Origin of the sequence: Bilifractor porci (genome assembly GCF_009696005.1) — a bacterium.
Lineage (GTDB): Bacteria > Bacillota > Clostridia > Lachnospirales > Lachnospiraceae > Bilifractor > Bilifractor porci.
The window spans coordinates 1-57,671 of sequence record NZ_VUMV01000006.1 but is presented as its reverse complement, the minus strand read 5'-3'; the positions used below and the strand labels follow the sequence as shown (position 1 = coordinate 57,671).

The following is a 57,671-nucleotide window of genomic DNA, read 5'->3' as shown; positions in this document are numbered from 1 at the left end:
GCGCATCGTGCTGCTGCACACCGCCCGGAAACTGGAACTGGCGGTTTTCCATCCGGAGCGGGACATCCCTGGTGTGCCGCACAACCTCCCAGGTATCGCCGCACATATCTATCAGCTTTTCCACTACCAGCTCCGCGTTCGGTGACATGCAGACATGAATTCTCTCACAGGCGAGACCCAGGATTGCCTTCAGCCAGGCCCATCCCCGGTCCGGATCCTGCAGCATCTGCGCCTCGTCGATCACCGCCACTTTCGGGCCTACGCCAAACTGTCCGGCGCTGTCCATTTTTTCCACCGTACAGGAAAGATGATGCGCGCCGATCCGGTAATCATCCTCTTCTCCTGTCGTCATGGAGCATTCCACTCCCTCCGCCAGCAGCCTTTCCTGCACCTCCAGGGCAAGAAGGCGAAGGGGTGCCAGATAAAGTCCGCTCTCTGCTCCGGCAAGATCCTGAAGCGCCTCGTAAGTCTTTCCTGTGTTCGTCTCCCCCACATGCAGAATGAAATGCCGGTGCAGTTCTCTTGCCTCCGGGTACATCTCCACCGGATTCTGGAGGAGGGTTTCGTTAAACAGCTGGCGAAGCCTCTCCTGCTTCAGCCGCTTTTCCTGTTTTTTTCTCTGTTTTCCCCTGTTGTATTTTTTTGTACGCCAGTATGGGTATGATTTTTTCTTGTCACTCATAAGCTTTCCTGTTCTCTGATTTTTCCTGACGGCCTCCTGCCCCGTTTCCTCCCGATCTGTTCACGATAATAATTCCGACAGATACCAGAAACAGTGCCAGAAGACCGGACAGGCTGAAGGCCTGATTTTTTTCTCCCAATATCAGCGCGGAGAGAAGCACACCGAACAACGGGTTGGAGAAATTGTAGACGGCAATCCGGCTGACCGGATTGTATTTCAGCAGAATACTGTAAAGGGTGTAGGCTGCCGCGGAAATAAACGCCATATACAAGAGCAGAAGCCAGGCATAGCCGGACAAAGGCACCAGCCTTCCGCCTCTCGCAAAGCCGGACACGGCGAGGACCAGCCCTCCCAGAAGGAACTGCCAGCCGCTCAGCATGACCGGATCCTCCGTCCGGCTGAATTTTTTGATAAACCCGGAGGAAAGAGCGGCGCTGAAAGCCGATAGCAGGATGAAGCCCTCTCCTGTCAGCGTGAAGCCAAAGCTGCCCCCGGCTCCCGGAAGCTGAACCAGAAGGACTCCCAGAAAACCGATGATGCTTCCGATGAGCTTCCTGCCTGTCATTTTCTCGTAATGAAAGAGAAAAACAGCGGTAAAGATTGTGAGAAAAATATTGGAGGATTCAATAATGGCGGAACTGACCCCGGAAGCCCTGGCAAGCCCGCTGTAAAACAGGACATACTGCAGAATTGTCTGAAAAAACATGAGAACGAGGACCGGACGGACGGAGGATCGGACCGGATGGAGAAACCGCCTCTTTATCAGGCTTCCCGCCAGGATAACCAGCACACCGGCCAGCGCAAATCTTACCCCTGCAAACAGGATGCGGCCGGCGGCATCCGTTCCGGAGATCTGAAACAGCTGATAGCCTGCTTTTATGCAGGGGAACGCGCTTCCCCAGAGAAAATTGCAGAATACCGCGGTCAGACAGACAATGCCCGGCCTGCTCCAGATCTTATATTGTTCTGCGTTTTCTTTCTGCATCTGCCGTTATCCGCCTTTCTCAGTATGCCCAAAATACCTTTTTCCACCTGCACCGCCTGCCGCAGAAATTTCAGCTTTTTCCCTTTCGGTGCTTCCTTCCCTTTTGTTTTTTCACGGTTTTTTTAACGGAAAACCCGAAGGTTCCAAGCGCGTGCCCAAGACTGTAATAGGTTCCGTGGGAATAAGCGGTCAAACCGGCCTCTTCCATATGAAAGCGGCCCTTCTCATCCAGAAAACGATCCTCTGCCTGCACACAGACCACCTCTGCCAGAAACAGATCATGGCTGCCCAGCTCCAGAACCTGTTTTACCCTGCACTCCAGGCTGACCGGAGACTCTTCGATGGTCGGGCAGTCCAGCACTTTTCCCTTTCCGGGTGTCAGGCCGCATTCCCGGAATTTATCCACCTCTCTTCCGGAGCGTACGCCGCAGAAATCCGCTGCCTTAACCAGCTTTTCCGTCGTCAGATTCACCACAAACACCCCTGTTTTCCGAATCAGTTCATGGGAGTATCTGGACTTCCGGACAGAAATGGAAAGCATTGGCGGATCCGAGCAGACGGTTCCTGCCCATGCTACCGTAATGATATTCGGTTTTCCCTGATCGTCCCGACAGGAAACCATGACGGCAGGAACCGGATAAAGGAAGTTACCGGGTTTCTCAAATGTGGTTTTCATATTTCAAACCTTTCTGTCCGGATTTAACATATACAAGAAACCGCCATGCCCGCTGATGGAACAATATAAGATACTAAATTCCTTTTTTACAGTTTTACAGGCAGGCTTAATACCGTTCATTATACGGTTGCGAACGGTTTCCGTCAATAAGACCGGGGTTTTGGAACAGACGCCTGAAGCGGACCAAATGACGGAATGCAGAAAGAGAGCAGCCCGAAGGCTGCTCTCCCTGTTTTTTATCATTCTGATCTCAACATGAAGTGGAAATTTCTTCCAGGCCTGTTTTAGTCGTACAGGTTCGGAGCGATCTCGGAATCGTTCATGTTGGAGGCATCATACCAGTAACCTTCGGTCGGAACATCCGCCGGGTCGTCACCGTTTGCTGCCATGGTCAGAGCGTAGATAGCATAATAGCCCATCATCAGCGGAGACTGTGTAACTGCACCAAGCAGAGTACCATCCTCGATAGCGCCCTTAATGGTAGAGCCTGCATCAAACCCGATACCGATGACATCGCCGTTGGATACGTCTGTTCCCAGAACACTCAGGTTGGAGTTAGCGGAAACAACGCCTTCTGCTGCAGTCTGGTTGGAACCGAAGATTGCGATGGTGTCATCCTTGGAAAGAATGGTCTGTGCCTCTGTGGAGCAGAGCTCAACAGTGGTCTGTGCCGGAACGGCAACTTCGATGACGACATCGGTATCACCCGTATCTGCGCCTTCTGCCGCATTTACATAGAATTCGTTTCCTTCCACGCTGACAGTCTTGCCGTCTTTCTGAATAAGTTCGATCATCTTGTTGATGAATCCAAGACCACGCTGCTGAATGTTCAGGGCAGTTGCATCCTGGTTTACCTCACCGATGCGGACCTGTCCGTCTGCATTGGCGATCTCGTCCTTGATGGAGTCATACATATGCTCCGCGGCAACCTCTCCGGCCTGTGTATTGTCGGTGGCAACCGTGCAGACAACCGAGCCTTCCGGTGCGTCGGCAATACCGGTATCAAATGCTACGATCGGGATGTTCTTGCTGGCTGCTGTCTTCAGGGCGTCAAGCACGGAAGAGGTATCGCATGCGGCAAGGCCGATTCCCTTCGGGCTGCTGTTGATGGCGCTGTTCAGCATGTTCAGCTGGTCTGCGATATCAGACTCGGAATTCGGTCCCTGTGCGGTGTAGGTAACACCCAGCTCCTCAGCTGCTTTTTTCATACCTTCCTGTGCTGCATCCCAGTAGGTGGACTGGAAAGATTTAACCAGCATCGGGAACTCATAAGCCTCGTTCGCTTTCAGTCCGTCAAACTGTGCGGTGCCGTCATCTCCAGACGCGGCAGCGCTGCTGGAAGCAACCTCCTCAGCCGGTGCGCTTGTGGCTGTTGTCCCTACGGACTCAGAAGAAGCGCTGGATGTGCTGCTTGCCGCCTCTGCCGCGGAGCTGGATGAAGCTGCGCCGGATGCAGAGCTTGCTGCAGATGTGCTGCTGGCAGAACTGGAGCCGCCGCAGGCTGCAAGCATGCTGGCTACCATTGCGGTGCTGAGAAGTGTAGCAATAACTTTCTTTCTCATAAGGTTCCTTTCCTCCTTTGGTAAAAAGTATTGAGTAGTTGTTTATATGAAGTCCTCCTCTTAAACGGACTGCATATTCGGTTGTGTGGTTGATTTTAACATTATGAAAACAAATTGTAAACAGTATTTGAACAAATTATGTACAAACTTTTTCTAAACAATTTGTAAACCCTGTGCCCCGCAGGCGGGGCACACAGATTTATTTACTGTTTCGCCACCGCTCTTTTTCTCTTGATAATATCAATCAGAACAGCGCCGATCAGGACAAATCCGGTGATGATCTGCTGCCAGTTTGCCTGCAGGCCGATGTAAGGAAGACCCGTCTTCAGAAGAACAATGACAAACACACCGGCAAAGGTTCCGATAATGGATCCGTAACCGCCTGTCGCCGCTACGCCGCCGACAAATACACCGCCGATGGCATCCAGCTCCAGGCCTGCCCCGGTTCCCGGCTGAACCGTAGGGGTAACAGCCGCATAGGCAATCGCCGCAAGTCCCGCGAAGAGACCGCAGATCACATAGTCCATGACATGATAGAACTTTACATTGATACCGGAAAGAATCGTCGCTTCCTTATTGGATCCGATGGCAATGGTGTAGCGTCCGAATTTGGTATGATTCAGTACAAATTCCATCACAAGGACAAGGATAACCATCAGGATAATGCCGATCGGGAACTTAAACGCCCCTCTGCCGGATCCGAATGTCAGCTTGAAGATACTGTGGAACCACCCGCCCGGCTGCTTTAATGTCGGCCAGGGAGTCGCGGAGCATCTGGACCCGATGCCTCGTGTTATCATGCAGGTACAAAGGGTTGCCAGGAATGGCGGAAGTCCCATAATTCCGATCAGGACGCCGTTCAGAAGACCGATGGCGCAGCCGAGCAGGATGCAGACCAGCATGGCTACCGCGACAGGGCAGTTATAATTTCTGACAAGCGTTCCGCCGATCAGCGCGTAGCAGACCATTCCGGTTCCGATGGAAAGATCAACGCCTGCCGTAATCAGCGGGAATGTAACGCCGATGGCCATCAGAATGTCATAGTAGGAAAAATCCAGCATACTGAGGATGGAGGAATATTTCCGGAATTCCTTACTGAATATTACATAAACTGTGATCAGAGCGATAATAACAAGAAGTACAATGAACCGCTGATCACCCAAAAGTTTGGATTTCTTCTTTGTCATGTCTGCCTCCCCTTAATCAATATTCCGAGTAGCCTTGTCCATGATACGTTCCTGGGTCGCCTCTTCGATCATAAGCTCTCCGGTCTTGCGTCCCTCGCACATAATCACAATACGGTCACTCATTCTGAGAATCTCAGTCATTTCAGAAGAAATCATGATGATCGATTTACCTTCTGATACCAGTTTGTTCATCAGTTTATAGATTTCGTTCTTCGCCCCTACGTCGATACCGCGGGTAGGCTCGTCGAAAATAAGGATATCACTGTCCCTCACCAGCCATTTCGCGATAACGACCTTCTGCTGATTTCCTCCGGAAAGATTGACGACAAGCTGATCCGCGCTTGGCGTCTTGGTCGCCAGCTCTTTGATATACTTTTCTGCCGCCTTCTTTTCTTTCGCCTTATTGATGAACGGGCCATTGCAGAAATTCTCCATGCTTGCCAGCGTGGAATTTTCTGTAATGGATTTCTCCACAACAATTCCGTAACGCTTCCGGTCCTCGGACAGATATCCGATTCCGGCTTTTACCGCGTCCTGCGGAGAATTGATGGTCACCTCGTGAAGCTGGCCGTCCTTTCCCATAACGGAAATTTTTCCGCTCTGCTTCGGGTCCGCGCCGAAAATAGCCCGCGCGGTTTCGGTACGTCCCGCGCCCATCAGTCCGGAGAAGCCCAGAATCTCGCCCTTCCGGAGTTCAAAGCTGACATCCTGCACCATTCTTCCGGCATTCAGGTTCTCCACCTTCAGGACGACAGGCGCATCCTTCGGAACCATGCTGTGAGTTTTCGGCTCCTCATAAATGACACGGCCTACCATCATGTTGATGATATCTTCCTTGGTGCAATCTTTTGTAATCAGCGTTCCTACATAGCAGCCGTCTCTCATGACGGTAACACGGTCGGTGATGACCTTGATCTCGTCCATACGGTGAGAGATGTAGACAATGCCAAGGTTTTTCTTCCGCAGGTCACGGATGATGTTGAACAGATCCGCGATTTCCTTTTCGGTCAGAGCGGCGGAGGGCTCATCAAAGATGATCAGCTTCGCGTTATGGGAAATCGCCTTGGCGATCTCGCACATCTGCTGCTTGCCGACGGTCAGCTCGCTCATTTTTTCCCGCGGGTTGATGTCGATATGCAGTTCATCGAACAGCTTCTTGGAATCCTCAATCATTTTTTTGTCGTCAATCCGGATCCCCTTTTTCGGCTCGCGTCCGATAAAGATGTTCTGGGCCACGGTCAGATCTCCGACCATGTTCAGCTCCTGATGAACAATAACCACGCCGGCATCCTGTGCCTCACGCGTATTCTGAAACTCTACCTCTTTGCCTTCGTAGGTGATTGTTCCGGAATCCTTTTTGTAAATTCCGGTCAGAACCTTCATCAGCGTAGATTTTCCGGCACCGTTCTCTCCCATCAGGGCGTGTACTTCGCCGCGCCTTACCTCAAGGTCTACATGATCCAGCGCATGAACACCCGGAAAAGATTTGTCGATACCCTTCATTGTAAGAATTACGTCACCCATTCTCTTCTCCTTTCATCAGTTCTTCTTGCGCCGTGCGGAAACATCTGCGTATACGGCAACAATAACGATGATACCGGTTACGATCAGCTGAATATCCTTGCCAAGTCCGAAGGCCAGGATACCTTCCTGCAGAAGAGAAATCGTAACAACACCGATCACTGTACCGAGAATGGAAGCAAGGCCGCCGACCATGGACGTGCCGCCCATGACGCATCCGGCGATTGCCTCATTGTTGTACTGGTCGCCGTATCCCGGCTGTACCGTGGTGTATGCCGCTACAAAGAAGACAGCAGCAACTCCTACCAGAAGGCCGCAGATAACATAGGCAAGCATCTCCCACTTCTTGGTGTTTACACCGGAAAGCCTTACCGCCTCACGATTGGAGCCGAGGCAGAGAATATATCTTCCTGCTTTTGTGTTATAGAGGACAATGCCGCAGACAAATGCCGCAGCCAGGAAAATAATAATTCCGGTAGGAAATCCGTTTACCGCGACGATGTTACGGAACGAACCGCCCGGTGTTCCCTGCATGGGCCAGCTGACGGACTGTGTCTTGGTGAAAACAGCGCCAATTCCCTTTCCGATATTCATGGAAGCCATGGAAACAATAAAGGCCGGAACCGACCAGTAGGCGACCAGATATCCGTTAAAGAGGCCGAATGCAAGGCCTACCAGAATACTGATCAGGATAGATGCCCCGATCGGAACGCCGTACATGTTCAGGCAGTAGCCTGAGATCAGGGCGCAGCAGAACATGACCGGTCCGATTGAGAAATCGATACCGCCGGTTGCGATGACGAATGTTACTCCAAGCGACAGAAATCCAAGGAAGTACACATAATTCAGAGTGTCCAGGATACGCGCAAGGCCGACGAATCCGTGAATGGCAACACAGAAGACGATGTACATCGCAATCAGAACGCCAATCAGAACAACTCTGTTAAATCCGATTTTTCTGACGATTGGATTTTGCTTGAATTTTTCCAATTTTCTCCCTCCAATACAATGTTTGACTTGTTACCTTGTACAAAACGTGAAACGTTTCGTTTCCTTTTCTTTGGTTATTATCGCATAACGCACTGGGTACGTCAATGCATTTTTTATGACTAAACAAACAAAAAGCCTGTCAATTTTCTGTGCAAGCCCACATCTTGCACAATTCACCTCATACAGATTAAGGCAGAATGACGAGCTTTTTCTGCCCGACATTCTGCCTTTTGACTGTCTCTCTAATAAATTATATCGTTTCTCTCTTTTGATCTGTACCTGTCGGAATGACTTCTGCCGCATACAGACAAAACAGGACTTATACCCGGTTTACAGACACCTTATTTGTCCCACAGGGCGTCTGTCCCGTCCGGATCCCAGAGCTCCTGCCAGTCCTCCGCGCCCGGCCACAGGAATACCTGGCCCTTGACCAGACGATTATTGCACTCCATTTTTTTCATCTCTTCCATCTCTTCTTCTGTCAGCGGATCCTCTGTCACGCACTTGAGATTGGAGGTGTAATTTTTTTCTTTGATTGAGAAAGGAATCGGTGTCTGCCCTCTCTGCACCGCCCACTTGATGGCAACCAGAACCGGATGTACGCCGTGTGCCTGCGCGATTTTCCGGATGATCGGCTGCTCCAGGTCCGCAATATCCTCTGCGGTGCGGTCTCTTTCCGGACGGTCCGGGGAGCCAAGCGGGCAGAAGCCTACGGCTTGAATTCCCTGGCTGCGGACGTAGTCAAACAGTTCCTGCTGCTGGAAGCACGGGTGCAGTTCCATCTCGATGGCCGCCGGCTTAATTCGGCAGAGCGGAAGGACTGCCTTCAATTTCGGCAGCGTCATGTTGGACATGCCGATATGCCTGGTAAGCCCCATATCCACCAGACGTTCCATCTGCCTCCATGTCGCCATAAAACGGCCGACAGAGAACGGCTTGGAATCCGGATTTCTCTCAGTACCTTCACATTTCGGCGGATGATAATTCGGAAACGGCCAGTGAACATAATACATGTCCAGATAATCCAGCTGCAGATCCTTCAGAGTACGCGCACAGGCCAGAAGGACATCCCCTTTCCCATGCATATCGTTCCATACCTTGGAGACAATAAACAGATCCTCTCTTTTCACTTCGCCGGCCGCAAACGCTTCCGTGAAAACCTGACCGATCTGCGCCTCATTTCCATAACAGGCGGCGCAGTCAAAATGGCGGTAACCAACCTTAATGGCCCCTCTGACGGCCTCCTGCACCTGTTCCGCCGTCGCATGGTCGCTGCCGAACGTTCCCATGCCTACCGCCGGCATTTTCGCGCCTGTGTAGAGCGTGCGCTGGGGAACTTTTGCCGGATCGATTTTTTCCATCGCTTTCCTCCTTCAACTCTTTGATATTACTACATCTATCTTCCACGCCGCGGTCAGCGGAGCTTTCGTATTTCAATCAGAGGTTCCAGTTTTTTCATATCTTCCATACGGAAAAATCCTGTCCGGTTTGTCATGGCCGCGGCTGCCGAGACAGCGCTTGCCAGCTTCAGCGATTCCGGCATGGAAAGACCTCTTGCGATTCCGGTGCAGAATCCGCCGATCATGGCATCCCCGCATCCGACCGTATTGACCGCGTCGATTCTGGGAACCAGCGCCTGAAAGGCTCCCTCCCCGCAGGACATTAAAGAACCCGAACTTCCGAGAGAGATCACCACTGACGGGATTCCTCTGGCATGGAGTTCTTTTGCCGCGTCCAGAAGTTCCTTCGTATCATCCGGATTCAGTTTCCGGCCGACCAGCATCTGAATCTCATCAATATTGGGCTTGATCATAAACGGATGGTCATCCAGGCATTCTTCCAGCGTTTTTCCGCTTGTATCCAGAATGACCTTCTTCCCTGCCTTTTTGCCTGCGGCAAGCATTCTCTTATAGAGATCCGAGGTGCATCCCTCCGGCATGCTGCCGGAAATGGCGGCGACACTGCAGTCCGCGGCCAGCTCTGTAAATTTCTTCACCAGGCTGTCCTGATTCTGCTGGGTTGCCCTTGCCCCGGGCTCCAGGAATTCGGTCTGGGTGTGATGGCTCTCATCCCAGATGTTGATGCAGCTTCTTGTTTCTCCGCTGCACCAGACAAAATCCTCCCGGATTCCCTCTGCTTTCAGCTTTTCCTGAACAAACTCCCCGGCGTGTCCTCCCAGAAAGCCTGTGGCAATTACATCCTCGCCGGCTATGCGGGCGGTTCGGGAAACATTTAGTCCCTTTCCTCCCGCAGAGAACTCCGCGCTCTTCACCCGGTTCACACTGCCCACGTCAAAGCTCGTGACAACATACCTCTTGTCAATGGCGGCATTTGCCGTTACTGTCAGTATCATCTTATGCCTCCGAATCTACCAGGATTTTTCCCTTGACCTTTCCGGGTTCCTTATACCAGGCAAATGCTTCCGCAAGCCTGGAGAGCGGAACAATTTTCCAGATCATGCGCGGATCATATTTCAGCTGGCCGGTAGCAAAATAGTGGGCGACATCGTCCCATTCATGTCCCGGGAACGGTGCCGAATAAGACATCCAAGAGCCTGTCAGTGTAAACTCCTTGCGGTTGAGATTTTCCCATTCGCTTACGGAGAAGGAAAGTTCTTTTTTCGGCGTCCCGATAAAGCACACCCCAGCCTTATTGGCAGCCAGCTGAAAAGCCATCTTCATGGTAATGGTGTTGCCGGCTGTCTCATAAACATAATCATACCCGACATTCCCGGTCAGGGCCATCGCCTTTTCCATGAAATCCTTCTGCAGGGTATTGATTCCGGCATCCGCTCCAAGCTCTTTTGCCAGTTCCAGCTTCTCATCTACAATATCAAAGACGACCACCTTGCTCGCCCCGAAGATTTTTGCCCACTGCATGGTCAGCATGCCGATCGGGCCGGTTCCCAGAATGGCCACCGTATGTCCGCCCTTATAACCGGTTCTTTCCAGGCCGTGAAGAGCAACCGTGGCAGGCTCAAACAGAGCCGCCTGCTCGAAAGAAACTTCTTCTGAGAATTTCACGGCATTCAGCTCCGGCACAACCACATACTGCGCAAAGCTCCCAAATTGTCTGGAACCGATGAAGCTGTAATGTCTGCACAGGGAATAATCTCCCTTCTGGCAGTCCGCGCATTTCATGCAGGGAACCAGCGGAACCCCGGCTACGCGGTCTCCCGGCTTTACGCGGGTAACTCCCGCCCCGGTTTCTTCCACAACACCGGAAAATTCATGGCCGAGAATGTTCGGGAAGAAATGGCAGGCATCCCCATTGACACGGGGAATATCCGAGCCGCAGATTCCGGTGTATTTTACTTTAACCAGAACCTCTCCTTCTTTCGGAACCGGTTTCTCGATATCCTCATAACGCAGATCTTCTTTGGCGTGCAGAACGCCGGCTTTCATCATAACTGACATTTTCATCCTCCTGTAAAAAATCAATCATCCTGTTAACTTGATGCTGCTGTTCTGCCCTGCGTCCTTCACAGAAGCAAAACAAAAATACGATTACTCTTTCATCATCGGTTCCAGTTTCCGGTAAAGTTCCAGATACGTCTGATAAGCTTTCTCATACTGCTCTCTGCCGGTCATGTTTGGTTGGTGCCGCCTTGTTACACGGACTGTTTTCTTTACCGCTTCATCGTAGTTTCTATATACACCGATTCCTACCCCCGCAAGCATAACCGCGCCCAGCGTAGTAGCTGTGTCAGAAGACGGAACCACAATCGGTTTTCCTGTAACATCCGACTTTATCTGTGTCCACAGCAGACTGTTGGCAGAACCTCCCATGGCACGCAGCACATCTGCCGTTGCACCCGCAGCTTCCGCCACATCCAGATTATGTTTCAGCGCAAAAGCAACTCCCTCCATGCAGGCACGCACCATATGTCCTTTTGTTTTAGAAAAATCCAATCCGTAGAAAACGCCCTTTGCGTAGGGATTCCAGATTGGTGTCCGCTCCCCGCTCATATAGGGAAGAAATACAAGACCGTCACAACCCGGACTTACCTTTTCCGCAAGCTCATTCAGCTGATCCAGCGAAGATTTCCCTGTTTCTTTCTGCATAAGCCGTTCTTCCCCGGCGAATTCCCTCTCAAACCAGCGCATCACACCACCTCCTCCGGTGGTTCCGCCCTGCAGCAGCCACACGTCCGGGACTACGTGGAAGCTCAGGATCAGGCTTGGGTCGGCTTTATACTGATCCAGACAAATGCTCATACCTCCGGCCTGTCCGCCCTGTTCCTGCGTCTCTCCATTATGAATGGCTCCCGTCCCCAGAGTCCCACAGGCTGCATCCAGCCCTCCTGCAATAACCGGAATTCCTTCCGGGAGCCCTGTTTCCTGGGCGGCAGCAGCCGTAACTTTTCCGATAACCTGGTCACAGCGGACAATTTCCGGAAGAAAGCCAACAGGTATTTCCATTTCCTGCGCCATTTCCATATCCCACTTTCCAGTTCTCATGTTAAAGCAGTGCCATCCGTAAGCGGTACACACATCTTCGGTTATTTCTCCAGTCAAGCGGTATCCGATATAACCGTTCGACTGAAGAATTTTTGCTGTTTTATCAAACACCTCCGGCACATTCTCTCTATACCAGAGAACCTTGGACGTTGTATACGTTGGCCGAAGCCAGTTGCCGGCAAGCTGGAAAATACGTTCCGCCCCGATTCTTTCATTTAATTCAGTACAAATACCCTGTGAGCGGGTATCCATCCAGATCGGGGTATTGGTTAAGCTTCTTCCGTCTTTTCCAAGTGCAACCGCGGACCAACTCTGCCCGTCAATCCCGATTCCTTCAATCTCTTCCGGCCTGACAACTCCTGCTTCCCATATTTTCTTCAGCGCAGTGCAGACGCCTTGATACCAATCTTCCGGATTCTGTTCTGCCCATCCCGGATGAGGATAGTAGACCGGATAGTCGCCGGATGCTGTAGCCTTAACATTTCCCTCAAGATCAAAAACAGCCGCCTTGCAGGCGCTTGTGCCAATGTCGATCCCCAGCAGATATTCTGCCATTTTTTCACCTCATTTCATCTTGCTTTTCAAAGGAATTTATACGCTTTACCGATCTGCCCTCCAAAATCTCTGCTGGCAGCCAGATATGCTGCTTTGACTCCGGCTCCTCCCTGGCAAGCCTTCTAATCATAAGTTCAGCCGCCTTGTCCCCGATCTGGCTGATCGGCTGATTGATGATGGTGAGCCGGGGATGGACGGCACGGGCAAACTGCGGATTGTCGAATCCGACCATGGACAATTGATCAGGCACACAGATATTCCTCTCATTTGCAGCAATGACAGCGCCAAAGCTCATCCGATAGCTTGCGGCAATAACAGCGGTCATTCCCGGATTCCTGTCAATTAAAGTATCCATTCCTTCGGTTCCACTATCGATGGTATCCGCACCCTGATAAACAAGCTCTTCTGAAACCTCTATCCCAGCCTCTTCCAAAGATCTCCGATAGCCATAAAGCCGCTGCGTAGCCGCATGATTTGACTGCGGACAGGCCAGAAGGCCGATATTTCTGTGTCCCTTAGATGTCAAAAGCTGTACTGCAGAGCGCACTGCCTGATAATTGTCCACGCAAACGCTGTCACATTCTATCTCATCAATCTGGCGGTCAATTAAAACCACTGGTTTTTTTGCTTTAATATAAGGCATAAGATGTCTGCCGGAAGAATCTACCGGTATATCAAAAATCCCATCCACCCTTCTTCGAAACAGAAACTCTGCCGCTTCCTCTTCCCGGACAGCTTCTGAACGGCAGTCGCAGATCAGCATGGCATACCCGTGCTGACGAAGAATATCTTCTATTCTGCTTAATACCGCGGCATAAAATGTACTGTTCAGCTCAGGAATAATCGCCCCTATCATCCGGGTACGATTTGTCTTTAACTGCCGCGCAGTTTCATTTACTTCATAATGCAGCTCCCGGATTGCCTTTTCAATTTTTTCCTTATTCTGCGGGCGTACATGCCCCCCGTTCAGATAGGATGAGACAGTGGCGACACCGAGACCTGTTTCCCTGGCAATATCTTTTATAGTTGCTGCCATACTGCCCCTCACGTTTATTTAAAAAACTGTTGCCCAGACAAATCCGCGTCCTTCCGTCTCAGGCTTTCCCGTCGCAGCCGCAGACCTTCATTCTGGCCTTAACCAGCGCTTTTACCGCTTCCATTGCCGCCTCTCCATATTTCTTGGGATCCACAACGTCCGGATCCTTCTTAAAGTAATCCGCAACTGCACGGCTATAAGCATTGCGAAGCTCCGTTGCAAAGTTAACCTTGCAGATTCCACGCTTTACGCATTCCCGGACCTGATCGTCCGTAAGTCCGGAGGCACCGTGAAGTACCAGCGGAACCTCCACTACCGCACGTATTTCCGAAAGCCTGTTCACGTCCAGAACCGGTATTCCTTTATAAAATCCATGGGATGTTCCGATCCCAACCGCCAAAGAAGAGATGCCTGTGCGCTCTGCAAATTCCTTTGCCTCCTGAGGATCTGTGTAAATATCTTTTCCATCAGATACTGTGTCGTCTTCCTTTCCTCCGACCTTCCCAAGTTCAGCTTCACATGGAATCCCGACTGCTGCCGCTAAATCCGCCACCTGTTTGCTCACCTTGATATTATCCTCAAACGGAAGCTTTGAGCCGTCCATCATGACAGAAGAATAGCCTGCAACAATACAACGTACTGCCGTCTCATAGCTCGGACCATGATCCAGATGCAGACAAACCGGTACCGAAGCGCGCTCTGCCTCTGACTTAACGATTGCGGCATACGTCTCCGGAGTTCCATACTTTAGTGTTCCGCCGGTTGTCTGAATCATTACCGGGGCATGCAATTCCTCCGCAGCACGGATGATTGCTTTTACCATTTCCATATTCTCGGCATTAAACGCGCCTACCGCATAATGTCCTGCCTGGGCATCCAGAAGCATTTTTTTAGAAGTTACATATGCCATTCCTTTTCATCCTCCATCTCTATGTCTGTACGCGCACGCCTATACCAGACTGCATACAGAAAACAGCAACGCAAAACCGAATCGTTTCGGATACTCTCATTTAACCATGTCGACGGCAGTCTGTCAACACTTTTCCGAATCGTTTCGGTTTTCTTTTCCGGCACTACCAATCTTCCGTATCCCTCTCCGATAATAGGCAGAGGCGTTCTATCTATGGCTTATTTTTGAAAGTTATAATATTTCGTACGTAATTTTAATATTTGCGTTTTTCTTTGTACTGTGCTACACTTGGGCGGAAAGACCAAAAGGAGAGAGATTCATGAACCAGCGGCAGACATCAATTGTAGAATACATAACCGAACACGGAAAAACAGAGGTGCATGTACTTGCAGATATTTTCCAGGTATCCGATGTCACCCTGCGAAAAGATTTGGATTACCTGGTAAAACAAGGAGTCATTCATCGGGAGAGAGGCTATGCTTTGCCAAGCTGTCCGGAAGATATCAACTATCATATGGCGTTTCAGCTCAGTAAAAAGCAGAAAATTGCAAAAGCTGCAGCGGATGTTGTCAGAGACGGAGAAACCATTATGATCGAATCCAGTTCTACCTGTGCCCTGTTTGCAGAGGAACTGGCAAAACGGTATCAGCACATTAACATTGTTACAAACTCTCTTTATCTCTCTAATTATGTCTGTCGGTATCCTTCTGTGCAAATCACTCTGTTAGGGGGAACCTTGCAGCCTCAGAGCCAGTCGCTGGTGGGGCCGATCACAAAAGACGCCGTCCGTTTTTTTCATATTAAGAAAATGTTTACCGGTACAGATGGCTATTCCAAAGAATTCGGTTTCATGGGCGATGACCTTATTCGGGCGGACACCCTGCAGGCGATGATAGACGTCTGCGATTATCCCTATGTGCTGACAACATCAGATAAATTCAGCCATCCCGGAACGGTGTCCTTTTTAAAGCTGGAAAAAGTATACGGCGTTGTCACTGACCCGGATATTTCAGATGAGGAAAGTCAGTTTCTGAAGTCGAAGGGAATTGAAATAAAAATTGCAGAATAAAAAAGGAGGAATAACATGAATACTATTGATCCATCGCTGGTTCCCCAGCGAAAACTCAGCAACGGGATGGTTATTCCCGGCATCGGAATGGGTACGTTCGGAAATGATCGTTTTAGTTCTGCGCAGGTCTCCGAAGCAGTTTACGGCGCAATAAAAGCCGGATACCGTTTGTTTGACTGTGCCGCAGCATATGGAAATGAAAATGAAATCGGACAAGTTTTTTCCCGTGCCTTCGCGGATGGTCTTGTACAAAGAAACGAAATAACGATAATATCCAAGCTTTGGAACAACATGCACGGCAAGGGAGATGTGCTGGTGGCCTGTGCACAAAGTCTGTGTGATCTCTGTCTGGATTACCTGGACATTTATATGGTACACTGGCCATTTCCAAACTATCATGAGCCGGGCGCTAATATAGAGGGACGCAATCCCGATGCCGTGCCATTTTCTCTTCAGGAATACATGACAACCTGGCGGCAGATGGAGCATCTGGTTGATCTCGGATTAGTCCGTACCATAGGGATGTCGAACATGACCATCACAAAACTGGAACAGGTACTCCCTCTTTGCCGAATTAAACCGACCGTTCTGGAAGTAGAAATGAATCCCACCTTCCAGCAGCCCGGACTGTTTGAGTACTGCCTGAAACATCAGATTCTGCCGATTGCCTTCAGTCCTATGGGCTCTCCCTGCCGACCTGAACGTGATACCGAAAAAAATGATGTGGAGACATTCAAGCTTCCTGAGCTTGTGGAAATTGCCCAGGCACATCATTGTCATCCGGCAGAAGTCTGCGTCAAATGGGCCGTTCAGAGAGGCCAGGTTCCGATCCCGTTTTCTGTCGATGAAAATGAATATACTGCAAATCTTCGCTGCACAACCCGTGATTTTCTCACCGAAGAAGAAATGTCCCGTTTTGCTGCTGCAGATAAAAATTACAGGTTAATCAAGGGAAAAATCTTTTTATGGAAGGACGCAAAAGACTGGCGGGATATCTGGGATAATGAATCCTGACAGACAGAGACAGACAGCCGAAGACCTGTTACTCAGGGAAAGCATAAGGAGGAAAGCATGAAATACTTACTTGATACTGCGAATTTAAATGAAATAAAGGAATACACAGATATTTTTCCCATTGATGGAATCACGTCAAATCCGTCCATTGTGAAACGAGAGGGAAAAATCAAATTTTTCGAGCACATGAATAACATACGATCCATTATCGGAATAGATAAAACCCTTCATATCCAGGTTACCTCTATGGAAACCGAGGGCATGCTGCAAGATGCCGATACCCTGCTGAATAAAGTGGACAGCCAGATCTATATTAAAATTCCCGTCACCATGGAAGGTATAAAGGCTATAAAAATCCTGAAATCCCGTGGAATCCATGTCACCGCAACAGCGATCTATGGAAAATCACAGGCATTTCTCGCACTGGAAGCCGGGGCGGATTATCTGGCACCCTATTATAACCGGATGGAAAATATCGGAATTGATTCTGATGATGTAATCGCCGGTATCGCAGAAATGATTGACCGGTATCATTATCCGGCCAAAATACTGGCCGCCAGCTTTAAAAACGCGGGTCAGGTAGAACGTGCTTTCGAGTCAGGCGCACAGGCTGCCACGGTAGACCCCTCTATTTTAAAAAACGTTCTGGAACAGCCGCAGATTACAAACGCTGTAAATGTTTTCGACAGTGACTGGAAATCCATTTTCGGAAATGTTCCAATCGCAAAGCTTGACTAAGTTCTTTTCACACATACCGCAAACACCTTTTCGCTGCTGCCCCTTGAAATGCCGGTTTCTCACCGGCAGCAACAGGGAAATGGCGGTTTGCGGGAAATGTGTCTCATACAATTGCAGCCTTTTTCATCAGCCGATCTTTAAACGCCTGAATCATAGGTCCATTGAAGAAGGCATTGATCAATGTGCCGATTCCTATAATCTCCCTTAAGGGATTGTGTCCGGCAAGGCAGAACAGCACCCCGATTATTACGCACAAAACATCTGCCGCAACCCTGCCGGTACGAAAGGTCATTTTTTCTCCGCTGATCTTATGAATAACAAAAGCTATACTGTCATAGGGCGCAAGTCCAATATTTGCCTCAATGGACATTGCTACTCCAAACGCACAGCAGAAAACTCCCACGGCAAGAAAAACGATCCTGAGTCCTAATCCTGGTGTTATATGCAGACAGGAAAGAACCAGCCAGCAATAAAAGTCAGCGATGTATCCGGTACACACCATATTGACAATTGTACCGATTCCTATATTTTCTCTTGCAGTAATATAAACCAGAATCAGCAAGGCAATGTTTAGCAGCAGCTGCCAGGTTCCGAACGTCATCCGTATATACCCGCTAATACCAAGATTCATACAGGTAAAGGCATCTGTCCCGAAGCTGCCAAGCCGATATCCTGCTACTCCGGTTCCGATAAAAAAAACACCAATTAACATGGCTGTCAATCTTCTGCGCAAAACCTTTTGACGCATTACAGTTCCCCCTCTGATTTGTCTGTCTGCTGAAGTCCGATTTCATCGGTATTATAATGGGATACCGGTTTTAATACAACTCTTAATTTTTAAATTCCGACATATTTATTGCGGATACCGCTTCACAGAAATTGCTGTCCCTATAACCTGCAGATTGAAAAATCAGGCTTCAAAAAAGCTGCTGTTTTCATTAAGGAAAAGCAGCAGCTGTCTGTCCTGTTATTTTATAACCGTTATGCCTTTCTGTGCGAATAATCGCCGATCTCTTTTCCCCATTTTGCAAAATTCACAATATTTTCCAATGGCATGTCGTCCTGGAAATTACTCGTCGGAGCCATAATATATCCTCCGTTTTTCCCGAGAGATTCGACTCGCTCCTTCATCTGCTTGCGCACGACATCTTTTCCATACACAAGGCCTGTCTGTTCATCAATGGAGCCATGAAAGATTACCTTATCCCCAAATTCTTCAGCAAGACGATAGGTGTCCATCTCGGCGGCAGAAGGCTGTACAGGATTCAATACATCTACACCTGTCTCAAGAATATCCGGAAGAAGGCGATAAACAGAGCCGCAGGTATGATGAAAAATCTTCGCGTGCGGGGCTTTACTCCGAATAAAGTCGTTCAGTTTTTTACGGCGTGGAAGGATCATCTCTTCAAAGAGATCCGGTGACATTATCGGCCCGCGCTGCGTTCCATAATCATCTGCTGTTTCTACCATCTGAACATATTCACCACATGGGGTAAGAAGAACATCATACATCCCCATTTGAATATCCAAAATCTTATCCAGCAGATAGTTTGCGAAGTCCTTGTTGATCATCATATCAACCAGCATTTTCTCCATCCCGGAAAGCTCCCAGGAAAGTTCAAAAATTCCATGCGATACAGATCTAGCTGCCAGTGCATATGTCGTATTCTCATATAAATCTTTTATTCTTTCCCTGATTCCTCTGTCGCGTCCGGGTGCGTACGGATCCGGCCAGGAATAATGCCGAAGATCGTCAATGGAATCTGCATTGGCAAGAGGACAGCTGGAATTCTGCGCAAGATTTGTCTTCATTGTTTTTTGAATTCCCCAGTCTGTCATTGCATGTCCGTTTTCATCGAATGACCAATCCGCTCCTTCCGGCGGCATCAGGAATACATGGCGGAAATCACTTCCTAAAGCCTCCAGGACATCATCATTATATCTTGATGCAGATTCATCCGGTCTGAAAACAATGTCTTCGCTGGAAATATGAAAGTAATCTTTGACCCTCTTCATCGTCGGATCAGTCAGGCCGGATGCCGTTGACCCGATATCGACCGCAACCCGATCCGGCATCTTGTGATCTAAAATTGTCTGAACCCGCTCTCTGGAAGTCATCATTTCTCTCTAGTCCTCCTTGCTTAGTGGTTTGTTAATTCATTTACAATATATGCTGTGTGTTTGTTTTTGTCCATATCTTTTTAATAATTTAATTTAGATGTTTATTATTGTTTGTTTCTCTTGCTTTTTTCTCGCTTTATGATAAAATCTTAGCATACAAAAAGCACAGACCATGCCAGCAATCTCTTTGACAGTCAGCCTTTTCATCCAGATTTACCGTCATATCTGCAGGAAGAAAAATGAATAATATATTAGAAGACCAAATCATAAAGCTCCTGGAGCAGAAGAAAAATATCAGTGTCCACGAACTGTCGGAACGGCTTTTTGTCTCTGACATGACAATCCGTCGTTACTTAAATAAAATGCAGGAAGAACATATACTGAGACGTTTTCACGGAGGAGCAACGCTGTTGGAAGAACATGCGGCCAGACCTGAAAACAAACTGTCGAATACTGTTTCCGACGCCAAATGGAAGGTAGGAAAAAAAGGAGCGGAATTTCTCCAGAATCTCTGCCATTCGGAAAAAATATCATCACTTGCCTTCTTATCCGGAAGCACGGTGTTGTCGATGATACAGCAGATTGATTTCAAAATAAAAGCCGCCGTGACCACCGACTCAATCGCGACAGCATATGAGCTTTCTACCTCTTCCATTTCAGATAACGTCATTATGATCGGAGGTAAGATATCCCAGCCGGATCTGAACGTATTTGGTATTCTTGCAGACCAGGCACTCCAGTCCCTTTCCTTTGACTACTGTTTTACGGGCATTGCCGGGATCAGCACCAACGGGGATTTATACTGCTATGAATACACACATGCTTCTGTCATCAATACTATTTTTTCATCCAGTGAACATATTGTGATCATGGCAGATCATTCTAAAATAGGAAGAAGCCGGCTTGTCCGGATCTGTCCGGTTGACAGCCGCTTTATCCTTCTGACCGATGACGCCTCTCCCAAAGAGATGCTTGACCTTCTGCAGAAAAAAGGCATGATCATCCCTTGAAAAGCATGCCTCCATTCTTTTATGCACGTAAAAAGGCTGTTACTTTACCGCACAGAAAATGCGAGAAAGAAAACAGCCTTCTTCTCCTGTCAGATACTGAAACGCAATATCAAAATACGCGAGGCATCAGTTTTTTTCATCCCAATCCATTACACGTATTGCTTCTTTTTCTACAGCCAGACCTTTCTTATACCTTTCCGTGAAAGTTTCGTAGCCCTGCACCTCCTCCGGATCCGCCATGACAGTGGTTCCGTGCATTCCGGAAAAAATTCTCTTGTCCAGATATTCTTCCAGCGTCATTCCTTTTCCGTCTGCCAGGAACGCGGCAAGGAGAGCAATTCCCCAGGCTCCTCCCTCATTCGCCGTATCCATAACAGTAACAGGAGCATTGACCGAAGCGGACAGGTATCTCTGCGCAACCCCCTTCGTCTTGAAAAGTCCGCCGTGCCCGGTAAGTCTGTCTATTTTCACTTCCTCATCTTTCATCAGGATATCCATGCCTAGCTTCACCGCCCCCAGAGAGGTATACAGGTTCACTCTCATGAAATTCGCCAGATTAAACCTGCTGGACGGTGTCCGTAAAAAGGCAAGCCTGCCCTCATTGATCATGGTCACATTTTCACCGGAATAATACCCGTATGCCATCAAGCCTCCGCAGTCCGGATCCCCCTCCAGGGAATGTGTGTAAAGTTTCTGAAAAAGTTCTCCTGTGTCCGCCTGAATCCCCATCAGCTCACAGAACTCTCTGAAAATACCCACCCAGGCATTCAGGTCTGAGGTACCGTTGTTTGCGTGAGACATGGCGCAGGGATATCCTGTCGGCGTCGTTACCATATCAATCTCCCTGTGCAGCTTCCGCAGCGGCTTTTCCAGAACGATCATGGCAAATGTACTGGTACCGGCAGATACATTTCCCGTACGGACAGCAACAGAATTGGTGGCAACCATTCCGGTTCCGGCATCGCCCTCCGGAGGACAGAGCGGGATTCCCGCTTCCAGCTGTCCGCTTTCATCCAGAAAAGCGGCACCTTCCTCCGTCAGAAAGCCTGCCTGCTCTCCCGCGGACAGTACCTTCGGGAAAATATCACGGAGCTTCCAGGAAAAATGGTATTTCTCAATCAGCTGGTCAAACTGCTCGACCATCCGCTGGTCATAATCCCGCTTCTCAGAGTCAATAGGAAACATTCCCGCCGCATCACCGATTCCAAGCACCCGTTCTCCTGTCAGGAGCCTGTGAATATAACCGGAAAGCGTCACAACATAATCCAGCTTTTTCACATGTTCTTCTCCGTCCAGAATTCTCTGGTACAGATGTGCGACGCTCCAGCGGAGGGGTATATTAAACTGAAACAATTCGGTCAGTTCATCCGCCGCCTGCTGTGTATTGGTATTCCGCCATGTCTGGAAAGGCGCAAGCTGTCTGCCCTCTGCATCCAGAGCCATATACCCGTGCATCATGGCGCTGATGCCGATCGCTCCCGTCCTTTTCAGCGCAACACCGTACTTTTTCTTCACTTCTTCCCGCAGGGACGAATAGCTTCCCCGCAGGCCTGCGTGAATATCCTCCAGGCTGTAAGTCCAGATCCCGTTTTTCAGGGAGTTTTCCCAATCATAAAACCCGACCGCAAGAACCTTTCCGGAACCATCCACCAGAACTGATTTTATTCTCGTAGATCCCAGCTCTATGCCCAGCGCGGTTCTCCCATTTTCGATATTCTGAATATCCATTTTTACCTCCAGTAAAACCATTCCCTGATAAACAATTTTTAAATTTCATTCTCAAAAATTCTGATTTGTATTAAGGCTGCACCTTCTGCAACCTGATCCGCCCCGGAACGTGAACAAAACACAAAATCATCCGCATTACTGTTAAACGGCTCAAGACTGTTTATTTTCTTTCTCAACTCAGGAAGATCTTCTTTCATCAATTCTCCAACATAACCGCCCAGAATCACTGGTATATCGAGAAGCATATGGATATTATGAACTCCCATCGCAAGATGATCCGTATAAGTATTCCATAGCCCTAACGCCGCACGGTCACCGGCATGCAGTATTTCGAAAAATTCTTCGATATTCCCATCTGTCAGGACATCCAGCACTCCACATCTGCAAACCGTATCAAAACATCCCCTGTGTCCGCAATAACATTCCCCGGCATTGCGATCTGTTATCAGCTTCATATGCCCTATTTCGCCGCACCAGTTATCCTGCCCATGCACAATTTTTCTGTCCAGCATAAGAGCCCCGCCAACTGAACTGGAAAGGCTGATATAAAAAGCGTCCCTCATATCCGGCCATTTATTAAGTTCTGCGAAAGCTCCTGCATCCGAATCATGCAGCAAGGCTGTTTTATATGGAATATATTTTGAAATCTCAGTTTTTGTCACACCAGTAAAATCAGAAGTATGTCCATACTGAACATATTCACCATCTCTCGAGATCAGTCCAGGCAGCGCTATTCCCACCCCAAGTAGATTGGAAGGTAGAATATTGTTTTTTTGAACAATTGCTTTCAGCTGTTCCCCGACATATTTCAGATACCCGTCCGAACGGAGATTCAAGGCTGCCTTTACTTTTTTCTGATCCAGAATCTCCCCCCTCAAATCTGCCAAGACAAAAGTCATTTTATTCTGTGCCAGGTACAATCCGATCGAGCAATACGTATCACTGCAAAAATCATAGGAAACAGCAGAACGACCTTCTGTTTTTTGTTTATTAAAGGAAGGCACAATAAGACCATTTCCAACTAATACTTTAACCGCATTGGCAACAGTCGGATAACTCAGTCCAAGATTCTTTGAGATCTCCTGTCGGGTAGAAGGGTTATGATCTTTGATATACTGGTATGTCCTTATTCTGCTGTTACTGCTGCCTCTCTCCTGCAGACAGAAATCTTTCATATTTTTTATCCCAGAAAAATTTTCATATTAAAAAAGGAGCAACCATATTTCCCCTGGTGAGGTTTACAACAAGCCCTGATTAAAAAAATCCTGCCGGTTGAGCCCATGAAGATACATGACTGCCGACAGGAATATACGAACGCAGGTTAAACAGCTTGTCTTTTCTTTGACATGCAGTCAATTCCAACAGCAATGGCAAGAACGATTCCTTTTACAACCATCTGCATATACTGGTTTACATTCATCAGGATCATACCGTTGGTAAGAGAACCAATGATCAGAACACCGGCGACAACTCCCGACATTTTACCAACACCACCGTTTACAGATACTCCTCCAAGGACTACGCAGGTGATGACATCAAACTCATATCCTTTTCCTGCCGTGTTCTGAGCGGAACCAGTTCTGGAAAGCATGACAATTCCGGCAAGACCGGCAAAGAAACCAGACAGGGCATAGATCAGATACTTTGTTCTGTTAACCCGGATACCGGACAGCTCAGAAGCCTCTTCATTTCCTCCAATCGCGTAAAAATAACGCCCGAAATAAGTCTTGTTCAGAATGAATCCTCCAACAAGGAAGCAGACAATCATGATAATGGCACAGACAGGAACCGGGCCAAGGGAGGATTTTCCGAAAAGATCAAAGGCCTTTGTAAACCCGGAAATCGGCATACCTCCGGAAATCAGGTAAGAAATCCCTTCAAAAATGGTCTGCGAGGCAAATGTTGCAATCAGGGCAGGAATTCCTATGCTTGCAACCATAAATCCATTTAACACACCAATTAGAGTCGCACATAATAATGACAGCAGAACCGCCGGCCACATGGGCATATTCTGGTTTACCATTAACCAGGCACAGAAAATGTTGACAAAAGTAATTATGGAACCAATGGAAAGATCAATTCCTGCAATTAAAATTACGAATGTCATTCCGATAGATGCTATTCCATACACGGCAATCTGTCTTGAAATCGCAATCAGATTGGTCGGTTTCACAAACGTCGGATTTGCAACACTGAAAATGATAACCATGCCGATAAAGACAAGCCATATCGCGTTCTGTTTTATCGCGCCTTTCGCCTTCATTTCGCCACTTCCTCCTTCTTTTTATCCATATCCAATGCAGATGCGTAAGCCATGATCGTATCCGCATTAAATTCTTCTTTTGAAAGCTCACCCGTAATTTCATGCTCTGCAAGAACAATAATACGGTCTGACATTCCCATTAATTCCTCCATCTCCGAAGAAATCATGAGTACCGAATGTCCCTCAGCAATAAGCTTGTTTATCAGCTTGTAAATTTCCTGTTTTGCACCTACATCAATACCCCTGGTAGGTTCATCAAATATAATAACCTCGGCATCAGCTGCCAGCCATTTAGCCAGGATTACTTTCTGCTGATTTCCGCCGGAGAGATTTTTAACCAGCTGCGCCATGGTCGGCGTCTTTATCTGAAGCTCGTCAATATATTTCTTTGTAGTATTTCTTTCCACAGTGGAATTTATAACGCTTGCCTTGGAGATACGCTGGTAGATCGGCATATTAACGTTATTTTTAATTGAAACGGTCAGCAGTGCGCCATGCCTTTTTCTGTCTTCCGGTACCAGTGCAATGCCCATGTCGATAGCATCCTTGGGGCAGGTTGGATTAATTTCCTTGCCATTCAGCAATATTTTTCCCGCGGTTTTCTTTTTGGCACCAAAAATAACCTCCGCGATCTCTGTCCGCCCGGCTCCAACCAATCCGCCAAGGCCAAGTACTTCTCCTTTGTGCAGTTTAAAGCTGATGTCTTTATCCCCATTTCCATAGACATGCTGAAGTTCCAGTACAACCTGACTCTGGTCAATTTTACTTGTTCTTTCCGGATACTTCTGTGACATATCACGTCCGACCATCAGCTTAATCAGCTGATCAACCGTTGCATCTTTTGTGATAAGCGTGTCGATGTATTCTCCATCACGAATAACCTCAATACGATCCGAAAGGGCAAAAATCTCCTCCAGCCTGTGAGAAATGTAAATGATAGATATGCCTTTCTTTTTCAAAAGACGTACAACCTTAAACATATTCTCAACTTCGTTGCTTGTCAAAGGTGCAGAAGGTTCATCCATAATTAAAACTTTCGCATTCTGCTGAATTGCTTTTGCAATTTCAATCATCTGCTGATAACCGACTGTAAGATTCTTAACAAGCTCATTTGGATCAATGTCGATTTTCAGTTGATCAAAAGCCTTGCGAGCCTCCTCGTTCATGGCTTTACGATCAATGACTACCCCTTTGCGAATGGGACGGCCGAGGAAAAGATTTTCCGCTGCCGATAATTCTCCAACATTGTTAAACTCCTGATAAATAATAGCAATGCCGTTTTCTGCAGCCAGCTGAGGAGTCATCCTGCTGAACACCTTTCCATTGACCTTGATATGGCCGGATGTAGGTACAACAGCTCCTGAACAGCATTTTATTAATGTAGATTTTCCTGCGCCATTCTCACCGATCAGCGCAAGGATCTCCCCTTTTTTCAGCTGCAATGTGACATCACTAAGAGCAACAACGCCGGGGTATTCTTTTCTGATATGCTCAAGTTCAAGTGCATATTCTTCGCTCATTCGATACCTCCTGCTCAAAATCCGCTTCTTGAAAAACTGTTGCGAAGCCATCCTGAGATAACTCCGCAACAGTTTATTCATTTACCATTATTTATGAATGACCGGGTCTGTCCAGGTTAACCCTTCATTCCTTTCATGATCTCATCAATGTTATCAGCGTTGATCTCGCCAACCTGACGGTAAACATACTTGTTTTCAAGCTGTCCGGAAAGAATCAGCGCATACATAGAAGCACATGCCTTTGCGGTATCCTCATCAGATCCCTCAAATCCGATGATAGCTCTTGCAGCCTGGTTCGGATCCTGAATCTCTTCCAGCTGCTGTTTTGTAACATCAGTTGTAAAGATACCCATATCTTCCGGAATCTTACCATTTGTTGCCGTAGTAAGAGCCTCATTTGCTCCGATCATGGCTCCGGCGCCAACACCAACTACAACCTTGCAATCCGGATACTGCTGCAGGATAGTCTCCATAGCGGTCTGTGCCTTGTTGGCCTCAATTCCGGGCTGCTCTGCAACGATTTCATATTTGCCGGCTGCAACATTCTCAAGACCTTCCTTGATTCCGTTTCCTCTCTCAAGAAGAACCTTGGTGGACGGATAATCAATAAGAGCTACCTGGGCTTTGTTATTCTCATCATAATGCTCGTTGATAAAGTTACCTGCCATCTCACCAATAGCAACTCCAAGGCTGGTGTTGTTCAGAATCCAGTCTGCATCGGTATTCTCCATCGGATCATCCCAGCACATAACCTTGATTCCGGCATCCTGTGCCTCCTTGCAGGCATCCTCCACAGCATCAGCATCGGAAGGATGAACCATGATCAGGTCATCTCCTGCAGAAATGAAATTCTCGATCTGTGAAATCTGTTTGGTCGAGTTATCATCGCATGCCACGATGTTGTACTCTGCGCCATTCTCCTTCAGGATGTCCTCCAGTGCGCTCATAACACCTGCCCAGTACGCATTCTGCAGGGACTGAATGGTAATGCCGATCTTTTTGCCCTTCAGGGAAGTGAGGTCAGCTTTCTCATAAAATGCATCATCCGCCTGAACGCCATCAATATTTGCTGTTCCTTCCGCGGAGCTTGCTGTTGTTGAAGCGGCCGTTACAGACTCTGATGTGGCAGATGACGCCGAGCTGGAAGCTGCTGCCGAAGAAGATGCTGCTGAAGAAGCAGACTCTGCTGCCTCGGAAGCTGCCGACTCACTTTTCGAGCTTGCTGCTGAAGCACTGGTTGAAGCGGAATTCGAGCTTGAACCGCATGCAGCCATTGTCGCTACCATAGCGCCGGTTAATAACAGACTCACAATTTTCTTTTTCATAGTTACCCTCCTGTTAAGTATATATAGTTTATGCACTATGCATAACTTTCACAATAAAATCAGAAGCAGGTGAACGCCCCGTCGATAACCACGTCAGATCCTGTTGTGAAGGAAGCAGAATCACTGAGCAGATAAACGACCAGGCTCTCCAGTTCTTCCGGCTCTCCGCATCTTCCCATGGGTGCCATTGCATTCCACTTTTCAATAAGCGGAACCAGATGCGGTGCAGACTTAATAAGATCTGTAGCAATATATCCCGGGCTGATGCAGTTAACGCGGACATTCTTTTTTGCCCACTCTACAGCAAGAGACTTTGTCAGCATAATAACGCCTGCCTTGGAAGCGTTGTATGCACACTGAGGCTGAGGAACATTGACAATATGGCCGGACATGGATGCTGTGTTTACAATAGAACCGCCACCATTCTCAAGCATATATCTGCCTGCATAGGTATCTGTCAGAAAAATGCCGTTCAGGTTTACATCAATAACCTTAAGCCACTGTGCATATGTCATCTTCTCTGCATACTCGTTAATGCAGATACCGGCATTAGCATGGCAGATATCAAGGCCGCCCAACTCGGAAACAACTTGTTCTACCATTGCCTTAACCTGGTCTTCTTTTGTGCAGTCGCAACCGATGGAAATAACTTTTCTTCCTGTTTTGGCAGCAATTTCCTCCGCTGTTGCTTTTGCTTTTTCTGCATTCAGGTCAACAATAGCAACATCAGCGCCTGCCTCCGCAATTGCTGTCGCGGTACATTTGCCGATTCCCTGTGCAGCTCCGGTTACAAAGCCTTTCTTTCCGTCGAGTCTCATTTTCTCTATAATTCCCATAATGTCTCCTTTCGTGTGTCTATATGCACTGGTTATTATTTAGCCCCTTTTTAATACGTCTTTAAAAAGGTACCACCTTAAGGATGCAGATACAATTGACAATTTATCTGATATTTACAGGACTTTTTTATGCATCTTTTTATACCGGATTATACTTTTACCCGATCTTCACGACAGACTTAACAATGTTTGCTTTATCATGGATGCTGCGGTCCATCGCATTCTGGATATCATCAAAATCAAAAACATTTGTGACAATACCCTTCAGATTAACTTTTCCTTCACTGACTGCTTTAATGGCGATCGGATAAATATGGCGATAACGGAACACTGTCTTGATCGTAATCTCCTTATCACAGAGAAGGCTCATATTCAAATTCATGTAGCCGGAAGCCCCATATGCTACCTGGACCAGCGTACCGCCGCGAATAAGCATTTCAATTCCCTGGTTCGCACACTTTTCAACTCCTGAGCACTCCACGACAAGATCTACGCCGCGTCCCTGTGTCAGTTTTTTAACTTCTTCAACTGGATCCTTTTCAGCGCTGTTAATAACGCCGGCAGCTCCAAGCTCCATCGCTTTTTCCAGACGCTTGTTCTGGACATCTGTTACATAGACTTCTGAAACACCAAATGCTTTCAGCGACATCATGGAACACAGTCCGATACAGCCTGCCCCTGAAACAAGCGCCGTCATGCCCAGGGTAGCGCCGCCCTGCTTTGCCGCATGCATTCCGACAGCCAGCGGTTCAATAAGAGCGCCTTCCATGGTGTCCATGTTATCCGGAAGTTTAAAGCAAAGATCCGCCTCATGAGCGACATATTCCTGGAATACACCATCGATCGGCGGCGTTGCAAAGAACCGTACATCCGGGCAGAGATTATATTTTCCGGACTTGCAGTACTCACAGTGTCCGCAGGTAGCTCCGGGCTCAAGAGCAACTTTGTCACCCGGCTTAAGATTTTTTACGTTCTTTCCGACTTCTACGACCACGCCGCCCGGCTCGTGTCCGAGAACAAACGGCGGTTTGACAATATAATCACCAATCCGTCCATTCTCATAGTAATGCATATCTGAACCACAGATACCCACATACTCCAGTTTTACAAGTACTTCATCATCTTTAGGTTCCGGAATCGGGCGTTCCTCGTACCCCATTTTTCCGATGCCCAGCATTACAGCAACTTTCATCGTTCCCTTCATGAATCAAGACTTCCTTTCTCTTAAAGTGACAAAATATACTGTTCTATAATATGGATAGACGCACCCAGTGCAGGTGCCTCCTGATGAAACATTCCCGCATATAAATAAGAAGCGTTTTTTTCAAACGTATTTTTTGAGGATACCCTGTCCCGCAGGATCCCGATATAGGGTGCAATATGGTTCCCGACATACCCTCCGATTACAACCCGGCAGTCAAATAAAGTGTAGATATTATCCACAACTATTGCCAGGTCATCGAGATATGCCTCCCACACCCTTCCGCATTCCGGATCGCCTTCCTGAAGCCTCTGAAAAAACAATTCCAGATTTCCATCTGCGTGATCAGAAAGCGTCAAAGCTGAAACATATGGATCCGCACAGCCTTTTTTCCCGCAGTAACAGGTTTTCCCTCCGGGGTGAATAACCATATGGCCGGCTTCCGCGCTGTGCCAGTGTGTGCCTGTAAATAATCGCCCCATAATATTAATTCCCGCGCCTGAATCTTTTGTTCCCTTAAAAAAGGCGCCCCCGACAGAATTATTAAGACCCAGATAGAAAATGCTTTCTGCCGTGTCCTGCAGAAATTCGGTAATCCCCGCCGCATTGGCATCATTAATGAGTATTGCCTTTACAGAAAATTTTCCGGTTAATTCTTCCTGGCTCATTTCGCCAATTCCAAGCACATTGGAAATCAACAGATATCCGTTGTTCTCGTTAATAATCCCCGGTACTGAAATCCCGATTCCAAGCAAATTTCCCTCCGCGTTTGGCAAGTCCTTCAGAAATTTTTCCAGTTCCTCGTGCAGAAAGCTTCTGTACTCCTCACTTTTTTCAAACGGATGCGCAATCCTGATCTGACGGATCGGCTTTTCTGTAAAATCTGTCACTACCAGGCTTACATGATTTTTTGTTATGTCTATCCCAACTGCATATTTCGCATTTGGGATACAGCGCACAGCCTTTGCCCTGCGTCCGCCGTCTGACTGAAACTTTCCGTCTTCTTCTGCAAGCCCCTTGTTTTCCAGCGTTCTTACCGCCTGCAGGACCGTCGGACGGCTGATATTCAAATGATCTGCAATATCCTGAATAGAAGCCCGTTCAATTTCTATAAGATAGCGGAATACCTGCTGAAGATTTCTTCTCCGTATTTCTGCCGTATTCAGTTGTTCCTTTAAATCGGTGTCAATATACTTCAGCCTGATTCTCCTTTAGCAATCATTTAAAACAAAAAATGCAATCAGTTTTGAAAGCACTTTCTAAATCTGGTAAAATAATAAATCTAAATGGATCTTTTCGCAATATCTAATGTTATTTTTATGCAATTAGCACAATTTCTCTCCCCGTTTTTCTGTCATATATGCCAACTATTGTCTTGACTTTTTATATTTGTTTGGATAATATTGCAAATGTAGCATTGTATAGAACACTATGCATGATGGAGGGTAAAAATGAAACACGGTATTTTTTATGCATTCTGGGAAAAACAGTGGGCCGCAGACTATTGCTACTATGTGGACAAAGTCAGCCGCCTCGGTTTCGATGTTCTGGAAATCGGATGCGCTCCTCTTCCTGACTATACTCAGGATCAGGTGGATGAACTAAAGAAGCACGCGGAAGATCATAATATTATTCTTTCCGGCGGATATGGACCGACCCCTGATCATAATATTGCTTCCAAAGATCCTGCTGTTGCCGCACAGGCTCTTGACTGGTACCGCAGATTGTTTGAAAAAATGGGCATGCTTGATATGCATATGCTCTGCGGAGCCATCTACTCCTACTGGCCTTTTGATTTTTCTCACTGCGATCCAAAGGAAGAGGAATGGAAAAGAAGCGTGGAAGCCATCCGTGTTCTTGCTGATTATGCAAAGCCTTATAATATTATTCTCGGCATGGAAACAATCAACCGATTCGAAAGCTACCTTCTGAACACGGCGGAAGAGAGCACCAGATTCGTAAAGGAAGTCGGGAAAGATAACGTCAAGGTTCATCTTGATACTTTTCACATGAATATTGAAGAAGATGACATCGGCGCTGCCATCCGCTGTGCGGGAGGTTACCTCGGACACCTGCATACCGGGGAATCCAACCGTAAAACTCCAGGGCACGGTCATCTGCCCTGGCACGAGATCGGCCAGGCTCTTCACGATATCCATTACGATGGCATGGTAGTTATGGAGCCCTTTGTGTCTATGGGCGGCCAGGTTGGTCAGGATATTAAGGTATGGAGAGATCTTTGCAACGGGGCAACAGAAGAAGAATTAGACGAAGACGCGAGAAGAGCCTGCGAATTCCAGCGTTTTATGCTTGATTGGAAATGATTTCCTGAACTGTAATCAGGTTACTGCCGTTTTATGGCAGTAGAATGGAGCTTTTTTATGGAATTATCTTATAAAGGTATTAAAGATAAAGCCAGCTGGCAGAATGCCGGCATCCAGCTTCCCGGTTACGATGCGGAAGCATGCAGTAAAGCAGCCAGGGAAAAACCCTGCTGGGTTCATTTTGGGATCGGTAATATTTTCAGGATTTTCCTTGGAGGGATTGCAGATACCCTGTTGGAAAAAGGGCTTTTAGACAAAGGTATTACCTGTGTAGAGACCTACGACTTCGAGGTCGTAGATAAAATTTATAAACCCTATGACAATCTTGCACTAAGCGTTGTGCTGAACAATGACGGAAGCAGGGATTATAAGGTTCTGGGATCACTGGCAGAAGTGGTAAAAGGGAGCACGGTTTTTCCTGAAGACTGGAAACGTCTGAAAGAAATATTCCGTTTTCCTGGTCTTCAATTCGTTTCTTTTACAATAACAGAAAAAGGCTACGCGCTCTACCGGACAGACGGTTCTTATCTCCCTGTGATCCAGAAAGATATTGAAAACGGACCCGAGAGACCGGTCAGTGCAATGGCTGTCCTGACTGCGATGCTGCTGGAACGCTTTCGAACCAACAAGGCTCCGATTTCTCTTGTCTCTATGGACAACTGTTCTAAGAACGGATCCCTCCTGCGGAAGTCCGTAACGACAATCGCAGAGGAATGGGAAAAACGGGGTTATGTGGACAGTGCTTTTATCCAATATGTGACGGATGAAAAGACGGTTGCTTTCCCGTGGACCATGATAGATAAAATCACCCCCAGACCCAGCGAGACAATTGCTGACGATCTGGAAAAACTGGGTGTGAGGAACATGCAGCCGGTCACCACAAAGTGCCGCACCTATATCGCTCCGTTCATTAACGCAGAAAAAATCCAATATCTGGTTATTGAGGATAATTTTCCAAACGGACGGCCTCCCCTGGAATCCGGAAACGGTGTCTATCTGACTGACCGGACAACGGTAAATCTTGCAGAACGGATGAAGGTAACGGCATGTCTGAATCCCATTCATTCTGCTACCGGTCCTTTGGGTGTATTGCTGGGCGAACCGCTGTTCGCTGATATGCTGAATACCGATGCTGATATGATGGCGATGGCCAAATGGATTGAATACAAAGAAGATCTTCCTGTCGTGAAAAATCCCGGAATTATATCTCCTGAGGAATTCGCAGATGAGCTGTTTCATATCCGGTTTATCAATGAATATCTCGGTGATACAAATCTCCGGCTATGCACCGATGAATCCCAGGGATTAAGTGTCCGTTTTGGCGAAACTATTAAAGAATATGTCTCAAAATCCGGTACAGCCGAAAACCTTGTGGGTGTCCCTCTTGGGATTGCAGGCTGGTTAAGATACCTGCTGGGTGTGGACGACAACGGGAACAGCTATGAGACGGCACCCGATCCCATGGTCGATGAACTGCTGATGCAAATGAAAGGAATCAAGCCAGGGGAACCGGAAAGTTTAACAACACAACTCACCCCGATATTGTCAAACACAAACTTATTCGGTGTGGATTTATACAAAGCAGGATTAGGACATAAGATAGAAGGCATGTTCCGGGAGATGCTGTGTGGAAATGGAAGTGTGCGAAACACTGTACACAAATATATGAATCAGACTGACGGTTAAAAAACCAAGAAGTCTTCTCTTGTGCGCGGGCGGCAAAAGCCGCCCGCTTTTACATTCTTTTCGACAAAATGTTATTGCAGTTCCGCAAGACGAAAGACTTTAAATTCCGCATTTCCACTAACAGGATTCCGTTTCCTGTAGTCAAAGACTATAAAAACAGGTTCTGCATATCCGGTCTGCATGATATCCGTATAGAAAAGCTCGCCATGCATAGAATTGCTCATAGAACGGAACCCCCCTGCCTGCTGTTTATCAAAAAACTGATGTAAAAATTCTCTAAAAAGGCCTTTGCTGTTATCATACTCTCCGGCCCAGTCGGGACGATTCCTGCAGTTTTCTCTCAGATAAAGATCAAAAACCAGATGCTCATCCAGCTCTCTTTCTTCTGTCGGATCAGGATCCTGCGTATTCCTTCCATCGGGATCATCGGGATTCCTGCCAAGAAGCTCCCCGTGCGCAAATTTCCTCAAGATTTCAAACCGTTCCAGTCTGGAAAAGTTTCTCCCACACAGGTTCTTCTTTTTGTAATAATCGGAAAGACGGTCAAAAAAATCAAAGGGAGTCCCGGCCAGCGGAATTAAAAACCGGAGTGTAGAGACAAACTGCCGGCTGTTCCCGTAGACCTCCAGCATATTTTCCACACCCTTCAGGCGGAGGATATCCGCAAAGGAAAGCCAGGGTGTCTGAAGGACCTCGTAGGGAGGCTCCTGGCTGGCTGTAATGCCGTATGCTTCTGCCTTCCGATACATGGCGGAACCTTTCAATACCTTCAGGAATCCCAGCTGCAGCTGATCCGGCTCCATCGCATACACATCATTAAAGGATTTCCGAAAGCTCTCTATTCCTTCTCCCGGAAGCCCTGCAAGCAGATCCAGATGCTGATGAATGTTTCCGCCCCTTTTTATAGCAGCGACATTTCTTTTCAGGACATCCAGCTTCATCGTTCTGCTGATTTCCCGGATAACCGCGGGATTTGTGGTCTGGACGCCGATTTCCAGCTGAACCTGCCCCGGACGCAGTGTATTTAAAAGCGCAATTTCCTCTTCCGTAAGGAGATCCGCTCCGATCTCAAAATGGAAATTTGTCACCTGGTTGTCATGCTCTTTCAGGTAGCTCCAGATAAACATGGCATGGGAATGATTGCAGTTAAACGTCCGGTCTACAAATTTTACCTGCGGCACCTTTCTGTCCAGAAAAAACTGAAGCTCCTCCGCAACCAGCTTCCTGCCGCGCAGCCTGACTTTTTCCTCTATGGAAGACAGGCAGTAGCTGCAGGAAAACGGACATCCCCGGCTTGTTTCATAATAAAGAATCCGGTGCCGGATATCCTCTGCTTCCAGATTTTCTTCGCGGTAAACAAAGGGAATTTCATCCATGGAAAGAAGCGGAGCCGGAGCTGTGCGAAAAATCTGCCCATCCCCGCCCCGGTATACAATGCCTGGTACTTTTGAAAAGGCCTCTTGATCCGGCACGGCTACGCCGTCATAGAGACCGACCAGCTCTGTGAAGCTCTGCTCCCCTTCTCCGACCATGATTCCGGTGATCTGCGGCATTTTTTCAAGACAGTTTTCCGCGTCAAAGGAGACCTCCGGTCCTCCCAGCCAGACAGGGAGTCCGGGAAGTATTCGGTGCAGATTTTCCGTGATATGGCAGACCTGCCGGAAATTCCACAGGTAGCAGGACACACAAAGGACATCCGGCTTTCTTGTGTAAAGATCCGCCAGGATGTCCTCTTCCCGCTGATTGATGGTATATTCCGCAAAATCAATGTCCGGTTTTTTCGGTTTTCCGGAAGACCCGTTCCTCTGTGACAGCGTGTTTTCCGCATAACACGAAAGGGAACGGACAGCCAGGCTGGTATGGATATATTTTGCGTTTATGGCAGCAAGCAATACCCTCATTCCGCACTGCCTTTCCGGATTCCGGATGCAGCGTTGTCCCCGGCCTCCTCTGTCAAACCCATTTCTTCCAGATGGCGTTCCCCATGATATACCGGAACATCCTTCATCTGTTCCTTCTCAATGATGGTAAGCACATGATAAAACTGCTTCCATTCCTCATCTGTCATGGCGGCCTTTACCCTGCTCATGACCTCTGAGACGTAATTGGCGCTGATATTATAGTAATCCTTGTACTTCTGCGTCACCTGGAGAAAATATTCCCGCCTGTCCTTCACGGACTGTACCTTCTTCAGATATCCTTTTTTTACAAGACTGTTTATTTTATAAGCGGCATTGGGCGAAGATATTCCGATAAAGCTGGAGAACTCGTTGACCGTGGGATTTTTCATGGCATATATCACTTCCATACAGAAGGTCTCCACCGTGGTCAAAGTTGCTTCTCTGCTGCTGAAATTCTGAAATACAGCTCTGTAAAAATGCAATTTGAAATTTGTATACACTTCTTCAAACAGTTCTTCCGCCGTCATGTCTGTCCGCTCCCCCGGTCCGCCGCACGCCTCTTCCGGCATGTAGGCCGCATACTAAAGATGGTTCTAATACTACCATTTTTTGTGTTTTTTTACAACGCACGGATGTTCGGAAATGTGCTTGAAATGTACTGTTTATCCGGGCAGCGCCCTGACAGCCGGACGCAGTCTGACTGCTGCAGGCACATTCATAATGCCGGGCCTGCAGCGGAAACAGACAGCGTGAGACAACTCTCAATTCTTTTCCGCCGACACCGCCGGCACGTCCGGCGATACGACTGCGAAAGATATTTCCGCGTTCACCGCCGTCTTTCCGTCTACCGTGGCGACTGCTTTCCCGAATCCCACAGGGCCTTTTCTGCCGATAATTTCGCACCGCATTTCCAGCACATCTCCCGGAACAACCGGCCTTCGAAATCTGGCGTTTTTTACGCCCCCGAAGTAAACCAGTTTTCCCTTATTCTCCTCTTCCATCAGAAGCGCCACCGCGCCTGTCTGCGCCAGGGCCTCCAGCACCAGGACTCCCGGCATAACCGCCTGTCCCGGAAAATGGCCGCAGAACTGCATTTCATTGACAGAAACGCATTTTCTCCCCTCCGCAAAGAGTCCCGGACTGCACGCGGTGATGCGGTCTACCAGAAGGAAGGGATACCGGTGCGGTAGAATTTGTTTTATTTCATCAGAATTCAGCGTCATTTTTTTCTCCTGTAAGTTATTATGCTCCCGGACGGAGCTTTTTTGCATGAATCAGCCTGCTTTTTTCCTGTTCCGGATCTCAGCCTTATCAGCCTTGTATAGGCGCTTCCTCCCGGTCAGCCGGCCGGAATACAAGGGTCGCGTTATGCCCTCCGAATCCGAAGGAATTGGAGAGGGCGTTCCGGATTTTCATGCTGTATCCCCGGTTCGGGACTACATTCAGCTCACATTCCGGATCCCTGACCTGATAGTTTAAGGTAGGAGGAACAAATTTTTTTTCGACGGCCAGCGCGGTGATAACGGCTTCCACAGCCGCGCTCGCTCCCAGAAGATGACCCGTCATGGACTTGGTGGAGCTTACACGCACCCGCAGAGGGTCCCCGCTGAAAATTCTGCGGATGGCCGCTGTCTCGCAGGCGTCATTCAGCTTTGTGGACGTTCCGTGCGCATTGATGTAATCCACCTGCTCCGGCGTGATTCCCGCGTCCTCCATGGCCAGCCGCATGCAGGCCTCCGCCCCTGTTCCGTCCGGGGCGGGGGCCGTCATATGCCAGGCGTCACAATTTGTTCCGTAGCCTGCCAGCTCCGCGTAGATGTGCGCGCCCCGTCTGACGGCGTGCTGATACTCCTCCAGGATAAGAGCCCCCGCTCCTTCTCCCATGACAAATCCGCTTCTTTCCGCGTCAAAGGGAATGGAAGCCCTTTCGGGACAGGCTTCCGTAGTGAGCGCCTTCAGAGAAGTAAAGCCGCCGATGCACAAGGGCGTAATCGCCGCTTCCGCCCCTCCGGCCACCATGATGTCACCGTATCCGTCCCGGATATGGCGGAACGCGTCCCCGATGGCATTGGCGGCACTGGCACAGGCTGTCACCACGCAGGTGCACATCCCGTGAAGGCCGAACCGTATGGCAATGCTTCCCGCGGCCATATTGGAAATCGACCGGGGGATAAAAAAAGGAGATACTCTGTCATATCCTTTTTCCAGCCCGCGTATCTTCTCTTCCTCTATGGTAGAGATGCCGCCTATCCCGCTTGCCATGCAGACGCCCCAGCGCTCTCTGCTTTCTTCCAGCGCCTCCAGGCCGGAATCCTCCATTGCCTGACACGCAGCCACCATGGCATACTGACTGAACAGATCCATTTTCCGGATTTCCCGACGGTCAATCCACCGCTCCATATCCAGATTTTTCACTTCACCCGCCAGTTTGACCTTCTGCGCGGAGGTATCGTACCGCGTAATCGGCGCGATCCCGCACCGGGTCTGTTCCACGCTCTCCCAGACCTCCCGGGGGCTGTTGCCCGCCGCGCAGGTGACACCCAACCCGGTAATTACTACTCTTCTTTCTTTCATCATAATCTCCACTCCGCCGCCTTTGGCCGGCGGTACAAATAATAATGAAAGCATCTGCTTTCGTCTCCAGATCTTCCGCTGTGTCCAGCACAGCAGTCTCCTGTTCCGGCCGCCGGATTCTTAACCCTGCAGTCCTCCGTCAATCCCCAGAACCTGTCCGGTAATATAAGACGCTTCCGGTGAGGACAGAAACGCGACCGCAGACGCGACTTCCTCCGCCTTTCCCGGTCTTCCCATGGGAATCCGGCTGATCATCTGTCTCTGTATTTCCTCCGGAAGTCCCTGGGTCATCTCGGTGCTGATCATACCGGGGGCGACCGCATTTACGGTAATATTCCTTCCTGCCAGCTCCTTGGCCAGTGACTTTGTCATGCCGATGATGCCCGCCTTGCTGGCCGCGTAATTGACCTGGCCCGCATTCCCGTAAATTCCCACGACGCTGGAAAGACTGACAATTCTCCCGTATCTCTGTTTCAGCATGAACCGTGACGCCAGCTTCATACACTGGAAGGTTCCTGTCAGATTAACATCCAGAACCTCCTGAAATTCTTCCGGCTTCATCCGCAGAATCAGATTATCCCTGGTGATCCCGGCATTATTGACCAGAATATCCACTCTTCCGAAGGCATGCAGGACAAGCCGGAACATCTCCTCGCAGGAAGGCCTGTCTGCGACATCCGCCTGTATACAAAGGGTCTGGACGCCGCAGGAGCGGCATATTTTTTCTGTTTCCGCCGCCTTGTCCGCGGAATGCGAATAAACGATCGCCACATTGGCTCCCCGGAGAGCCAGCTCCACACAGACTGCCCTTCCGATCCCTCCGCTTCCGCCGGTTACCAGGGCACTCTGGCCGGACAGATTTCTTTCTTTCATCCTAATCTCCATTCCTCCGCCTCTGGCCGACGGCTTAAATCGTTATGGAAGTATCTGCTTTCTTTCACATCAGGTTCTCCCTGCTGCTCTGTCGGCGCTGCCGGACAGATACGTCTCCAGATCTTCCGCTGTGTCCAGCACGACGGTCTCCAGTTCCGGCTCCGTCCGGTGCACAAATCCCGACAGCACATGGCCCGGCCCGATTTCCACCACTCTTTCCGCCCCGTGTTCCCGAAGCCAGCGGATACTCTGTACCATCCGGACACCGGACATCACCTGCAGGCGCAGCAGCTCCGGGATCTGTTCCTGATCCGCCGTCTCGCCCACCGCGTTAAAAACAACAGGCATTTTCATCGGACGAAGCTCCACCGCTGTCAGTTTTTCCGCCAGCGCGTCTGCCGCGGGGCGCATCAGGCTGGTATGAAAAGCGGAACTCACCTTCAGATCCATACATTTCCGGGCTCCCGCCTCCATGGCTTTTTTCTTCGCGGCCTCTACCGCAGCTGCCATTCCGGAAATGACATTCTGACCAACGGCATTATAATTGGATACTTCAACGGTTTCCCCTGTATCCTTTTCCGCCTGCCGGCATACCTCTGTCACCGTATCCGCATCCAGACCCAGAACCGCGCACATTTTTGTCTGCAGCCCGCTTCCGGCACGGTCCATTGCCTTTCCCCGGAAGGCCGTGAGATCCATCAGGGAGGCAAGATCCAGGACATCCGCCGCATAGAGGGCGCTGTATTCTCCCAGACTCAGACCGGCCGTGAAATCCGGATGAAGATCCTGCTGCCGCAGCACCTCTGTGACTCCGGCCGCAAAAGCCGCCAGGCAGGGCTGCGTAAACGCCGTGCGGGACAGATCTTCCGCCGGTCCCTCAAACATCATTTTTTTCAGGTCAAAAGATACCATCGAGTCGGCCCGGTCAATCACAGAGGCGAAAACCGGAAATTTCTCATAGAGATCCTTTCCCATCCCGACTCTTTGCGCCCCCTGGCCGGCATACATCCACACTGCCTTCATTCCTTATTTCTCCTCTCCCTGCTTTGCTCCTGCCCCTTCCGACTCTTCCCCGAAGCGCCTCTGCAATCCCTCTGATCACTTCCGCTTATCCGTAAAAACTTCCCTGCATGATCAGAAAACATGTATTCGCTCCGTTTAGGAAACAGACATCTCTTTCAGGCTGCTGATTACTTTGGAAGCCTCTTCCTGCATGGAAGCGAATATTTCCGCCACAGGACGGATCTCTTTCAGCTGTCCGCAGACCTGTCCGGCCATCAGGGAGCCTTCTTCCAGATTGCCGTCGAACACGGCCTTCCGGAGCGAGCCCAGGGTAAATTTTTCCAGTTCCATCCTGCCTGCGCCTTCCCGCTCTCTCCGGATATACTGCCGTGCCATACGGTTTTTAATAATACGAACCGGGGCATCCACCGACCGGCCGGTGACAACCGTGCTGTTATCCTTTGCTCTCAGAAGTGCCTGCTTGTAATTGTCATGGATCGGGCACTCCTCGCTTACCAGCAGGCAGGTGCCCACCTGGACACCGACCGCGCCAAGGGCAAACGCTGCCGCAGCCTGACGCCCGTCCGCAATACCGCCGGCCGCAATCACCGGAATATGCAGACGGTCCGCCATCTGGGGAACCAGCGTCATGGTCGTCATCTCTCCCACATGGCCTCCGCTCTCCGTGCCCTCCGCGATCACCGCGTCCACACCGGCACGCTCCAGCCGCTGTGCCAGCGCCACACTGGCCGAAACAGGGAAAACAAGGATTCCCTTCTCCTTCCATCCGGCAATATATTTTCCGGGATTTCCCGCCCCCGTCGTCACCACCGGGACTCTCTCCCTGGCGATCAGTTCCGCCATCTGGTCCGCTTCGGGATTCAGCAGCATCAGATTGACGCCGAACGGCTTATCCGTCAGTGATCGGCACTGCGCGATATTTTCCTCCAGCGCCGCTGCTGTCATGCCTCCGCTTCCGATGATTCCCAGTCCTCCCGCGTTAGAGCATGCGGCGGCAAAAGAACCGACGGCGATATTTGCCATGCCTCCCTGAATAAAGGGATAACGGATTCCCAGCATCTCATTGAGCAGTTTCATCTTATTTTCTCCTTCCGCGCCGTTAACAGCTAAAATGTCAGACAGGCTCCGGCCCAGGTAAGACCCGCGCCGAACCCGATACAGAAAATCCTGGTTCCCGGTTCCAGGTTTCCTGCGCTCCAAAGATCATAGAGCGCCAGCGGAATGCTTGCCCCGGACGTGTTTCCGTACCGATCCAGGTTCCGGTAGAATTTCTCCTCCGGAAGTCCTCTCTCCTTTCGGACATAGTCCAGGATTCTCTGATTTGCCTGATGGCAGACGATCTGGTCTATTTCCTCCGCCGGGATTCCGCTCTGCTTCTCCAGTTCCCGCAGTTCCTCCGAAAGAGCACGGACCGCAAACCGGAAAACCGCGCGGCCATCCATGTGAATTTTATATTTTCCGGTATCTTCCGGTTCTCCCCCTGCCGTTTCCTCTTCTTCCTGCGGAGCCGCATTTTTCCACGCAGGGAGCCTGTTTGCGGGCGCGGATGCCGCCCAAAGGGCATTCCTGTTTCCGTCCGCCGCCAGATGGGAATAAAAAACCACGCCGGCTTTTTTCTGCAGCACCGCTGCCGCCGCCCCGTCCCCGAACAAAACGGCAGTGGAGCGGTCCGAGAAATCCAGCATGCGTGAGAGTTGCTCCGCCCCGATCAGCAGGGCGAATCCGTTTTCCGGAAGAAGCGCCTGCACCAGAGAAAGACCGTAAACAAATCCCGAACAGGCGGCATTAAGATCAAACGCCGGAATGCCGGACGGCAGCCCCAGCTTTTCCTGAACCAGACAGGAGGTGGAAGGAACCTGGTAATCAGGCGTTACGGTGGCAGTGATGACCAGACAGATTTTCTCTTTCCGGACTCCCGATGAGGCAATCGCTTCCTCTGACGCGCGCACAGCCAGCGTAACAAGGGATTCTCCCTCTCCGCAGAACCTCCTCTCGCAGATCCCTGTTCTTGTCCGGATCCACTCCTCTGAAGTTTCCATCACCTTTTTCAAATCTGTATTTGTCACACAGACGGACGGAACGGCGTGTCCCATTCCGATAATCTGAATTCCGCTCATACCGGCCGCATTTCTCCTTCTGCAACTCTGTATTTCTGATACCGCTCCTCCAGAAGAATCTCTTCCGGGAGACTGCACAGCCTTTTCAGCTCCTTGCACAGCATCCTGTCCAGTACATCCACCGTCGGGTGCATATTCTTCTGGATTCCTCCCTCCGCTTCCGGAATAACCGCGTCAATCAGGTGATCACGGGCAAGATCCTGCGCAGTCATATGCATCAGACGGCATGCTTCTGCGCTTCGTGAAGAATCCTTCCACAGAATACTGGCAAACCCTTCCGGAGATAAAACCGAATAGACGGCGTTTTCCAGCATCCAGACCTGATCCGCCACTCCTATGGCGAGGGCCCCGCCGCTGCTCCCCTCTCCGAGAACCACTGAGATGACCGGTGTGCGGAGCACGCTCATAGCAGCAAGGTTTTCCGCAATGGCCGTGCTCTGCCCGTTCTCTTCCGCTTCTTTTCCCGGATAGGCGCCGGGAGTGTCAATAAAAGTGATGACCGGACGATGAAATTTTTCCGCCTGCCGCATGATCCGAAGGGCTTTCCGGTAGCCCTCCGGTCCGGGCATGCCGAAATGACAGGCCAGGCTGCTCTGAAGGTCCCGCCCCTTCCGGTGCCCCAGCACCGTCACCGGAATCCCGTGAAAATACGCGATTCCGCCCAGCATGGCGGGATCCTCCCCGCCCAGACGGTCTCCGCACAGCTCGGTAAAGCAGTCAAACAAACTGTCGATAAACGCTGAAATTCTGGGTCTTGCCTTGTCCCTTGCCAGCTGCACCCTGTCATACGGATGAAGCAGGCCGGATTCCGGGTTTTCGTTCTCCGGAGAATCTGAAAAGGCCTCACTCTCCGGGTCAAAATCAGCTTCCGCGAAGCGCCTGTTTGCGGCTTTCCCCGTATGCATCCGCAGCAGAGAAGCGATTTCCTGCCGCATCCTGCCCTCCGGAACAACCCGATCGGTAAAGCCATGTTCCAGCTGGAACTCAGCCCGCTGAAACCCCTCCGGCAGCTTTTCCCCGATCGTCTGTTCGATGACACGGGGACCCGCAAACCCGATGAGCGCGCCCGGCTGGGCCAGGATAATATCTCCCAGGTTCGCGTAGCTGGCGCTTACACCCCCTGTCGTCGGATTTGTCAGAACCGAGATATAAAAGCCGCCGTGATCCCGAAGCCGCTGCACCGCCGCGCTTGTCTTAGCCATCTGCAGAAGGGAGAACATGCCTTCCTGCATCCGCGCGCCCCCGCTGGCGGAAAAGATGAGGAGCGGGATCTTCCTCCGGTCAGCCTCTTCCGCCGATGCCGCCAGCTTCTCTCCGGCCGCCGTTCCCATACTTCCCATCAGAAAAAATCTGCTGAGTTCCGCGGCGATCACCGGTATGCCTTCGATGGTTCCCAGTCCAGCTGTACAGGCATCGGAAGCCTCTGCCCGGATGCTGTTTTCTTCCAGTTTTTTCTGATAGCCGGGAAAGTGAAGCGGATCCTTCGTCCGTATATCCGTAAACAGCTCCTGAAAGCTTCCCTTGTCCAGAACAAGCCGCAGCCAGCTTCCGGTCCGGTGATGGACCGAACGCTTTTCCCTGAGCTTCTGATAAGAAAGCAGGGTCTCCCGTTTTTCCGAAAACCTGTTTTCCGTCTTTTCCGCTTCCATGGATTCCTACGCCTTCTTTCTGCTTTCCTCTCCCCAGCGGATAATTGCCTCCGCGTCCTTTTCCAGAAACCCTGTATCCACATGGCCGGAAAGATAATCCGGATTAAACATGAGGAGATACAGAAACTCCAGATTGGTGTCGATTCCTTCCACTGTCATTTCTTCCAGCGCCACCCGCATTTTGCGGATGGCCTCCAGCCTTCCGGGAGCATGGACAATCACCTTTGCTATCATAGAATCGTACCAGGGGCTTACCCTGCTCCCGTTGTAGAGGGCACTCTCCACACGGACTCCTTTACCGGCCGGAAAATGAAGAAAAGAAATATCCCCCGGGCAGGGTGCAAAGCCTTTTGCCGGATTCTCCGCATTGATTCTGCACTCAATCGCATGACCCGAAAAAGAAATGTCACTCTGTCTGCACGACAGCTCCAGCCCGGCCGCAATCCGGATCTGCTCCCGGATCAGATCGACCCCGGTAATCATTTCTGTGACCGGATGTTCCACCTGAATCCGGGTGTTCATCTCAATAAAATAGAAGTTTCCCTCCCGGTCCAGCACAAATTCCACTGTACCCGCGCTCCGGTAATGCACCGCTTTCGCGGCACGCAGCGCCGCCCTGTGAAGAGCTTCCCGCTGACGGGGTTTCAAAATTCTTGCCGGGGCTTCTTCCAGGAGCTTCTGGTTTCGCCTCTGCAGGGAGCAGTCCCTCTCCCCAAGGTGAACAATGTGTCCCCGGCTGTCCCCCAGAATCTGAACCTCGATATGATGCGGATGCAGGATCAGCTTTTCCAGATACAGCGAGCCGTCTCCAAAGGCAGAGAGTGCTTCTGCCTGCGCGCTCTCATAGGCGCTCTGAATTTCAGACTCATCATAGGCGGTGCGCATGCCTCTGCCTCCGCCTCCGGCGGTCGCCTTCAGCAAAACCGGATATCCGACTTTGCGTGCGATCTCCGCAGCCTCCTTCCAGTCCTTCAGAATCCCGTCGGAACCCGGAACAACAGGGACTCCGTGCTTTTTCATCAGCGCACGGGCAGACTGCTTGTCGCCCATCATCCGGATCATCTCCGAAGACGGTCCGATGAACAGTATTCCATGTTCTTCACAGAGACTGGCAAAATCCGCATTCTCCGAAAGGAATCCATATCCGGGATGAACCGCCTCACACTGAAACGAGATGGCTGCCTGAACAACAGCCTCCGGATTCAGATAGCTTTTTGCTGCCGCGGGAGGACCGATGCAGACCCGTTTTGTGGCAAACTGCGCCGGGAGTGAGTCCATGTCTTCGGCGGAACAGGCCAGAACCGTCTCAATTCCCATCTCCTGACAGCAGCGGAGAATCCGCATGGCAATCTCTCCCCTGTTCGCAATCAGAATCCGCTTAAACATCTTTCCCGTTCTCCTCAATGGTCATCAGGACGGCATTAAATTCCGCAAAGGATCCATCCTCCGCGGCAATCTCCCGCACCACCCCGTCGCAGGGAGAGGGAATCTCGTTGATCAGTTTCATGGCCTCCATAAGGCCGAGAGTTTCTCCTTTTTTAACAGTCTGACCCTCCTGCACATAGGGGGCTTCTCCCGGCTTCGGCGCACGGTAGAAAACTCCGGCCAGCGGGGCTCTGACCACTTTCAGGCGGGCATCCTCCTGCGGCGGCAGAATTTTCTCTTTCCCTGCCGGGGATGAAGCCCCCTCTGTCCGGTCAGCCGTCTCAGGAATCCTATCTTTCTCTTTCTCTCCCGTCTCCCCGGAGAACGGAGCTCCATGGCCTGTGCCGCCGGATATCTCTTCCGCGCCACCGGGTCTTCTGCTCATTTTCAGTTTTTCGCCTTCCCTCTGATAGAGGAAAGACTGCAGAGAAGACTGATCAAAAGTTTTCATCATCTGACAGATCTCTTCCACCGTCAGCCCGGTTTCTTTTTCCTGTTCCATTCTTTCTCCCTTTGCCTCCCCTGCCGAGTGCAGAGAGGAAGCATAACCATCCGTTTTCCTGTTTCATCCGGCAGGCGGAGAAACCATCCGTTTCTTCTCCTCCGCCTGCGTGTTTACGCGGCCGGATGCTCGTCAATATATTTCACAACACTCTCTACTGTGTGCAGATTCGGCAGCTCCTCATCCGGAATCGTCACACCGAAATTTTCCTCCACTGCCATCATCAGTTCAACGACGTCCAGAGAATCCGCTTTCAGATCCTTAAAAAAATCAGATTCCGGCTTAATCTCATCCGCATCGAAATTCAGGGTATCAATTATAATTTCTTTCACTTTATCAAAAGTCATTTTTTCTCTCCTTATTTAGTTAATAATTATTTCCTAAATTTATCGAGATAATAATACGCAAGAGTCCTATTTGTGTCAAGATATAAATATAAATAATTTTAACTAAATATTTGAAAAAAGACTGCGGTTCCGCCGACAGAAAACGAATCCTGTATTTGGAACCACAGTCCTTTTCATTCTGTAATGATAACAGATCCGAATATCGGAACAATATTCATGGAGGGCCGGCTGGCAACCCGGTTCACAGCAAAACGGTTATGCAGTTTTTGTTGTTCTTACCGCTTCACCTTCTCCGTTGATCATGAACTCCATAAATTTTACGGCGTCATCGGGATTCGGAACGCTAAGTGTAACGTCTGAAATGGTGCCGTTCTCTCCCGTGAAGATATTCGCCAGGGAATAGTACTGAGCCAGCTTTGATTTCAGATTCAATTTGTCACCGCGCGGAGTTACCAGATAAACACTGCCGCTGCAACTGTCGATCAGATCAAAAAAACCTTTTACATCACTGATATTGGAAAGTCTCATCTTCGGTTCCTCCTGTTTTTTATGATTTCGCAGGTTCTTTCTTTTCCCTGCGGCTTAAGAGTAACCGATATTTGCCGACAATTCATTGATTACAATCAAATTATTTGCTTTTTTCTAGCTAGAAGAGGTACCCTTCTTCCGATACCGGTATCTTATCTGTTTTTTCGCAGCTCAAAATGTTTCCATTTCATGATCTGTTCTCTGTAATACCGGATCCATGTCTGAACCAGATCATAACTGCCTTCCGGATCCTTCCCGAGAACACGCAGCACAACCCCGCCATGTTCCAGCAGAGACATTCCGAAGCGGACACTGTCTGTATTTTCCGGACAGGTCTGAAGGCAGCTCCGCAGTTTTTCCAGCATATCTGCCCCCGCCGCCTCGTCTATGATAACCGCAGAACGATAGCAGGATGCTTCTTCAAAGCAGCCGATCGTCCGCATTTCTTCCTCTTCCGGATTAACCAGGAGAAAATCGTTGAACAGCAGTTCTCCCTCCATGTAAATTCTGGTTTTCAAACCGACATCCCTGTACTGAAAGCTTTCTCCATCCGGCGACCATCCGGAGGTAATGCCGTCTGTCAGGATCAGTCTGGAGCCCTTTTCCATCCGGATTTCTGTATTCTGCCGGAATCTTGCCTGCGCATAGGGAATCGTCTCATCGATATAATACTCCAGCGCACAGTTTTCTCCGATTGTCACAAGATGATCCTGAACGGTCAGCCTTCCGCCCTCGCATTTATAGATATAATTCGGTGTTTGTGTCGTCAGAATCGCATGGGTACGGTCTCCCAGAGAAATTTCCTGCAGATAGTGTTCTCCTTCTGTAAATCCGCCTCCGGTGCTGATCAGAAAATAATAGGGGATTTCTCCGGCCTCCGCGATATTGGCGGAAATTCTGGAGTTGCCCCGCCTGTAGGTGGTCGAAGCCACCGTCCTGCCGTTTCGTTCTGTAAAATCAAGCCGGATTTCTCCGGCATAACGCTGATTCATTCTGCTTCCTCCGGTCAGGCATCCAGATCTTCCAGAAGGCAGTCCTTTTTCAGCCAGTCCACAACCTCTTCCAATCCCTCATCTGTCTTCAGGTTTGTAAAAACAAACTTTCCGTCTCCCCGGAACTTCTGGGAGGTCGCGCGCATGTTTTCCAGATTTGCCCCCACGTAAGGTGCCAGATCAATCTTATTGATAATAAAAAGATCCGACTTGATCATTCCCTGTCCTGCCTTGGCGGGTATCTTTTCTCCCTCGGCGCAGTCTATGATATAAATGGAGAAATCCACCAGCTCCGGGCTGAAGGTAGCCGCCAGATTATCTCCGCCGCTTTCAATAAAAATCAGATCCAGGCTGTGGTTAAATCTCTTTTCCAGCTTATCGACTGCCGCAAAATTCATGGACGCGTCTTCACGGATGGCCGTGTGCGGGCATCCTCCCGTCTCAACGCCGATAATCCGGTCCGCATCCAGTACTGAATGGGAAACCATATACTCCGCATCCCACTTCGTATAGATATCATTGGTAATGACTCCCATGCTGTACTCATCCTTCAGCCTTCTGGTGAGTCTTTCAATCAGCTGGGTCTTGCCGGATCCGACCGGCCCGCCGACCCCGATTCTGACTGCTCTTTTCATGGTTTTTTCCTTTCTTTATGCCCGCGGCCCGTCTTTTTTCCGGCGGTCCCGCAGCCATCCTTCTCCCGCAGTTTCCTCGTGCCTCCTGCCGTTTCCTTCCCCTGTGTTTCGCCGGAGAGCTGCCTCTCAGGACATAAACAGTCTGGCCTCCTGCGTCTCGTGGCAGATCTGCGCCAGCTCCAGCCCCGGTGTATTTGCTCCCAGGGAGTCCTCATCCAGCCCGGCCGTTTTTTCATAGAGATCCGCAATCAGCTGTATCACATCGTGCAGGATCACCTGGCCTTCTCTTTGTCCCAGCGGAACAGAGCGTACCGCGTTCTGAACAAGCGTAGACGCCACACTATACCCATACAGGTTAAATGCTTCTTCACATGAAAGGCCTTTGGAATATGCAAAGATGGAAAAGGCAATGGCCGGATTGCCGTAGGCATGCCCGCTATCCGTCTGTTCCGCGTACCAGTTCAGCAGGGGGATCGTGTCTCCGTAAATTTTCCGGATCAGAATAAGCATCTGCGCGGCAATCATCCGGGTTCCTTCCCTTGTCTCTGCAGCAGCCACGGATTTGGTGATCAGATCGTCATAGCGGAGCAGATCCTCCTTTGTATTCTCTTCTGCATCCTTTTCCATAGCCCGGCAGCAGAGAAGAACCAGTAGACCCTCTCCGTACCGAAACTGAGACCGGTAATAATTTTCCAGCCATTCCCGAAACTGCGGCGCTTTCCGGATCACCCGCCGGAACAGATAATTTTCCATCCCAAACGAGTGATTAAAGGTTCCGATTGGAAAAGTTGAATCACAGATCTGGAACGCCTCCAGAATTTCTTTTTTCATTTCCACCTGCTCTCCGCCGTCCTTCTGCATGAAATACTTCCTTTACTCCTTCTGCTTCCGGAGACAAGAGCGCCGCGCGAAGACTCTTTGTCCCTTTCGGCGCCCCGCCTGCGGGGCATGGATTACCGGATTACCGCATGAATATTTTCCGGAATTTCTTTCCTGTGAAAGATAACTCTATGCGGAATGCCCGTGGGAATGGTGTCCGGGTGTCAGATCCGCATAACGCATCGGCTGATCCAGGCAGATTTTTTCCAGCCTGTATGCGGTTCCGCTCTTGTCTAAGGTCTGCAGCACCACCGGATCCGTGAGCAGCGTAATTTCTCCGTTTTCCACCTGAACCGGCTTGTGCAGATTTCCCAGCATATGGGCGGTCCGCCCCATCTCATCCATATCCTTCGGCGAGATGACGATCACCTCATCCGGGATCACGCTGAGCACAAGAAGCTTCCCCGGCTCCAGCAGAAAAGCCGAACCGTTCTCCAGTCTCTGTGTCTCATCCTCCAGCCGGATCCCGTACTCTCTTCCGTGATCCGATCTGACCCGGAGAATCGACTTCAGAAGGTCGTCGCTTTTTACCATGGCCGTTTCCACATGCCAGTTTTCCACATCCGGTATATCCGCTATATTTCGATAAATTTCTGTCAGAATCATAGAGTTCCCCGCTTATTTGCAATCTCTGATTTCCATTCAGAGTTTTTTCCCGTGCAGCCTCCTGCCTCAGAAGAAATAGTATCTCTGCGCCAGAGAAACGGTCTCGGACGGCTCACAGGTGATCACCTGGCCGTCTATGGTGACATTGAAGGACTGCGGATCAATTTTTATTGTTTTCGGCGCATAGCTGTTCAGCTTCATATCTCTCTTGGTAAGATTTCTCGTGTTGTGGACCGGAAGAACAATTTTATTCAGTCCCAGTTTTTCCTTAATTCCGTGCTCATACGCATAAGTGGAAACAAAGGTAATGCTGGTGCTCTGTACCGCCTTTCCCATTGCGCCGTACAAATCGCGCATCGTTCTGGGCTCCGGTGTAGGAAGACTGGAGGATGCGTCGCCAACCACGCCGTAGACAATCATTCCCGCCTTCAGTACCAGTTTGGGCTTTGCCCCGAAAAACTTTGGATCCCAGATAACCAGATCCGCGTATTTCCCGACCTCCACAGAGCCGACATAATCGGAGATCCCGTTCACAATCGCGGGATTGATGGTGTACTTGGCCACATAGCGCTTAATCCGGTTGTTATCATCAAATTCGGAATCTCCCTCCAGCGGTCCTCTCTGCTGTTTCATCTTGTCCGCCAGCTGCCAGCAGCGCATCGCCACCTCTCCGACACGGCCCATTGCCATCGCATCCGACGTCATAACGCTGAGAGCGCCCATGTCATGCAGGACATCTTCCGCCGCCACGGTCTGTTTCCTGACACGGGATTCCGCAAAAGCGACGTCCTCCGGGACTTTGGGATCCAGGTTGTGGCAGACCATCGTCATATCAAACAGCTCATCAATAACATTCTGCGTATAGGGGTTGGTGGGGTTGGTGGAGGAGGGAAGAATATTCTCATCTCCCGCTACAATCATAATATCCGGCGCATGTCCGCCGCCCGCTCCCTCTGTATGGAAGGTGTGGACCGTCCTGCCGGCGAAGGCATTGATGGTATTTTCCACAAACCCGCCTTCATTCAGAGAGTCCGTGTGAACCGCGTACTGGACATCATACTTGTCCGCAGCCTTTATGGAATTATCAATTCCCGCCGCGGTCGCGCCCCAGTCCTCGTGCGTCTTGATGGCGGCCGCGCCGGCTTCTACCTGCTCGGCTATGGTTTCCGGCGTCGCGCCAGCCCCCTTGGCCATAAAACCGTAGTTCAGGGGATCATTTTCTACTGCTTCCATCATGCGGTGGATATGCCAGGCGCCGGGAGTCGTCGTCGCAGAATTGGATCCGTCGGCAGGACCGGTACCGCCTCCGAACAGTGTGGTAATTCCATTGTCCAGAGCCGCATGCGCCAGCCCGGTGGACAGATAATGCACATGAAGGTCAATGCCTCCCGCAGTAAGAATCAGTCCTTCGCCGGAAATCGCCTCTGTGCTGGCGCCGACAATAAAATCCACCTTGTCCATGATATCCGGATTGCCGCCTTTTCCGATGGCAAGAATTTTTCCGTCCCGGATGCCGATATCCGCCTTGTAGATACCGGTGTAATCGATGACCGTTATTCCGGTAATGATGGTGTCGGCTACCTTCGGGTTGTCCCGTCTGGTCTGGGTAGCGCTGACTCCCATGCCGTCCCGCAGGACCTTGCCTCCGCCGAACTTGCTCTCCTGGCCATGAACGGTGAAATCTTTTTCGATCTTCGCGAACAGGCTGGTGTCTCCCAGACGGACGCTGTCTCCTTCCGCCGGTCCGAACATCTGTGTGTACTGTTTCCGGTCCATTCCAAAGCTCATGCTTTCACCTCCAGATCTGTGCTGTGTGCCTTCTTATTCTTATCCAGATACCCGTTTACCCTGTTGTTAAATCCGAAAACCCGGCGCTTTCCGCCGAAATCAATCAGCCGCACGGTTCTTGTCTCACCCGGCTCAAAACGGATGGCCGTGCCGGCGGCAATATCCAGCCGCTTTCCATAAGCCTTTTCCCTGTCAAACTTCAGCCCCTGTTCATTTGCTTCATAAAAATGGTACTCGGAACCAACCTGTACGGCTCTGTCTCCGACATTCGTAACTTCCAGTTCAACTGCCTCATATCCCTCATTATAGGGAACCGGCTGATCTGATGAAAAATGGACTTCTCCCGGAATCATCCTCTGTTCCTCCTTCCGCAAACCATTGCGCCCTGCATCCAGGGCTATTCCTCTTGTTTTTGTTAAACGCCTATTCTCTTTCTTCTTCAGCGAATCGGGTCATGGATGGTGACCAGCTTCGTCCCGTCAACAAACGTCGCCTCCACCTGGATCATGGGGATCATTTCCGGAACGCCCTCCATCACATCCTCACGGGTCAGGATCTTCGCCCCTTCATCCATCAGCTGCGCCACCGTTTTCCCTTCTCTTGCGCCTTCCAGAATATAACTGGTGATAATGGCAACGCTTTCCGGATGGTTCAGCTTAACTCCTCTGTCTTTCCTCTGCTGCGCGATCATGGCAGCCAGGCTGATCATCATTTTTTCCTGTTCACGTTCTGTCAGCTGCATAGAAACCTCCTTTTTATGCTTGACTATTATCAGATAAGATCTTTACTGCGGCCAGAGATTGACCAGCATCAGGAACCCGGGGATCCACGCTGTTACAATGCCTTCCGCCACACTCAGCCATGCAGGGAATTTGCCGAGATTTTTCTTCAGGGCACATGTCAGAAATCCTGTAAACCACAGCAGTCCCCATGCCCACCAGATCAGCCCGTAAGCAGCATTGCCGCCGTATCCCATAAAGCACAGCGCCCCTGCGGGAACAGCGTTAACGGCGACAAACAGACTGAACCAGCCGTAGAGACGCTGATCAAATCCGAAAATTGTGTTGATCGCGGAATACAGATAGGTAAACGCAAACAACAGTCCGGTAGCGCTTCCGTAAAACCAAAGCGCATTCTGCCCGCTGACCACGCCATATCCCAATGCAATAATGTTCAGGATCAGGCTCAGGCCGCCTGTAAACAGGTTCATAACCACCATTGATTTGTCCTTTACTTCCAGAATAGACGCTAATCCATTGCTGATCAGGACAATTCCGACATAAAGTAAGATTGTACCAAGCATTCTTTCCTCCTTTGCTGCCTGCTCTGCCGCTTTGCGGCCGGTTCCCCGGTTAATTTATCAGCCCTCTGCGCCGCTATGCTGCCGTGCGGCTTTCGCGGCCGGACTGATACAAAAAAGGAAGAGACGGACAGGGTTTCCCCATCATCCTTCTCTTCCTTGAGAAAAAAATCTGTATTTAATTTCCAGGCAATACTATAACCGCCCGGATGCTGGAACTCAAGTACTTCTTTTTAAGTATTTCTTTGTCATTTACAGAAATTTCCGTTTTTCCTGTTCTTAACGGATGCTGATGTTTTTATCAGTCCGCTTTCCGCAGCACCTTCCGCCAGCAGCTGTCCGCCATGTTCTTTATGACAAGCCGGCTGCCGGTGTTTTCCTGTTCTACAATGACATAGTAATTGCTGCCGAGGGCGATTCCTGTGCCGTAACGGATATCACGGACAATATCCCCTCTGTGGACAGAATCTGTCCTGTCCAGAATCTGGGCCGAAACATTCTGGAATCCCTTCTGTGAGAGAACAGCTTCTTCTGTTCCGGAAGCAACAGCCTCTTCGCCTGAAAGTATCCCTGCTTCTCTGAGCATTTCCGTGAGAAACGAATAGCTGTCCGTCTGGCCGTCCGCCACCCTGCTGATGGAATTTACAGCAAGAAAATCCTGACGTGGGAAATTCTCTAATGCTTTTGCAGCATATGCCGGAAGAGAATCCTTTTCCTTCAACCGATAGACCTTGCGTTCGATCCCTTTTTCCATCGTTCCCAGAAAGACTTCTTTCCCCTGGTCTCCGGACTTTTCGCCGCTGTTTTTATTGGCATCCGTCTGCTGTGCCAGATACATTCTTCCGTTCCGAAGATAAACCGATGCCCCGGAACCATCCGCGTTGACAATAATATCTCCGTACTGGAGCCTGGACAGATCCGCTTCTGTATCCGCCTGCTCCTCAAAGCCATGTTTCTCCAGGACTTCTCCGATACTGTCAAACCCGAACGGCCGGTTTTCGTTTTCACCGATCAGATAACCGTTCTCATACAGCGCATACCAGATCAGGGAGCATTCATTCACATCCGGGTTATTCGTATAGAACACAGAGGAATACCCGTGTGAATCATCCGCTGCATAATCCTCCAGCCAGGCCATGTAATCCTCAATCGGATCCAGAAGGCCGTCCGTTGCGGCATTCTGATACCGCGGCCAGTAAGTAGCTCTTGTGGTGTTGCCGCGGATGACCGCCTGCTGCGCCGTATAGAGCGGACGCTCGTAATCCGTACAGAAATAAACTGCCGCCGCGTAAGCCCCGTCCGCCGTTTCCGGAACACTTTTCAGATAGGCATAACAGCCCTGAAAACGTGTTTCCAGATCGTACTTCAGGAAAGCCATCTGGCCTTTTACGGTACGGTAATCCTGGCCGTTGGAGTCACACCAGCCTTTCATGAGAAGAAAATTACTGCCCGTCCACTGCGCAAGGCCGTAGCTGATTCCGCCCCCGCCGACCGCGGCCTGGTTAAAGCCGCACTCATGCCAGAAATTTCCCATGAGCCCGGCAGCTGCCGCGCGATTAAGGCCAAGACTGCCTACCAGATACCGGTAGACCTCTTTCTCATTTTCCGTCTCATTCACATAGACATTTCCGGCTGAAGGGTCTACCACCGGTGTAATCGTTTCCCCGCTCTCCCTGGTATCTCCCGTATCCCCGGAATCCTCCGGCTTTTTCTCCGGATCCTTGGAACCCGTGCCGGAGGAGGAAGATGATGCGCTTTCCGAGCCGGAGCTGACGGATTCCGGCGTCGGCGCGGCTGTCGGCGTAACCGCAGGCGTTTCCTCAGGCGCGGCTGTGGGAACTGCGGTCGGTTCCGGCGTCGGTACCTCTGTCGGTGTCTGGGAAGGCTCAGCCGACGGAACTGCCGGAGTCTCTGATGTCTGAGGCGCCTCCGCAGCAGAATTCCCGGCCAGAGCATCTGCCGCATAAACCGGGACGGTCTGCCCGCAGAGCACTCCCGCGGCAAGTACACACATCCATACCTTTCTTACTGTTTTATTACGCATTTACACTTCCTTTTCTTCCATGCTGCAGCCGGACGCACGTCATGTCCCGGCACAAACCGCTATGATTCTTCTAATAGCTTTCTTATTTTAAGTCAATCTGGGGAAGAAGGCAAGTCTGCCATCCTTCTTCCGCTGCTGCCAGTGTCCACATGTATCCACAGTTATTTTCTCTGAAGAAAGAAATCTCTTGCCACAGTTTTCCGCAGTCTCTCTCTTATTGACATTCCGGAATTTTTCTACGATACTTACGGTCAGAAGGATCTGCAGCATTTTTCCGTTTCCGGAATCCGATGGAAACCCGGTAGTGAGAGGAGGAATCTCAATTATGCAAAAATTTGAATGTGTCGTACAGAACCCGCTGGGGCTTCACGCCAGACCGGCTGCCAGGATCGCGCAAGCCTGCACAGATTTCAAAAGTACCGTTACGATTGAAGGAAATGATATGAAGGCCAGCGGCAATAATGTCCTACAGATTCTGCGTCTCCAGGCTGTCCGCGGAACCCGTCTTGTTTTCACCGCAGACGGTCCGGATGAAGAGGAGGCTATCGCAAAAATTAAGGAAGTGATCTGTTCTGTTCAGCCCAAGGAGAAAAAGGTCGAAGTTCTGAAAATTGCTTTTTTCGGTTCCAAGGACTATGACCGCATTTTTTTCAGCGAGCTTTCCAATGACAAGGGAAGCGGCGGATACAATGCGTCAATCAAATACTTCTCCAGCCGTCTGACCGCAGAAACAGCCCATCTGGCATCCGGTTTTGACGCGGTTTGCATTTTCGTCAACGATGAAGCGCCCAGAGAAGTCATTGAAATTCTTCACGACTGCGGGATCGGCCTGATTCTTCTCCGCTGCGCAGGATTTAATAATGTAGATATCAAAGCGGCTAAGGAGTACGGTATTACGGTTCTGCGTGTTCCCGCCTACTCTCCGTACGCCGTGGCAGAGCATGCCATGACAATCATACAGGCTGCCAACCGCAGAATTCACAAAGCCTACAATAAGGTGCGCGATAATAATTTTGCATTAAACGGACTTGTGGGCATGGATCTTCACAATAAAGTGGCCGGAATTATCGGCACCGGAAGAATCGGCCAGTGTATGGCACGGATCTGCCGCGGATACGGAATGCGGATTCTGGCATGGGATGCTTACCCTAACAAGGCTTTGGAAGAAGATGGCCTTCTGACCTATGTAACAAAAGAAGAGCTGTATGAAAAATCCGATCTGATTTCTCTCCACGCCCCGCTGATTATGGGAGAGGGAGGAACCTGGCACCTGATTGACGCAAAGGCCATTGCACAGATGAAAGATACCGCCATGCTGGTGAACACCTCCCGCGGAGGTCTGATTGACACCAATGCGCTGCTGGACGCGCTGAAGCATGGCAAATTTCACGCGGTAGCCCTGGATGTGTATGAGGGCGAGGACAGCAATGTTTACACGGACCACTCCGAGGACGCTCTTTCTGAGGATATTACCGCAAGGCTGCTGAATTTCCCGAATCTGATTCTCACCTCTCATCAGGCCTTCTTTACCAGGGAGGCTCTGCAGTCCATTGCAGCGGTTACCATGGAAAATGCCAGAAATTACAATGAGGGACTGCCTTACGGAGACGCGGAGGTACGCTGAAAGAGTTATTTATCAAACCCGCTATTTCTTTCTAAATTGAGATTTCATTTAACACAGGAGCCTTTTTATGTTCTCTCTTCCGCCTGAATACGAAAAACGTATGCGTGCAATACTCGGTGCAGAATTTCCGGCCTTTATGAAATCCTGCCAGAGCAAAAGGCTCCGTGGTCTGCGGGTCAACACTTTAAAAATTTCACCGGAAGAATTTGAAGCCGTTTCTCCTTTTCCCGTCAAACGAATTCCGTGGGTGGATAACGGTTTTTTCTACAGTGAAGATGTTTTTCCTGCACAGCATCCTTATTATGCGGCGGGCCTGTACTATCTTCAGGAACCAAGTGCCATGACGCCAGCCAGCCGCCTCCCCGTGAAAGAGGGCGACCGCATCCTGGATCTCTGCGCCGCCCCCGGAGGCAAGGCCACCGAGCTGGCCGCAAAGCTGCATGGCACCGGACTTCTGGTAGCGAACGACATCAGCAGTTCCCGCGCAAAGGCGCTTCTTCGCAATCTTGAATTATTCGGAGTGCGGAATATGGCTGTTACCAACGAATCTCCGGACCGGCTTGCCGCAGCCTTTCCCGGATTTTTCGATAAAATTCTGGTAGACGCGCCCTGCTCCGGAGAAGGGATGTTCCGAAAATCCCCGGACGCAGCCGAGGCGTGGAGTCCAGAGAAGGTAATGAGCTGCGCACGGACACAGGGCGAGATTCTGGCTCACGCAAGAGCAATGCTCCGCCCGGGAGGGATGCTGCTGTACTCGACCTGCACCTTTTCGCCTGAGGAAAACGAGCAGCAGATTGCTGCTTTTCTCCAGCGCTTTTCTGATATGAAACTGATCCCGATGAAGACCTGGAGCGGCTTTTCCTGCGGCAGACCGGACTGGGCTGACGGCAATCCTGAACTAGAAAAATGCATCCGCATCTGGCCGCATAAGATGGACGGGGAGGGACATTTTCTTGCCCTGATGCAGAAGGAAGGAACAGCTTCTTTCGATGTCTTTCCCGCATCTTCTCTCCCTTCCCCCGGTGAAAAGCCGGAGAAGGCAGGGAAACGGAGAAACAGGGCAACCACCCGGACAAGGACTGACCTGTTATCCGAAAGCAGAAATACTCCGGATAAAGAGCAGATCTCACAGATCACCCCTTTTCTGGGCTGTCTCAGTCCGGAATTTCTGCAGAGCCGGGGCAGCAGCGCTTACTATGTCAAAAACAGCCTCCCCATGCTGCAGGGGCTCCGTTTTCTGCGGAACGGTGTTTTCCTCGGTGAATGGAAAAAGAACCGTTTTGAGCCCTCCCAGCCGCTTGCCCTTGCGCTTGGAAAAGAGGATCCGGTTCCTCGTCTGGATTTTTCTCCGGATGATCCGCGCCTCACGGCCTTTCTGCGGGGCGAATCCGTCTTTCTGAAAGCAGACGAGGCGGAAATTTCCGACGGATGGAAACTGGTAACTGCAGACGGCTGGGCAGTCGGA

53 protein-coding genes (1 of these 53 running past the window's edge) are annotated in these 57,671 nt (G+C 50.0%); 8 read left to right on the top strand and 45 right to left on the bottom strand.

Annotated features, from left to right (window positions below; all coding sequences use genetic code 11):
• The 13 genes from FYJ60_RS08955 to FYJ60_RS08895 all read right to left on the bottom strand — a co-directional run.
• Window positions 1-682 carry the beginning of a helicase-related protein gene (locus FYJ60_RS08955; protein ID WP_154458342.1) on the bottom strand. 986 nt of this gene lie to the left of the window's left edge, so only the first 682 of its 1,668 coding nucleotides appear in the window; it begins with the start codon at window positions 680-682; its stop codon lies off the left edge, out of view.
• The gene (locus FYJ60_RS08950) at window positions 675-1,667 is read right to left on the bottom strand and encodes a DMT family transporter (RefSeq protein WP_154458341.1); all 993 of its coding nucleotides are present in this window, start codon (window positions 1,665-1,667) and stop codon (window positions 675-677) included. The genes FYJ60_RS08955 and FYJ60_RS08950 overlap by 8 nt, the downstream gene beginning before the upstream one ends.
• 70 nt (window positions 1,668-1,737) lie before the next feature.
• Window positions 1,738-2,343 carry a flavin reductase family protein gene (locus FYJ60_RS08945; RefSeq protein WP_154458340.1) on the bottom strand — a complete coding sequence of 202 codons (606 nt, stop codon included), beginning with the start codon at window positions 2,341-2,343 and terminating at the stop codon, window positions 1,738-1,740.
• A gap of 284 nt (window positions 2,344-2,627) precedes the next feature.
• Window positions 2,628-3,905, bottom strand: a complete 1,278-nt coding sequence (locus FYJ60_RS08940; protein WP_154458339.1) for a substrate-binding domain-containing protein — start codon at window positions 3,903-3,905, stop codon at window positions 2,628-2,630.
• A gap of 203 nt (window positions 3,906-4,108) precedes the next feature.
• The gene (locus FYJ60_RS08935; RefSeq protein ID WP_154458338.1) at window positions 4,109-5,092 is read right to left on the bottom strand and encodes an ABC transporter permease; all 984 of its coding nucleotides are present in this window, start codon (window positions 5,090-5,092) and stop codon (window positions 4,109-4,111) included.
• A 12-nt stretch (window positions 5,093-5,104) separates the two neighbouring features.
• On the bottom strand, window positions 5,105-6,616 hold the full coding sequence (locus tag FYJ60_RS08930; protein WP_154458337.1) for a sugar ABC transporter ATP-binding protein: 1,512 nt from the start codon (window positions 6,614-6,616) through the stop codon (window positions 5,105-5,107).
• 15 nt (window positions 6,617-6,631) lie between these two features.
• Window positions 6,632-7,603 (bottom strand): ABC transporter permease, encoded by a 972-nt coding sequence (locus tag FYJ60_RS08925; protein WP_205839041.1) that lies wholly within the window; start codon window positions 7,601-7,603, stop codon window positions 6,632-6,634.
• Window positions 7,604-7,944: 341 nt separating this feature from the next.
• The gene (locus FYJ60_RS08920; protein ID WP_154458336.1) at window positions 7,945-8,964 is read right to left on the bottom strand and encodes an aldo/keto reductase; all 1,020 of its coding nucleotides are present in this window, start codon (window positions 8,962-8,964) and stop codon (window positions 7,945-7,947) included.
• Between the two features lie 53 nt (window positions 8,965-9,017).
• Window positions 9,018-9,956, bottom strand: coding sequence for a 1-phosphofructokinase (gene pfkB / locus FYJ60_RS08915; RefSeq protein ID WP_154458335.1), 939 nt, complete (start codon window positions 9,954-9,956; stop codon window positions 9,018-9,020).
• Window position 9,957: 1 nt separating this feature from the next.
• The gene (locus FYJ60_RS08910) at window positions 9,958-11,007 is read right to left on the bottom strand and encodes a galactitol-1-phosphate 5-dehydrogenase (RefSeq protein ID WP_154458451.1); all 1,050 of its coding nucleotides are present in this window, start codon (window positions 11,005-11,007) and stop codon (window positions 9,958-9,960) included.
• 102 nt (window positions 11,008-11,109) lie between these two features.
• The gene (xylB, locus tag FYJ60_RS08905) at window positions 11,110-12,618 is read right to left on the bottom strand and encodes a xylulokinase (RefSeq protein WP_154458334.1); all 1,509 of its coding nucleotides are present in this window, start codon (window positions 12,616-12,618) and stop codon (window positions 11,110-11,112) included.
• 4 nt (window positions 12,619-12,622) lie between these two features.
• Window positions 12,623-13,654: a LacI family DNA-binding transcriptional regulator gene (locus FYJ60_RS08900; RefSeq protein WP_154458333.1), complete on the bottom strand. Its 1,032-nt coding sequence runs from the start codon at window positions 13,652-13,654 to the stop codon at window positions 12,623-12,625.
• Between the two features lie 58 nt (window positions 13,655-13,712).
• The gene (locus FYJ60_RS08895; RefSeq protein ID WP_154458332.1) at window positions 13,713-14,564 is read right to left on the bottom strand and encodes a class II fructose-bisphosphate aldolase; all 852 of its coding nucleotides are present in this window, start codon (window positions 14,562-14,564) and stop codon (window positions 13,713-13,715) included.
• 319 nt (window positions 14,565-14,883) lie between these two features.
• On the opposite strand from FYJ60_RS08895, the gene FYJ60_RS08890 reads away from it, so the two are divergent.
• From FYJ60_RS08890 to FYJ60_RS08880, 3 genes are read left to right on the top strand one after another with little or no spacing between them, the layout of a single operon-like run.
• Window positions 14,884-15,633, top strand: a complete 750-nt coding sequence (locus FYJ60_RS08890) for a DeoR/GlpR family DNA-binding transcription regulator (RefSeq protein ID WP_154458331.1) — start codon at window positions 14,884-14,886, stop codon at window positions 15,631-15,633.
• Between the two features lie 15 nt (window positions 15,634-15,648).
• On the top strand, window positions 15,649-16,647 hold the full coding sequence (locus tag FYJ60_RS08885) for an aldo/keto reductase (protein ID WP_154458330.1): 999 nt from the start codon (window positions 15,649-15,651) through the stop codon (window positions 16,645-16,647).
• A 57-nt stretch (window positions 16,648-16,704) separates the two neighbouring features.
• The gene (locus FYJ60_RS08880; protein WP_154458329.1) at window positions 16,705-17,385 is read left to right on the top strand and encodes a fructose-6-phosphate aldolase; all 681 of its coding nucleotides are present in this window, start codon (window positions 16,705-16,707) and stop codon (window positions 17,383-17,385) included.
• 103 nt (window positions 17,386-17,488) lie between these two features.
• Here FYJ60_RS08880 and FYJ60_RS08875 read toward each other — a convergent pair whose 3' ends face one another.
• Complete coding sequence (locus FYJ60_RS08875) at window positions 17,489-18,097, bottom strand: YczE/YyaS/YitT family protein (protein WP_235903376.1); 609 nt, start codon at window positions 18,095-18,097, stop codon at window positions 17,489-17,491.
• 269 nt (window positions 18,098-18,366) lie between these two features.
• Window positions 18,367-19,506: a uroporphyrinogen decarboxylase family protein gene (locus tag FYJ60_RS08870; protein WP_154458327.1), complete on the bottom strand. Its 1,140-nt coding sequence runs from the start codon at window positions 19,504-19,506 to the stop codon at window positions 18,367-18,369.
• Between the two features lie 239 nt (window positions 19,507-19,745).
• On the opposite strand from FYJ60_RS08870, the gene FYJ60_RS08865 reads away from it, so the two are divergent.
• Complete coding sequence (locus FYJ60_RS08865; protein ID WP_154458326.1) at window positions 19,746-20,516, top strand: DeoR/GlpR family DNA-binding transcription regulator; 771 nt, start codon at window positions 19,746-19,748, stop codon at window positions 20,514-20,516.
• Between the two features lie 126 nt (window positions 20,517-20,642).
• Here the strand turns inward: FYJ60_RS08865 and FYJ60_RS08860 are convergent, their stop codons facing one another.
• The 8 genes from FYJ60_RS08860 to FYJ60_RS08825 all read right to left on the bottom strand — a co-directional run bounded on the left by FYJ60_RS08860 (window position 20,643) and on the right by FYJ60_RS08825 (window position 30,540).
• Window positions 20,643-22,244, bottom strand: a complete 1,602-nt coding sequence (locus FYJ60_RS08860) for a xylulokinase (RefSeq protein ID WP_154458325.1) — start codon at window positions 22,242-22,244, stop codon at window positions 20,643-20,645.
• A 38-nt stretch (window positions 22,245-22,282) separates the two neighbouring features.
• On the bottom strand, window positions 22,283-23,419 hold the full coding sequence (locus tag FYJ60_RS08855) for an ROK family transcriptional regulator (RefSeq protein ID WP_154458324.1): 1,137 nt from the start codon (window positions 23,417-23,419) through the stop codon (window positions 22,283-22,285).
• Between the two features lie 146 nt (window positions 23,420-23,565).
• The gene (locus FYJ60_RS08850; RefSeq protein WP_154458323.1) at window positions 23,566-24,507 is read right to left on the bottom strand and encodes an ABC transporter permease; all 942 of its coding nucleotides are present in this window, start codon (window positions 24,505-24,507) and stop codon (window positions 23,566-23,568) included.
• Window positions 24,504-26,027 (bottom strand): sugar ABC transporter ATP-binding protein, encoded by a 1,524-nt coding sequence (locus FYJ60_RS08845; protein WP_154458322.1) that lies wholly within the window; start codon window positions 26,025-26,027, stop codon window positions 24,504-24,506. Before FYJ60_RS08845 ends, FYJ60_RS08850 begins: the two co-directional genes overlap by 4 nt.
• Before the next feature lie 116 nt (window positions 26,028-26,143).
• Window positions 26,144-27,352, bottom strand: a complete 1,209-nt coding sequence (locus FYJ60_RS08840; RefSeq protein WP_235903375.1) for a sugar ABC transporter substrate-binding protein — start codon at window positions 27,350-27,352, stop codon at window positions 26,144-26,146.
• Between the two features lie 59 nt (window positions 27,353-27,411).
• Complete coding sequence (locus FYJ60_RS08835) at window positions 27,412-28,188, bottom strand: SDR family oxidoreductase (RefSeq protein WP_154458321.1); 777 nt, start codon at window positions 28,186-28,188, stop codon at window positions 27,412-27,414.
• Between the two features lie 157 nt (window positions 28,189-28,345).
• Window positions 28,346-29,392: an NAD(P)-dependent alcohol dehydrogenase gene (locus FYJ60_RS08830; protein ID WP_154458320.1), complete on the bottom strand. Its 1,047-nt coding sequence runs from the start codon at window positions 29,390-29,392 to the stop codon at window positions 28,346-28,348.
• Window positions 29,393-29,412: 20 nt separating this feature from the next.
• Window positions 29,413-30,540: an ROK family transcriptional regulator gene (locus FYJ60_RS08825; RefSeq protein ID WP_330579174.1), complete on the bottom strand. Its 1,128-nt coding sequence runs from the start codon at window positions 30,538-30,540 to the stop codon at window positions 29,413-29,415.
• Window positions 30,541-30,840: 300 nt separating this feature from the next.
• Between FYJ60_RS08825 and FYJ60_RS08820 the strand changes: the two genes are divergently transcribed.
• Together FYJ60_RS08820 and FYJ60_RS08815 are read left to right on the top strand one after the other, a co-directional pair.
• On the top strand, window positions 30,841-31,713 hold the full coding sequence (locus tag FYJ60_RS08820) for a D-psicose 3-epimerase (protein ID WP_154458319.1): 873 nt from the start codon (window positions 30,841-30,843) through the stop codon (window positions 31,711-31,713).
• Window positions 31,714-31,770: 57 nt separating this feature from the next.
• Window positions 31,771-33,399 (top strand): mannitol dehydrogenase family protein, encoded by a 1,629-nt coding sequence (locus tag FYJ60_RS08815; RefSeq protein ID WP_154458318.1) that lies wholly within the window; start codon window positions 31,771-31,773, stop codon window positions 33,397-33,399.
• 71 nt (window positions 33,400-33,470) lie between these two features.
• On the opposite strand, the gene FYJ60_RS08810 is transcribed toward FYJ60_RS08815, so the two are convergent.
• The 22 genes from FYJ60_RS08810 to FYJ60_RS08705 form a co-directional block, all read right to left on the bottom strand.
• Window positions 33,471-35,300 carry a B12-binding domain-containing radical SAM protein gene (locus FYJ60_RS08810; protein ID WP_154458317.1) on the bottom strand — a complete coding sequence of 610 codons (1,830 nt, stop codon included), beginning with the start codon at window positions 35,298-35,300 and terminating at the stop codon, window positions 33,471-33,473.
• Window positions 35,297-35,707 carry a MarR family winged helix-turn-helix transcriptional regulator gene (locus FYJ60_RS08805; RefSeq protein WP_408609146.1) on the bottom strand — a complete coding sequence of 137 codons (411 nt, stop codon included), beginning with the start codon at window positions 35,705-35,707 and terminating at the stop codon, window positions 35,297-35,299. The genes FYJ60_RS08810 and FYJ60_RS08805 overlap by 4 nt, the downstream gene beginning before the upstream one ends.
• Window positions 35,708-36,061: 354 nt before the next feature.
• A complete protein-coding gene (fabZ, locus tag FYJ60_RS08800) occupies window positions 36,062-36,523 on the bottom strand; it encodes a 3-hydroxyacyl-ACP dehydratase FabZ (RefSeq protein ID WP_154458315.1) in 462 nt (153 codons plus the stop codon).
• Window positions 36,524-36,611: 88 nt separating this feature from the next.
• Window positions 36,612-37,874 (bottom strand): beta-ketoacyl-ACP synthase II, encoded by a 1,263-nt coding sequence (gene fabF, locus FYJ60_RS08795; RefSeq protein WP_154458448.1) that lies wholly within the window; start codon window positions 37,872-37,874, stop codon window positions 36,612-36,614.
• Between the two features lie 120 nt (window positions 37,875-37,994).
• Window positions 37,995-38,747 carry a 3-oxoacyl-[acyl-carrier-protein] reductase gene (fabG, locus tag FYJ60_RS08790; RefSeq protein WP_154458314.1) on the bottom strand — a complete coding sequence of 251 codons (753 nt, stop codon included), beginning with the start codon at window positions 38,745-38,747 and terminating at the stop codon, window positions 37,995-37,997.
• A gap of 69 nt (window positions 38,748-38,816) precedes the next feature.
• Window positions 38,817-39,770, bottom strand: coding sequence for an ACP S-malonyltransferase (gene fabD, locus FYJ60_RS08785; RefSeq protein ID WP_154458313.1), 954 nt, complete (start codon window positions 39,768-39,770; stop codon window positions 38,817-38,819).
• Window positions 39,771-39,905: 135 nt separating this feature from the next.
• A complete protein-coding gene (locus FYJ60_RS08780) occupies window positions 39,906-40,847 on the bottom strand; it encodes a DUF561 domain-containing protein (RefSeq protein ID WP_154458311.1) in 942 nt (313 codons plus the stop codon).
• A gap of 29 nt (window positions 40,848-40,876) precedes the next feature.
• On the bottom strand, window positions 40,877-41,887 hold the full coding sequence (locus FYJ60_RS08775; protein WP_154458309.1) for a beta-ketoacyl-ACP synthase III: 1,011 nt from the start codon (window positions 41,885-41,887) through the stop codon (window positions 40,877-40,879).
• A complete protein-coding gene (locus FYJ60_RS08770) occupies window positions 41,884-43,536 on the bottom strand; it encodes an acetyl-CoA carboxylase carboxyltransferase subunit alpha (protein WP_154458307.1) in 1,653 nt (550 codons plus the stop codon). Before FYJ60_RS08770 ends, FYJ60_RS08775 begins: the two co-directional genes overlap by 4 nt.
• A gap of 6 nt (window positions 43,537-43,542) precedes the next feature.
• Entirely contained in the window at window positions 43,543-44,922 is a 1,380-nt protein-coding gene (gene accC, locus FYJ60_RS08765) for an acetyl-CoA carboxylase biotin carboxylase subunit (protein WP_154458306.1), read from the bottom strand.
• Window positions 44,915-45,463 (bottom strand): acetyl-CoA carboxylase biotin carboxyl carrier protein, encoded by a 549-nt coding sequence (locus FYJ60_RS08760; RefSeq protein WP_154458304.1) that lies wholly within the window; start codon window positions 45,461-45,463, stop codon window positions 44,915-44,917. The genes accC and FYJ60_RS08760 overlap by 8 nt, the downstream gene beginning before the upstream one ends.
• 113 nt (window positions 45,464-45,576) lie before the next feature.
• Complete coding sequence (acpP, locus tag FYJ60_RS08755) at window positions 45,577-45,810, bottom strand: acyl carrier protein (RefSeq protein WP_154458302.1); 234 nt, start codon at window positions 45,808-45,810, stop codon at window positions 45,577-45,579.
• A gap of 255 nt (window positions 45,811-46,065) precedes the next feature.
• On the bottom strand, window positions 46,066-46,338 hold the full coding sequence (locus FYJ60_RS08750) for a type 2 periplasmic-binding domain-containing protein (RefSeq protein ID WP_154458301.1): 273 nt from the start codon (window positions 46,336-46,338) through the stop codon (window positions 46,066-46,068).
• Between the two features lie 152 nt (window positions 46,339-46,490).
• The gene (locus FYJ60_RS08745) at window positions 46,491-47,330 is read right to left on the bottom strand and encodes an urease accessory protein UreD (protein ID WP_154458300.1); all 840 of its coding nucleotides are present in this window, start codon (window positions 47,328-47,330) and stop codon (window positions 46,491-46,493) included.
• A gap of 14 nt (window positions 47,331-47,344) precedes the next feature.
• Window positions 47,345-47,965: an urease accessory protein UreG gene (ureG, locus tag FYJ60_RS08740; RefSeq protein ID WP_154458299.1), complete on the bottom strand. Its 621-nt coding sequence runs from the start codon at window positions 47,963-47,965 to the stop codon at window positions 47,345-47,347.
• Between the two features lie 126 nt (window positions 47,966-48,091).
• Window positions 48,092-48,826, bottom strand: coding sequence for an urease accessory protein UreF (locus FYJ60_RS08735; RefSeq protein WP_154458298.1), 735 nt, complete (start codon window positions 48,824-48,826; stop codon window positions 48,092-48,094).
• 147 nt (window positions 48,827-48,973) lie between these two features.
• Window positions 48,974-49,450, bottom strand: a complete 477-nt coding sequence (locus tag FYJ60_RS08730) for an urease accessory protein UreE (RefSeq protein ID WP_154458297.1) — start codon at window positions 49,448-49,450, stop codon at window positions 48,974-48,976.
• A gap of 66 nt (window positions 49,451-49,516) precedes the next feature.
• Complete coding sequence (gene ureC, locus FYJ60_RS08725) at window positions 49,517-51,238, bottom strand: urease subunit alpha (protein WP_154458296.1); 1,722 nt, start codon at window positions 51,236-51,238, stop codon at window positions 49,517-49,519.
• On the bottom strand, window positions 51,235-51,591 hold the full coding sequence (locus tag FYJ60_RS08720; RefSeq protein WP_154458295.1) for an urease subunit beta: 357 nt from the start codon (window positions 51,589-51,591) through the stop codon (window positions 51,235-51,237). Before FYJ60_RS08720 ends, ureC begins: the two co-directional genes overlap by 4 nt.
• A gap of 86 nt (window positions 51,592-51,677) precedes the next feature.
• Entirely contained in the window at window positions 51,678-51,980 is a 303-nt protein-coding gene (locus tag FYJ60_RS08715) for an urease subunit gamma (protein WP_154458294.1), read from the bottom strand.
• A 42-nt stretch (window positions 51,981-52,022) separates the two neighbouring features.
• A complete protein-coding gene (locus tag FYJ60_RS08710) occupies window positions 52,023-52,541 on the bottom strand; it encodes an AmiS/UreI family transporter (protein WP_154458293.1) in 519 nt (172 codons plus the stop codon).
• A gap of 298 nt (window positions 52,542-52,839) precedes the next feature.
• Entirely contained in the window at window positions 52,840-54,582 is a 1,743-nt protein-coding gene (locus FYJ60_RS08705; protein WP_154458292.1) for a phage tail tip lysozyme, read from the bottom strand.
• Window positions 54,583-54,907: 325 nt separating this feature from the next.
• Between FYJ60_RS08705 and FYJ60_RS08700 the strand changes: the two genes are divergently transcribed.
• Both FYJ60_RS08700 and FYJ60_RS08695 read left to right on the top strand, forming a co-directional pair.
• On the top strand, window positions 54,908-56,206 hold the full coding sequence (locus FYJ60_RS08700; protein WP_154458291.1) for a fused HPr family phosphocarrier protein/2-hydroxyacid dehydrogenase: 1,299 nt from the start codon (window positions 54,908-54,910) through the stop codon (window positions 56,204-56,206).
• A 67-nt stretch (window positions 56,207-56,273) separates the two neighbouring features.
• Window positions 56,274-57,671: RsmF rRNA methyltransferase first C-terminal domain-containing protein (locus FYJ60_RS08695; RefSeq protein WP_154458290.1), on the top strand; the 1,398-nt coding region annotated here is incomplete at its 3' end.

Bases quoted from the DNA above. Each gene is read 5' to 3' on its own strand.
- fabF (WP_154458448.1), bottom strand. From the start codon at position 37,874: ATGAAAGAAAGAAGAGTAGTAATTACCGGGTTGGGTGTCACCTGCGCG.
- FYJ60_RS08820 (WP_154458319.1), top strand. From the start codon at position 30,841: ATGAAACACGGTATTTTTTATGCATTCTGGGAAAAACAGTGGGCCGCA.
- FYJ60_RS08840 (WP_235903375.1), bottom strand. From the start codon at position 27,352: ATGAAAAAGAAAATTGTGAGTCTGTTATTAACCGGCGCTATGGTAGCG.
- FYJ60_RS08860 (WP_154458325.1), bottom strand. From the start codon at position 22,244: ATGGATATTCAGAATATCGAAAATGGGAGAACCGCGCTGGGCATAGAG.
- pfkB (WP_154458335.1), bottom strand. From the start codon at position 9,956: ATGATACTGACAGTAACGGCAAATGCCGCCATTGACAAGAGGTATGTT.
- FYJ60_RS08900 (WP_154458333.1), bottom strand. From the start codon at position 13,654: ATGGCAGCAACTATAAAAGATATTGCCAGGGAAACAGGTCTCGGTGTC.
- FYJ60_RS08760 (WP_154458304.1), bottom strand. From the start codon at position 45,463: ATGGAACAGGAAAAAGAAACCGGGCTGACGGTGGAAGAGATCTGTCAG.
- FYJ60_RS08910 (WP_154458451.1), bottom strand. From the start codon at position 11,007: ATGAAAGCCGGCGTTCTGCACGCCAAAGAAGATCTGCGTTATGAGGAT.
- fabD (WP_154458313.1), bottom strand. From the start codon at position 39,770: ATGAAGGCAGTGTGGATGTATGCCGGCCAGGGGGCGCAAAGAGTCGGG.
- FYJ60_RS08865 (WP_154458326.1), top strand. From the start codon at position 19,746: ATGAATAATATATTAGAAGACCAAATCATAAAGCTCCTGGAGCAGAAG.
- FYJ60_RS08810 (WP_154458317.1), bottom strand. From the start codon at position 35,300: ATGAGGGTATTGCTTGCTGCCATAAACGCAAAATATATCCATACCAGC.
- FYJ60_RS08850 (WP_154458323.1), bottom strand. From the start codon at position 24,507: ATGAAGGCGAAAGGCGCGATAAAACAGAACGCGATATGGCTTGTCTTT.
- ureG (WP_154458299.1), bottom strand. From the start codon at position 47,965: ATGAAAAGAGCAGTCAGAATCGGGGTCGGCGGGCCGGTCGGATCCGGC.
- acpP (WP_154458302.1), bottom strand. From the start codon at position 45,810: ATGACTTTTGATAAAGTGAAAGAAATTATAATTGATACCCTGAATTTC.
- FYJ60_RS08745 (WP_154458300.1), bottom strand. From the start codon at position 47,330: ATGAATCAGCGTTATGCCGGAGAAATCCGGCTTGATTTTACAGAACGA.
- FYJ60_RS08930 (WP_154458337.1), bottom strand. From the start codon at position 6,616: ATGGGTGACGTAATTCTTACAATGAAGGGTATCGACAAATCTTTTCCG.
- FYJ60_RS08950 (WP_154458341.1), bottom strand. From the start codon at position 1,667: ATGCAGAAAGAAAACGCAGAACAATATAAGATCTGGAGCAGGCCGGGC.
- FYJ60_RS08780 (WP_154458311.1), bottom strand. From the start codon at position 40,847: ATGAAACTGCTCAATGAGATGCTGGGAATCCGTTATCCCTTTATTCAG.
- FYJ60_RS08735 (WP_154458298.1), bottom strand. From the start codon at position 48,826: ATGCAGAAGGACGGCGGAGAGCAGGTGGAAATGAAAAAAGAAATTCTG.
- FYJ60_RS08710 (WP_154458293.1), bottom strand. From the start codon at position 52,541: ATGCTTGGTACAATCTTACTTTATGTCGGAATTGTCCTGATCAGCAAT.
- fabG (WP_154458314.1), bottom strand. From the start codon at position 38,747: ATGAAAGAAAGAAATCTGTCCGGCCAGAGTGCCCTGGTAACCGGCGGA.
- FYJ60_RS08885 (WP_154458330.1), top strand. From the start codon at position 15,649: ATGAATACTATTGATCCATCGCTGGTTCCCCAGCGAAAACTCAGCAAC.
- FYJ60_RS08805 (WP_408609146.1), bottom strand. From the start codon at position 35,707: ATGGAAGTGATATATGCCATGAAAAATCCCACGGTCAACGAGTTCTCC.
- FYJ60_RS08705 (WP_154458292.1), bottom strand. From the start codon at position 54,582: ATGCGTAATAAAACAGTAAGAAAGGTATGGATGTGTGTACTTGCCGCG.
- FYJ60_RS08770 (WP_154458307.1), bottom strand. From the start codon at position 43,536: ATGGAAGCGGAAAAGACGGAAAACAGGTTTTCGGAAAAACGGGAGACC.
- FYJ60_RS08870 (WP_154458327.1), bottom strand. From the start codon at position 19,506: ATGATGACTTCCAGAGAGCGGGTTCAGACAATTTTAGATCACAAGATG.
- FYJ60_RS08835 (WP_154458321.1), bottom strand. From the start codon at position 28,188: ATGGGAATTATAGAGAAAATGAGACTCGACGGAAAGAAAGGCTTTGTA.
- FYJ60_RS08940 (WP_154458339.1), bottom strand. From the start codon at position 3,905: ATGAGAAAGAAAGTTATTGCTACACTTCTCAGCACCGCAATGGTAGCC.
- FYJ60_RS08920 (WP_154458336.1), bottom strand. From the start codon at position 8,964: ATGGAAAAAATCGATCCGGCAAAAGTTCCCCAGCGCACGCTCTACACA.
- FYJ60_RS08775 (WP_154458309.1), bottom strand. From the start codon at position 41,887: ATGAGCGGAATTCAGATTATCGGAATGGGACACGCCGTTCCGTCCGTC.
- FYJ60_RS08715 (WP_154458294.1), bottom strand. From the start codon at position 51,980: ATGCAGCTGACAGAACGTGAACAGGAAAAAATGATGATCAGCCTGGCT.
- FYJ60_RS08720 (WP_154458295.1), bottom strand. From the start codon at position 51,591: ATGATTCCGGGAGAAGTCCATTTTTCATCAGATCAGCCGGTTCCCTAT.
- FYJ60_RS08880 (WP_154458329.1), top strand. From the start codon at position 16,705: ATGAAATACTTACTTGATACTGCGAATTTAAATGAAATAAAGGAATAC.
- FYJ60_RS08750 (WP_154458301.1), bottom strand. From the start codon at position 46,338: ATGAGACTTTCCAATATCAGTGATGTAAAAGGTTTTTTTGATCTGATC.
- xylB (WP_154458334.1), bottom strand. From the start codon at position 12,618: ATGGCAGAATATCTGCTGGGGATCGACATTGGCACAAGCGCCTGCAAG.
- FYJ60_RS08700 (WP_154458291.1), top strand. From the start codon at position 54,908: ATGCAAAAATTTGAATGTGTCGTACAGAACCCGCTGGGGCTTCACGCC.
- FYJ60_RS08730 (WP_154458297.1), bottom strand. From the start codon at position 49,450: ATGATTCTGACAGAAATTTATCGAAATATAGCGGATATACCGGATGTG.
- ureC (WP_154458296.1), bottom strand. From the start codon at position 51,238: ATGAGCTTTGGAATGGACCGGAAACAGTACACACAGATGTTCGGACCG.
- FYJ60_RS08855 (WP_154458324.1), bottom strand. From the start codon at position 23,419: ATGAAAGATTTCTGTCTGCAGGAGAGAGGCAGCAGTAACAGCAGAATA.
- FYJ60_RS08845 (WP_154458322.1), bottom strand. From the start codon at position 26,027: ATGAGCGAAGAATATGCACTTGAACTTGAGCATATCAGAAAAGAATAC.
- FYJ60_RS08945 (WP_154458340.1), bottom strand. From the start codon at position 2,343: ATGAAAACCACATTTGAGAAACCCGGTAACTTCCTTTATCCGGTTCCT.
- FYJ60_RS08815 (WP_154458318.1), top strand. From the start codon at position 31,771: ATGGAATTATCTTATAAAGGTATTAAAGATAAAGCCAGCTGGCAGAAT.
- FYJ60_RS08890 (WP_154458331.1), top strand. From the start codon at position 14,884: ATGAACCAGCGGCAGACATCAATTGTAGAATACATAACCGAACACGGA.
- FYJ60_RS08830 (WP_154458320.1), bottom strand. From the start codon at position 29,392: ATGAAGGGAACGATGAAAGTTGCTGTAATGCTGGGCATCGGAAAAATG.
- fabZ (WP_154458315.1), bottom strand. From the start codon at position 36,523: ATGACGCTGAATTCTGATGAAATAAAACAAATTCTACCGCACCGGTAT.
- FYJ60_RS08935 (WP_154458338.1), bottom strand. From the start codon at position 5,092: ATGACAAAGAAGAAATCCAAACTTTTGGGTGATCAGCGGTTCATTGTA.
- FYJ60_RS08875 (WP_235903376.1), bottom strand. From the start codon at position 18,097: ATGTTAATTGGTGTTTTTTTTATCGGAACCGGAGTAGCAGGATATCGG.
- accC (WP_154458306.1), bottom strand. From the start codon at position 44,922: ATGTTTAAGCGGATTCTGATTGCGAACAGGGGAGAGATTGCCATGCGG.
- FYJ60_RS08895 (WP_154458332.1), bottom strand. From the start codon at position 14,564: ATGGCATATGTAACTTCTAAAAAAATGCTTCTGGATGCCCAGGCAGGA.